Below are 56,787 nucleotides of genomic sequence, written 5' to 3'. Positions count from 1 at the left end.
CACGGAAACCGGTCGGCAGGCAGGCGTCCCAGCCGAGGTGACCGCACCCGGCTTCGGCGCTGGCAAGCGGGGTTCGCTTTATCGGCGAGCGAGAAAGCGGTCCGCCGTGCGTAGCGACAACGCCATGATGGTCAGAGCCGGGTTGACGGCCAGGGCGCTCGGAAAGACCGAGTTGTCGCAGATGGTCAGGTTCGCGACGTCATGGGCACGACCATCGGCGTCCACCACCGACGTTGCGGGATCGTCGCCCATCCGCGCCGTACCGATGGTATGCGCGTATCGATCGAACGCCCAAATGTCATGAGCCCCCGCTTCGCTCCAGATTTCGCGCATCAACCGTTCGGCATGTCCCGTCATCCGCCGCTCGTTCTCACCTGCACTGAACGTGATCAAGGGTTTGGGCAAGCCACGGGAATCGAGCTCCCCGGACAGGGTCAGCGCGTTGCAATCGTAGGGTAGACAGTCGCCGAGGATGTTGATGCCCGCGACGTGGTTGTAGCCTCGCATATGCTCCTTGAGGTCTTCGCCCCAGAGGCCACGTCCTCTGGCGACCTGGACCGCGTAGGTGAGCGGCATGACGCCGATCGACTGAAGCAGATAGCCACCTGCGAAGTCCGCATCGGGTGCGCGATGGGTATCCTCGGAGATCAGCCCGCCGGGAATGCCCTTGTAAGGACGCGTCGCTCCGTCGAACTGACCCCAGACCTGGATGCCGGTATGCGCCATGAAGTTGCGCCCGACCTGGCCACTCGAGTTGGCAAGTTCGTTGATTAATAGCAGTCTCGGCGTTTCGACCGCTCCGGCGCAGAGGAAGACGTGGCGGCAGCGCTGACGCTGGTCCTGCCCTTCGTGGCGGTAGACGACGCCTGTGATGGCGCCGCCGGCATCGCGTTCCATGCCGATGACGAAGCTCAGCGCTCGGATCTCGGCGCCGTGCATGACCGCCAATGGAATGTAGGTCACATCCATGCTCGCCTTGGCACCGGTCGAGCAGCCCGCCTGGCAGAAGCCGCGGTTGCTGCACGCCGGACGCCAGCCGTACCCGGGTTGATAGTAAGAGCCGGACAAGGCCGCGTTCGCGGCCGGCGACGTCCGGATGCCAAGCGAAGCGCAGGCCCGCTCCATCAACTGTGCCGCTGCATTCAGCGGCAGCGGGGCCAGCGGATAGGGCTGGTCTCTGGGCGGACCCCAAGGATAGCTGGCTGGCCCCGACACGCCCAGGAAGGCCTCGATCTCGTCGAAGTACCGGGCAAGGTCCTGATAGCCGATCGGCCAGTCCACACCGACGCCGAACTCGGTGTTCAGCTTGAAGTCGTCAGGTTGAGGGCGAGGTGTGTAGGCCGTGTAGTGGAGGGTCGAACCACCCACACCGATACCACTGTTGTTCTTGCCGAACTGGATCGGGTCGGCACCGGCGCTGAGACGCTCATCCATCCAGAACAGCTTGTTCTGCTCGGTTTCGTCCGTGGCGAAGTCGGCGGCCGGATCCCATTGCCGTCCGGCCTCGAGCGCGACCACGCTCAGACCCGCGGCGGCCAGCCGAGCCATGAGCGGCGCACCGCCCGCCCCCGTCCCGATCACGACCGCGTCGACGACATCGTTCGTGCGGTAGCGGATCACGCGGGACGTTCCGGCTCATGAGCAGCGCGCGCTTCCAGCTCGACGGCCTGCCAACCTCGTGCATCCGCGAACCCGGCATAGCCGATCTCGTCCAACGCCCCGGGTTGCGCGTAGAAGATGTCGACAAGTGTCGCCAAAAGCTCGTCGAAGAAGCGATCCGGCCTGATGCCCTCCCATTCGGGACCGGACACGCGATTGAACTGGATCGCGCGCAGGATCTCGTCCTGCTGCTCCTCGTCCAGCCCAGCGAATTCCCGGCCGAGGATTTTGTGGGCGGTGGCATTCAGCGCGGCCAGACCAAGCTCGAACAGCGTCGCATCATCCGGCATGTCCGCGTGCCGCCAACCGATTGCGGTCCCGGCGACCATCCGACGACGCAGTTCGTGTCCGAGGTCGAGCCCGGGCACATCATGTGGGATGAGGCGCGCCGCGACCGCATCAAGTATCGGAGCGACGTCGGCGAACGCGGTCTGATCAGGAGTGACGCGGTCGGTCCGCCGCCCGAGAGCAGCGGCCGTCGGTGGGGTCACCAAGGGCCCTGACAGCAACTTGGCGGATGTGCCCGGTGGGTAGACGGGATACCGCCTGCGGGATTCTACCATCGATTTCTCCGACTACACGTGAACAGCGAACTTTGCATGTTTTGAACGATGTCGGGACCGGCTTCCACGAGACCTCGCTGAAAAGCGCACGATAAGCCCGGCTACGGCACTCCACGCCTTAAAGGCGAGTTGAAACCTCTTTGCGATCGTGGACGAAGTGAGCGTCATGGTCGCCGACTTCGCCCAGTGTACATCTCCAGCGGCCTGGGCGGCGAGCCTCGGTGGACCGCAGGTCCCGTTCGCGGCGACCATCGGTAGGGACGGTGCCACCTTGCGCCGCTGGCGCGACATCGACCCAAACATCTCGCAACCGGCTTTCGATCAGCACTATCTCACCATCCATCTCGGCGGTCGTAAGCGTATCGTCAGACGAGGCGAGGGAAGGGCGCGTGAAGTCGACACCGAGGATGGCGCGATGTCGCTGATCCCGGCCGGCGCCGCGTACGAGTGGCGGACGTCCGGGCCTGTCGACTTCGCGCACCTCTATCTGCCGGTGAGCGCCGTCCGGCAAATCGGCATCGAGGCGTTCGGACGCGATGGCGGCTGGGGGATCGAGGACAGACTGGGGTTCGTCGATCCTCTGATCCGGTCGCTCTTCGTGACGATGCTGGCTGAGCTCGCGACGCCCGATCCGACGTCAGATCTGTATCTCGACACGCTCTACACCACGCTGATGGCAGCCCTATTGAAGGACCGTGCCGGTCGACTGTCGGCGACGGGGGCGCCGTTGTCCTTGACACCTGCCCGACTCCGACGGGTGTACGACTACATCGACGTTAATTTCGCGTCCGATATCGGTATCGACGAACTTGCAGGCGTCGCGGCGCTGAGCCGCTTCCATTTCAGTCGCGCCTTCACCGCGGCCAACGGTGCCGCGCCGTATGCCTATCTGACGGCACAGCGGATCGCCCACAGCAAGGTCCTCTTGGGCGATGCAAGTCTGGTGATCGGCGAGATCGCGCGGCAATCGGGCTTTCGGACACCGGGTCAGTTCTGTCGGATGTTCAAGAACGCCAATGGCATCTCGCCTCGGGAGTATCGACGACTGGCCCGGTGACAGTGCGTTTCGTGCGCGAAACGCGCGTGTCCTGCGGTTACTTCCGGTTCGTTGGCACCGCGGCGACCGGACACAGGTTGACGGGGCGAATAACAGGAACCGCTCAAATGAAACTACATATGTCGATCTTACTGTTGGCCAGTATTGCGCAACCCGCGCTGGCGAAGCTGGCACCCGAGGCTGTGGCGCTTGTCGATACGGCCGCACGGGAATCCGGTCGGCCGGCCTACACCCCCGAGAACGGTGTCAAGTTCACGAAGCAGCAGAACGTCTTCGTGAGGAGCGCGTTGGCGGTCGACTTCACCTACCGCGCCGCAAGCGTCACCCTGCCTCTGTTTCGGGGCAAGGCGCCCGACGGGAGCGACGTCTTCTACATAATCACGGACACCTCGGACTTCGAAACGGCCAAGCGGATGGGCCTCAACTACGCCCCGAAGATGGCCAAGGTCGTGGGAACTCAGGGTGCCCAGACGGTGACGGTCGACAACGGCATCATGACGTTCCGCGGCAATGTCGACTTCTCGCCGAAATACGAGGTCACACCGGGAGATGCGCCGACCTTCTTCCCGCCGAAGTCGTTCACCCCCGGTGCCAGGGGCGACGCGGAATGGTCGTCGATGGCGGTCCTGCCCAGTGGCGTCGTGCTCAACGTCCAGATGGTCCAGAACGCGAGCGGAGCGCATGATCGGATGAAGGCGATCGACCTGAGGAAGCGCACCGTGACGCTGTCGCTTCTGGACGGTGTCCAGAACGGCAAGCAGTACTACTACCATCTCGTCACCGACGTATCGGCGGATTTGCCGTCGGTGCTCGAAAAGGGCGTCTACACACCCCGATTGGCCATGGTCCCGGCATTCGGTAAATCTGAGCCCGGCGACAACTCGGCTCTCCTGGGCTTCTCGCCTGTTCTGAACGGCAGTACGCAGAAGGGTTCCGGCCAGGATCAAGGCTTCTCCACTTCGCTCGCGAACATGGGTATCGATCCGATCAACGTGTTTCCGCTGCCTCCGCACAACGAGGACGCGTCCAAGACGAACAACTACAGTCCGCTATGGGATGCTCACGTCAGCATGTGGACGGAGAAGGCGATCGCCCAGGGCAAGGTGCATCGGATCTATTCCCTCGATGAACTCAAGGCCCTGATCAAGTCGGGTATGATGACGAGTGCCATGATCAACCCGCCAGGGGCCACGAACGGTTTCGTCGGCGGTCTCCGCCCGACGAAGGCCATCATCAACTGCCCCGTGATCGCTCAGCCAGACCTGCCGAAGCAATAGCGTCGGGAGCTTCGTCGGCCTGCGCGTCAGATAAGCCAGGCCGGCGACGGACCGCGCACCCCTCCTCCCCTCCCTGACCGGGGGGTGCGCGGTCCCAATTCATGATGTGAGGTTGCTATGGGCGAAACTGTCGGAGACTTTGTCATAGAGCGCCTCGGAGAGTGGGGAGTAGATTTGATCTTCGGGTATCCCGGGGATGGCATCAACGGTACATTCGCAGCGCTTCAGCGCGTCAACTGCCCGATCAAATTCGTGCAGGTCCGGCACGAGGAGATGGCCGCGTTCATGGCCTCGGCCTACGCGAAGTTCACCGGCCGGATGGGTACCTGCATCTCCACGGGGGGACCCGGAGCGACACACATGATCACGGGTCTATATGACGCCAAGATGGACCACTCGCCGGTCCTTGCCATAACCGGCGGCGCGGCCCGCGGTGTCCGCGGTGCCGGATACCAACAGGAATTGAACCTTGACCGGATCTTTGCGGACGTCGCGATCTTCGCGCAGGAGGCGTTTGTGGCCGAGCAGGTCCCGCACCTCCTCGACCGCGCGATCCGTGTCGCGACGGCGTACAAGGGCGTCGGAGTTGTAGTGTTGCCGGCCGACCTTCAGACCGCAGCCTACCGTGATCCACCCCGCCAACACGGTTTCACTCGGTCGAGCAGCGGTTACTCGAAACCAAAGGTCGTTCCCTACGATCTGGACCTGCAGCGCGCTGCCGACATCCTGAACGCGGGCACGAAGGTCGCGATCCTCGTGGGTGCCGGTGCCATTGGGGCTCACGACGTACTTACGGAGGTCGCCGACAAGCTCGGTGCCGGCGTCGCGAAGGCACTGCTCGGCAAGTCCGCACTCGCGGACGACTTGCCGTTCGTGACGGGCACCATCGGACTGCTCGGCACCAAGCCGTCATCCGACATGATGGAGGCCTGCGACACGCTGCTCATGATCGGGACGAGCTTCCCCTGGGCCGAGTTCCTTCCCAAGACAGGGCAGGCGCGCAGCGTGCAGATCGACATCTCCGCCCACGCGCTCGGCATGCGCTATCCGATCGATGTGCCCCTGCATGGCGACAGCATCGAGACGCTCGAGGCCCTACTGCCGCTGCTGACGCGGAAGGAGGACCGCAGCTGGCGCCAGGGGGTCGAGAAGAGCGTAGCCGAGTGGTGGGAGCTGATGGACAAGCGCGCCCACGCCAAGGCCACCCCAGTCAATCCGCAGCGTGTGGTCTGGGAGTTGTCACCACGGCTCGGCGCGGACGCGATCATCACGTCCGATTCCGGCAGCTGCGCCAACTGGTATGCGCGCGACCTGCGGGTCAAACAGGGCCAGATGATGAGCCTGTCGGGTGGCCTCGCCTCGATGGGTGCGGCGGTACCCTACGCGATCGCGGCCAAGTTCGCGCACCCCGACCGACCGGTCGTCGCGCTTGTCGGCGACGGCGCCATGCAGATGAACAATATGGCCGAGCTGATCACCGTCCAGAAGTACTGGCGGGAATGGACTACGCCGACGTGGATTTGCTGCGTCTTCAACAACGAGGATCTGAACCAGGTGACCTGGGAGCAGCGGGTGATGCTCGGCAGTCCAAGATTCGATGCGACCCAGCTCATCCCCAACGTCCCCTATGCAAAATTCGCGGCGTCCATCGGCCTGAACGCGATCTACGTCGACAACCCCGAGATGCTCGGCGCCGCCTGGGACGAGGCTCTGGCGTGCGACCGGCCTACCGTCATCGAGGTCAAGACCGATCCCGAGGTGCCGCCGCTGCCGCCGCACATCAGTTTCGACCAGGCGCGCACTTTTATGAGCACCGTGCTCCAAGGCGACAGCGGCGGGGCGCATCTCGTGGTTGAGTCGGCTCGGCAGGTCCTTGCCGGTCTCCTACCGGGGGATCGACGCTGAGCGCGCCCGTACCCCAGCTCGTCTTCGGCCACTACTTCGGCGGCTCGGATCGTTCTTGGGCGCCGATGCTGCGCGAACTCGGGGAGCGACCGGTAGCCGCTCCGTTGCTGGCAGGCTTTGGCGGAACTCCGGCCGCGGTAGGCGGTCCCAGCCTTGACGGTTATGCCCGGCAGCTTGCGGCGGCAGCGCGCGGGCCCTGGATCGCAGTCGGCCATTCGATGGGGGCCAAGGTGGCGCTGGAGTCCGCGGTGTGCGGCGCACCAGGCCTGCTGGGCTTGATCCTGATCAGCCCGTCTCCGCCCACTCCCGAGCCGATCTCCGACGAGGCGCGTCGCAAGGCGCTCGCGGCTTGGGGCAACCGCGCCGCAGCGACGGTCAATCTGACGGCCATCACCGGCGGTGCGGTTTCTGCCGAAGTGCTGGCGCAATGCGTAGAAGACGAACTTAGCGTGGACGAGGTCACATGGCGCTGGTGGTACACGACCGGTAGCCTCGTCGACATCTCGGCAGCCGCGTCAAAGGTGAATCTGCCCGTGCTTGTGCTGACTGGCGACAACGACAAGGTGCTCGGTCTCGAAGTCGCCGTGGGCGTCACTCGACACTTCGCCAACGCAGCACTCGACATCATTCCCGGTGGCGGGCACCTGGTACCACTCGAGCAGCCTGGAGTGGTCGCCGGGCATATCCGCGAGTTCGCCTCGAGGCTTGCTGAACTGTCTGCGGCGTGAAGATCAACCTCGAGGATTTCAGGCGCATCGCCCGCCGCAAGCTGCCCCGCGCGGTGTTCGAATACATCGACGGCGGATCGTACAGCGAAATCACGCTCGGCCGCAATCGCACCGACCTCGATGCGCTGGCGATCCACGGCAGTGTAATGCGCGATGTGTCCGCGCTTTCGATCGGGACGACGCTTGCGGGCGACCCGGCGTCGATGCCGTTCGCGCTGGCACCCGTCGGGATGGCCGGACTCGCCTGGCCTGACGGCGAGATCGGCGCGGCGCGCGCCGCGGAGGCGTTCGGGGTTCCATTCTGTCTGTCCACCTTCTCCATCGCTTCGATCGAAGACGTGGCGGGAGCAGTGGGACGCCCGTTCTGGTCGCAGCTCTACATGATGAAGCAGCAGAGCGTGAATGAAAGCCTGATCTCCCGGGCCCTCGATGCAGGTTGCTCGGCGCTGGTGATGACACTCGACGTCCACGTCCATAGCCAGCGATGGGCCGACAACCGCAATGGGCTGACCTCGCCGGTCCGGGTCACCCCGTCCGGCCTGCTGGACATGGCGATGAATCTGCCTTGGCTTCTGCGTATGGCCGGTAGCCGCCGGTGGACGTTTGCGACCATGCAAGCCGAGCATCCCCAAGCGGCGAACGTGTTCGAACTTGCGGCGTGGGTGAACGCGAACCTCAATCCGTCGATCAACGCGGACGTCGTGCGTTGGGTTCGTGCCAGATGGCCGCGCAAACTCGTGCTGAAGGGCGTGATGGGTGTCGCCGATGCCAAGCTCGCAGTCGACCTCGGAGCCGATGCGATCATCGTGTCCAACCACGGTGGTCGACAACTCGACAGCGCGCCATCCTCCATCTCGATGCTACCTGCGATCGTCACGGCGGTCGGCGACGATGTCGAAGTGCTTTGGGACGGTGGCGTTCGCACCGGTTTCGATATCGTCAAGGCGATGGGCCTAGGTGCTCATGGCTGCCTGGGCGGACGCTCCTGGGCCTATGCGGTCGCGGCCGATGGCGGACGAGGAGTGAGCGATATGCTTAGTTTGATGCGCCAGGAACTGCTCGACTGCATGGCGCTGTCCGGGGTCACCGACATCCGTGCGTTGCCCGACGGGCTGGTGACAGGTCAACAAACCCGATGAGCCGGATCGAAGCCACCATCTACGCGGTTACGGACACGCCGCTAGGAAACGGCGCCTTCACGGCCGACGGGCGACTGGTGGTCAGTCATCACCCGATGTACGCGACCCGCCATCGCGTGTCGGTGTTCCTGCCGGACGGCTCTCTCGCCCCCTTCCCGAACGTCGAATGGAACACGCCGAACGACGACCCGATGACCTGGCTCGACGCCGTCCTCGGCCTGCACGACGACGCGGAAGGGCGGATATGGCTCGCCGACATGGGGACGCGGTCGAACATCCAGCCCAAGCTCGTCGTCTGGGACACCCGTCGCGACGCGCTGTGGAAGGTTATCCCGCTCCCACTCGCTGCGCTGACTCCGTTCTCGGAGCCGAACGACTTCGTCGTCGATGGGCCCCGCGGTAAAGTCTACATCGCCGACGAAGGTGCTGGCGGCGGTGGTGATGGTTCCCGCGCCGCCTTGATAGTCGTCGACATCGAGAGCGGGGCTGCGGTCCGGCGTCTCGAGGGGCACGAAGGCATCCTGGCCTCGCACGAGCCGCTCCTGATCGACGGCCTCAAAGTCGAACGAAACCGTCCAGACGGCTCTCGCGAACCGATCTTCGTCGGCGTGGACGGCATCGTCATGGACCGTTCCGGTGATTGGCTGTACCTCTCGCCGCTGAACGGCAGGACGCTTTGGCGACTGCGCGTCCGTGACCTGCTCGATACCGCGCTTGATGATGTCATGCTGGCGGCGCGCCTCGAGCGCTATGCCGACAAGCCGAATTCAGGTGGCATGTGCATGGACCGGAATGGTGACATCTACCTGACCGCCATCGAGAGCAGCGCGGTGGGGCGCATCAGGGCCCGGGACCGCAGCTACGACGAGATCGTCGCGCGGCCCGACATGTTCTGGCCCGATGGTATCATGGAAGGGCCCGACGGGGCATTCTACGTGGTCTGCACCCAACTCCCACGTTCTCCGACTTTGGCTCGACCTGGGGATCAGCCGGAACTGCCCTTCAAGGTCTTCCGCTTCGAAACCGGAGTGTCGCGGATATGAGCGAGCTTGGCCGCGGCATCGTCGCCGGCGTACTGGCGGCTTCGGTCACCAGCCTGTTCCAAAGCACCTGGACCGCGGCGCAGGTGCGACCCATTGATAAGCCAGCCGTCCCACCACCGCCGACCGAAATCGTAGCGGATCGGGCCGCCCAGTTGTTCACCGGGAACGCATGGCCATCGAGTACGCGGGCGTTCGCCGGCGAGGCTGTGCACTACGCCACAGGAGCGGCGATGGGCGCGGCCTATGTTCTAGGCGGCTCGCGCTGGCAGCGCGGTCGCGGTGTCGCCTATGGCCTCGGCTGCTGGGCAGTCGTCGAGGAACTCGGTCTCACCCTCGCTCGAATACGTCCCGCTCCGTGGCGTGTCGAACCGGCCGAACACGTCTTCGCAGCGACGTCGCACATCGTCTTCGGCCTTGCGCTCGATAGTTTCTTGCGCCTCGCCAAAATCGAATAGCCGCCGATCCCTGTTTCCACTATGTACCGCGCAATATCATTCAGGGAAATATCGTGAAGCTGGTTGGATCGTTTGCTGATTTCCTACGCGATACTGTGAATTTGAACCAGACGAGGATCGACGTTTTAGAAAGTAGTGTCGAGTCCATCAAGGATTTCATCAAGGATTCGGATTGGACGCCGAGAGTTTGGAAATTTGTCGAACAGGGATCATGGGCTCACGATACGATCATCAAACCCGTTGAGGGAAGTGAGTTCGACGCTGATCTTCTGGTAATCATTGATCCAGTCGAAGGATGGAGTGCTAGTGACTATGTGAAATCTCTGGGTGATGCATTTTTAGCTAGCGGACTTTACAAGAATAAAGTTGCCGTGTGGGAATACTGCGTAACTATCACATACGCCGGATCTCGGAAGATTGACATAGCGCCGTGCGTGCGTGGCCGCCTGAACGCTGGCGAACTCGAAGTCTGCAACGCGGACACGGAGAAGTTTGAGCGAAGCGAGCCGGTGCTGTACACCGACTGGGTCAAGGAGAAGAATGGGTATTCCGGCTCGAACTCATTCCGCAAGGTAACGAGATTGCTTAAGTATCTTCGTGATATCCAGCATGACTTTAATGTTTCATCCATTTTGCTGACAACGATGTTGGGCGAGCGCATCGAATGGAGTGATGAAGGCGCGACCGCCTTTGCAGATGTGCCTACAACTCTCAAGACTCTAATCAGTCGTCTTGATGACTGGATGTCGGCGAGACGACTTAAACCCGAAGTGCGCAATCCTCATTTACGGCACGAAGATTTTTCATCTTCGATGACGCAGGACGAATATACCGAATTGCGAGCGGTCATCAGCAATATCCGACAAGACGTTGATGCCGCTTATTCGACCAAAGGTCGTTTTGCCAGCATATCAGCTTGGCAGGAGGTTTTCGGTGTCGAATTCGCTAAGGGCGCCGCGATTCTCGCCAAGAGTTACTTGTCCGAGGAGGCGCGCTCCGATGTGGACGAGGATGAAGCGGCTCTCTTGGGGGGCGTGCTTGATGCTGGTCATGCACACGGCGATGCAATCGTTGACAGGATCAGTCGCTACGGGCGCTGGCTATGGAGCCCTTCGCTCGACCGCCCGGCGCACATGCGACCACCGGTTTGGGCTCGAGCCGATATCGTCAGCGACAGAGTCTACGTAACCGCGAAATGGAGCGCCGCACGACATGACCCCATGCGCAGAGAAATCGCCGATTTCGAGAAACTGCCACCACAAGGCGGCATCTGGTTCGACCTAAAGGTGAACGACGGAATTGTTCTCCCAGATGGTTACTTTGTTCGGTATCGCGTGACCAACACTGGTCGCGTCGCGCTGGCTTTGGGCAAAGGGCGCGGAGGGTTCGAAGAGCCTCAGGAGGGAACCCAGCGCTGGGAGGTGCTAGAGTTTCACGGAGTCCACTTGGTCGAGGCATTCGTCATCCGCAGACACGACAGCAAATTGGTAGGCCAGAGTTCGCCATTTCACGTCATGATCGACTAGGATATGACCATGGTTGAACCACCGTCTGAAGCACGTCGTCAATCGGACATAGCAACGCGGCAGAACAGTCCGGCTCTGCTCAGGCTCTTGAAAGCGCGACAGTGGCGTTGGCATGTCGCGAGAAATTGGCAGAAGGCACAGCTCGTGCTTCTCATCTTATTGCCTGCTGCAATCGGTACTGTGGGCGCAGTGCATCCACCTTGGAAGGCCGGATTGTCGGTGGTCGCATCGCTTTTGGCGTTAGTCGATATCGCGGTGATTGATAGGCGTTACCGAGAGGCGATCAAAACTGCCGCTCGGATGAGCGAAGTTTTCGATACATGCTTGCTCCATCTGGACTGGAATAAACTCACTACAGGAAAACATCCTACACCCGAAGAGGTTGACCGCGCATCTCGATCTTGGGATCGAAGCAGCTTAACCCAACCTCTAGAAAACTGGTATGCTCATAATATCGACTGTGCGCCGCTCGCACTGTCGAGAGCGATTTGCCAGCGAACGAACCTGACATATGATCGAGATCTTCGAAGGATCTATGCTACGGTATTAACTGTATGTGCCGCTCTATCCATTGCAGTTCTACTGGCAGTAGGCGTGTTCAACAATGCGCCGGTGGTCGAATTTCTCATTACTTGGTGTGTTCCGGTATCGCCATTCCTGTTTTGGATATTACGCGAACGCTGGCGGCAATTGGATGCGATCAACGCGAATGGTCCTGTCATTGAAGAAGCAGAACGCTTGATTGATGCCATGATAGTCGACCATTCCTCGGATCTGCGCTGCGAGCAGGCTTCACGTGAGCTGCAAAACGCCATTTTCACACGACGCTCAACCACCTACCTGATGGTCCCCGGGATTTACGGCCGGCGACGTGATGACTCCGAACAGGTAATGCGAGCGGCAGCTAGCTTCTGGCTCGAAAAAGCCGGCTTGGGTAACATAGCCGCGTAGCTAGCCGCTATGACTGGACGCCGGCGTCAAACTGAGCACTCGGCGACGCGTGTATCGGAGGCGGTCGCGAGCAGCGCCGATAATCGGTCGAACCCATGACGGCATCGAGGAGGTGTTGGCATGAGTGATCATCTGGTTGTCGGAGACACAGATTTGTCGGATCGAGCCGCACTTTTCACTATCGCACGGTGGGCCTAGGGTCGACCACCGACGCGTGATCAACGGGATCATCTTCGTGATCAGGAATTGCCTGCGCTGGTGCAATGCGCTCAAGGACTACGGACCGCACAAGATGATCTACAACCGCTTCACCCGCAGGAGCAGGTGGGTGCGTTCAACCGCATTTTTGCAGCGCTCGCTTGACCCGGTCAGACCCCTGCTTCTCGAGTCGCCACATCTCGGTGATGGCGTCCTTGAGCAACGTGTACTTGTCCGTTTTCGTGAGCGTCCTCCTTAGGCCTCGACCGTTCGGCGCGGCAGCACCCAGCTGGGCCTCACGAAATGGCAGGTATAGCCATTCGGCCGCCGCTCGAGGTAATCCTGATGCTCGGGTTCGGCCTCCCAGAAGTCGCCCGCCTTGCTCACCTCGGTGACGACGGTATCCGGCCAGAGGCCCGAGGCGTCCACGTCCGCGATCGTGTTCTCGGCGATCGCGCGCTGCTCGTCGCTGGTGTAAAAGATCGCCGACCGGTAGCTGGTGCCCAAGTCGCCACCCTGCCGGTCCTTCGTCGACGGATCGTGGATCTGGAAGAAGAGTTCCAGCAAGGTCCGATACGACGTCTTCGCGGGATCGAAGACGATCTCGATCGCCTCGGCATGGTTGCCGTGGTTTCGATAGGTGGCATTGGCGACCTCGCCCCCGGTATAGCCAACCCGTGTCGATACCACGCCGGGCCGGCGCCTTATCAGGTCCTGCATGCCCCAGAAGCAGCCGCCGGCGAGCAATGCGCGTTCTTCCGTCATGACATCGTCTCCACCTGACCGGCGTAGGCGCCGTAGCCTTCGGCCTCCATGTCGTCGCGATGGACGAAGCGAAGCGAGGCCGAGTTGATGCAGTAGCGGAGACCGCCTGCGTCTTGCGGACCGTCGGGGAAGACGTGCCCGAGATGGCTGTCGCCGTACGTCGAGCGCACTTCGATGCGCATCCTGCCGTGCGTGTCGTCGCGCAGCTCGTTGACGTTGGCAGGCTCGATCGGTTTGGTGAAGCTGGGCCAACCACATCCAGAATCGTACTTGTCGGATGACGCGAACAGGGGCTCTCCCGACACGATGTCGACGTAAATGCCGGGCTCCTTGTTGTCGAGATACGCGCCCTCTCCCGGGCGCTCGGTTCCGCTTTCCTGCGTCACGCGACGCTGTTCAGGAGTCAAGGCCGCGAGTGCCTCGTCAGTCCTACGATATTCAGGCATGCTGCACTTCCTTTCCTCGCTAATCCCAGATGAAGAGACGCTATCCCTCCACATTGATATCGGGACGGTCATGTCCATCGGCGCGTTCGGTCACCCATGTTCCGTCCGCATTCTGGAACTCGATATACGCAACCTCCCCGGACACTCCTTGCTCCCGGCATGCCATCGCGGCGGCCTTGCGGGCCATGTCATAGGTCGCGAACGTTTCCGCGAACGTGTCGCCCTGCTTGTAGGTCCAGCCGCCGTCATGTTCGACGACGCGATAGGTTACATGGCTCATCGCAATCCTTCAGGGGGTTATAGCTTTGAAGCGCTCGCGCGCGGCAAAATGGGCAGCCTCGACCCTCAGATGGATCCAGCCCGCGACCGCGAACGCAATGACGCCCGCGATGGTGGCGAACAGCAGCCCGGCGTGCAGTGAGCGCGCCACCGCCAAGCTGACTAGAACCGCGATCACGGCGCTGCTCACCCCACCGACCATGCTCGCCGCGGTGAAGAGCATCTGGAATTTCGAACCGCCGGCAGTGAACAGGTTGTGGTTGGCGTGCGCATCCCCAACGGGATGATCGAACCACCGGTCCAGGCCCGGCGACACGTCGGCGTAGAAGGCCCAGATACGCGCCTCGTTGTAGCTGAGGCGCAGGTCCTGCACCCCTGTCTGCACCACCCGGTTGAACGTGACGATGCCGAGCGGCACGAGGCACGACAGCAGCACGAACGCGAAGACGTAGAAGCCCGTGCCCATCTGCGTCGCGGTGCTGATGAAGCCGAGCGCGACCAGCGTCATCGACACCGAGGTGAGGTACATGCCGGAGCGGCCGACCGCTTCGGTCACCGTGGTTGTGCGCGCACCTGAGATCACGAAGTGCATCGTCGTCATGATGTGCACCTGGCGATCGATGTCGGACACCGGTTCGCCGGCCGAGACGTCTACTGGTCCTTCGAGAACATTCTTCATGATCCATCCGCCGTTAGCCGCAACCTAACCGTACCGGGCTGGCGACGATAGTCGCGGCAACGGTAAAACGGAGTTGTTCGAGGGTTCGCTGCGCCCACAAGCAGGCCTATAACGCCCTAATTGATCCAGCATTGCGCAAGACGCGGCTGCCGTTGGCTGATCATCATCGCCAGGCTACGGGGTTGCACAGTCAGCGCTTCGGGGGACGAGGGCTCGGCGGCGGTCGCGCGGTTCCGCCCTTTCAAGGCTCGAGCGTCCAGTGGCCGCTGAGGCCGAACAGCGTGGCGGATAGGACCTTGTCGCCGAACGTGGCGTCGACCCGGCTGCGGTACCGTGCGAACAGGGCGGCGGACAGTACGTGCGCGGGAACGGTCTCCTCCATGGCCGCCTCGATCGTGCGGTGGCCTTCGCCCGGGTCGCTGACCCGACCGTTGAACCTGTTCAGATCACCTTGCTCCGCCAGCGCCGAAGCGGTCAGGTCGAGCAGCCGAGACGACGTCGCGCTCGCGCGCCTCCACACCTCGGCGATGTCGGCGAGATTGAACTGGAACCGCGACTCGTCCGGCAGCTTCGCGGACCCGCGGCCTTGGAGGATGTCGAAACCTTCGGCATATGCCTGCATGAGCCCAAACCCGACCGCGTCGTGGACCATCTTCACGAAACGGCCGGCGCCGGTTGGGCCGGCGTGGACGTAGCCCCGCTCCGCGCGGTCGTCGGAGCCGAGCCGACTTCGCGTGGGGGCGATGTCGCCCGCGCCGGGCGCCAGCGCGTCGAAGATCGGGTCGAGCAGCTTGACGGACGCCGCGTCGCCCCCGATCGCCATGCAATAGCCGCGTCGGCTGCCGGAATGCCCGTCCATGATCCCGACGTCTAGAAGATGGATTCCCCGCGCGCTGCAGGACGCCGCCCTCCGGATGTCGTCCTTGTAGAAGGTGTCGCTCCCGTCGACCACGACGTCGCCCGGGGAACCGAGCTCGACGAGGTCGGCGATCGCGACTTCGGTCGGCTCGCCGGGCGCTAGCATGATCCAGAGTATGCGGGGCGGTTCGAGCGACGCCAGGAGGTCGTCGAGCGAGCGGGCGGCGGCGGCACCCTCGATGGCGACCGCGTCGACCCCCTGCACGCCTGGATTGAAGACCACGACCTCGTGGCCAGCTTCGATCAAACGGCCGGTGATGTCGACCGCCAGTCGACCCTGACCGATCATCGCGAGACGCATCGTGCTTCCTCCGGTTGAGTGACAGGAACCTCGGTGCCGACGCCTTCATACAGCGTCCAAGCCGTCGGGTCGGAGCCGCGCTTCACGCAGTGTCTCCCCGCTCTCGTTCGATCTTCGCTCACGAGCAGTGGACGAGGCCGCATTCCGCTTGCGGCGGCCACGTCGGTCGCCGTGGCTGGCGCGCCAAGCGCCGGCTCCGTCCCGGCGGTGCAAGGGGCACACGTCGTCCTAGGTGCCTGCTTCGCTGCCATCGAGCCATGTCCTGTACTCGAGCGCGTCCGCACGTTGCCGCCTTGCATGCGGCTCGTCATACTCTTGCGGCCAGATCGTCGGAACGACGAGGCACATGCTCTGGGTCGGCAGGACGGTGCACCATTGTGACATCAGGTGCTTATAGGCCTTGCCGACCGGTCGGATGTTGCGGTTCAGGTCGAACAGTCCGACGGGATTGACGTTGCCGTTCGTCTCGCGAAGCGCCGAATCCCAGTCGACCTGGTCCGTCAGCGAATACCATGTAAAGCCGAGGATCGGTACGCCGTCGTTCCGCACCCGCAGGACGTTCGCCCATTGCTTCCACAGCCAGTCAACCGCGCCTTCGCCGTCGGCGCCGTCGTTGAAGTTGGTCTCGGTGTGCATGACCGGCAGGCGGTAGCGCTCATAGTACTGCTTGGTGATCGCGTCGTAGCCGATCACCTCGCCAGATGCGCGGCTGTTGCCGTCCATCATGACCCGGTGCTCGTTGGTCCAGTAATAGTCGTTACCCATGATGCAGTGCGGTTTCAGTCGCTGATTCATGAAGAAGTCGTACTCGTCCCGGCTCATGCCGTTGTCGGCGAGGTAATGGTACATACCGGAATCGACACGAGTGCCGTAGTTCAGGTCAAGACTCAGGAAGCGCATCGAGTTCAGCATCTCGGCCTTGGCGATCGCGCTCGGACCCTCGGCATGAAAGTACTCGGAAGATTCGGACTGGATGAAGATCGCGTCCGGACGGACCTTCAAGATGGCTCGCATCGCCAGGACGTTCGCTCGCACCAGGTTCTTCAGGGCCGTCACGAAGGTCTGGTCGGTGACCCCCTCCTCGTTCCACCAGCCGTACTTGGCGGAGAAGAGTGCGCAGATGAACATCTCGTTCACCGGCGTGTAGAACTGGATGAACGGATAGCGCGTCGCGAAGTCGGCGGCGTATCTTGCGAACAGCTTGGGGAAGTCGCTGTTCTGAAAATTGCCCAACCAGTCGGGAAGGCCGAAGTGGCACAGGTCGACGATCGCGACGATGTTCTTGCGGTATATCTCGGCAAAGGCGAGATCGGCAAACTCCCAGTCGTAACGACCGTCGCCAAGCCACGTACGATGAAGGGGGGGTCCGTAACGCAGGTAGCTGATGCACATCTCCTGCACGAGATCGATATCAGTCTTCCAGTACCGGTAGTGCCCGCAGCTTTCGAGTTCGTCGATACGGGTCCGTCCGCCGTTGATGGTCGGATTGGAGTTCTCAATGCCCGTCGCGAACATGAAGGTCTTTGGCATCGTGGACGTCTCCTGGTGGTGCGGTCTCGACTGGCGCAGATCAAGTCAGTGTCGTGGGCACGTGACGTGTTCGTCGTCGCGACCTGTGAAGTTACGGGGCCACCCGAGCCGGAGGCGGCTTCAGGGGGCGGACCGGTCGGGCGGACGAACGCTTCGCGGCCGTCGTTCCGGCGAACGACCTCACGCCGCTTCGGCCCTGGCCGGGCGCGGGCCCAGCGAGCGCGCCACCTCGTCGACGAGCCAGCGCGCGATCTTGGCCGGTTCTACCCCGAGCTGGCGCAGCACGAGCTCCGCGACGTCGAGCCCGGCCGGCACGCTCCGATCGATCACGGTCAACATGCCAATCGAGCTGAACCGCTTCGCCTCGACCTCATCATGGACGATTACTATGCGGGTTAGGGCAGGGTAGAGATCCAGCATCGAAGACGATAGCTCGTGCGACACCTCGAACGAAGGCGTCGTCAGGACGCTGATACGGCGACCGTGCAGCGCGATCGGACCCCAGATCCGCGGATCGGCGAAGTCGCCGAACCCGACCTTGTAGCCGTCGGCGACCGCCCGACGCAGTCGCCGCTCGTCACGTTCGATCGCTGCGTAGCCGATGCCGAAGGCTTGCAGGGCGTCGGCCAGCGTCCGCCCGGCGCTGCCCATGCCCGCGATGAACACCGGTTCGATCTCCGCGTGGGGCTTCAGTTCAGGGTCGGCCAGCACCGGTCGTCGCAGACGCATGCGCCCGGCGAGGTTGCGCCCGGCTTCGGCGAGCGTCGGCGTCACGGCAAGGCTGATCGCCACCGAGGCAATCAGCACCGCGCTCGCGCGTTCGCCGACCAGTTGCCGGATCGGCGAGAGGCTCAGGATCACGAACGCGAATTCGGATCCCTGGGCGAGGAGGAAGCTCAGCTGGGTCGAGCCGGGAGCCGACCACCGGAAGGAGAAGCTGGCTGCGGCGTTCGCCGCGATCTTCGCGGTGATGAGGACGGCCGTCACGCCGATCAAGGCCGGCCAGACGCGCAGCAACGCGGCGACGTCGATCGACAACCCGACGGCGATGAAGAAGAAGCTGAGGAAGAGGCCTCTGAAGGGCTTTATCTCCGATTGCACGACCACACGGTAGGGGGTTTCCGCGATGATCATCCCCCCGAGGAATGCGCCTAGGGTCAACGAAAGACCGACGGAGCCCGTCGCCCAGCCGGCGGCAAGCGCGACGAGCAGCGCGATGCCCGTAAACACCTCTTCGTTCCGGCTCCGTGCGATCATCGCAAAGGCTGGCCTGACCACGAACCGGCCAAGCAGCAGCGCCACTCCGAAGGCCGCGGCCGCTTTGGCCAGCGCGATACCAAGGGCGGGAAGCAGTGGCGTATGCGTTTCGAGGGCGCCCGCGACGATCAACAGGAAGATCGCCGCGACGTCCTGAAAGATCAGGATCGCGGTTGCGGTCAGGCCCACCGGGCAGTTCTGCTGATGCCGTTCGGCGATTAGGCGCGCGACCACAGCCGTCGATGAGAGCGCTAGCGTCGCGCCGATGATCAGTGCGGCCGCAAGCGGAAAGCCCGCGAGCAAGGCCAATCCGCAGAACACCATCGTTCCGGCGAGCACCTGCACCGGACCGAGTCCGAAGATGTCGGAAGCGTGAGCCCGGATGTGCGCAAAAGAGAAGTCGAGTCCGATGTCGAACAGCAGGAACACGACGCCAAGCGCCGCGAGGATCGCGATCGTTCCGCCGTCCAGTACCATGTTCAGGCCTGCGAAACGCAGGCCCAGCCCGAGCATCAAGTAGCCCACGATCGGACTGAGGCCCATCGCGCGCGACGCCAATGCCGCCGTGACCCCGAGCATGAGCAGCAGGATGACCGGGGCTAGCGCGGCCAGGAGTTGAATGTCGCCCATGCGAGGTCCTTGCCGGGATGATTTTGACGGCAGCGCCACTGATGCCTCTGGTATCTTCGGTCGCTCAGTAAACAGGACCGACGACCTGGCTAGGTTCGACGGCGCTGACGCATCTCCCTGAGCGACGTGCCCAAGTGCCACCAGCATGCAGAAAGCAGAACGACATCCTTCAGCAGAAATGCTCCCGGAAGCGCCGAAAGAGCGGGCGTGCCCTCATAGCCGGACTGGATGACGCCCGGCGTCGTGAACATGCATGACAACGTCAGGAGGAATGACCAGACGCCCATCGCGCTGCCGACCGCGGACAAGCGGGGATCAAGGAGCCGGCCAGCGATCAGCAGCCCGCTCGCGATCTCGAAGACGCCGAGGAAGATCGCGCCCCCAGCCACCCCGAAGAGCGTATAGAGCCACGAGATCAGGGGATTGTTCGAAATTATGCCGACCAGGCCCTGCTGCTCGAAGCTGAAGAACTTCAGGCCGCCGAACCACAGAAAGACGATGGACAGGGCTATCGTGATGGCCCAGCCTCCGGATCGCTCGACGTCGTCGCCCCCCCAAAAGGTCCGATTGTGTGGACCGGTCTCGTCGGGACGGGATGCTTCCGTGCTTGCCATCTTTATTTCCTCAGGAGGAATTCCGCCGTCTGCGAGAAGAGCGTAACAGAGACGGCGAGAGGCGGTGCGCTTCCGGGACAGCGCAACACACGCCACGGTGTTTTGCAGCAGCAAAGCCTTAGATTCGCAGGAAAGGCCGTGCCGGCGGCTCCGTATCGCAGCAAAAGCGAGGCATCGGGACCGGGGGCAGCCTCTCGCCTTATAAGTCTCGGAGGCCGGCCAGAAGCGTGCGATGGTTGGCACGGTGGCAGCCCGTCCTCCCCTGGGGCGTAAGAGCCTATACGAAAGCCTGGGTGCCCACCTGCTGGCGTCGACCTCGGACAGTCGCTTGGGCCGCTGACCATCAAGCTCGTTTGCGGAAGGGAGAGACCACGATGGCATCTACCTACGTCGGCATCGATATCTCGAAGGCTCGCCTCGACGTTCATCTTTTACCGGATGAAGAGGCATTCTCGGTTGACCGCGCTGATTCTTGGAGAAAACTGGCTCTGCCAATTTGGGATTATAGCAAGTTAAACGGGCCATTTGTACATGAACCCTTGATCGTCGCCTCCGAAGCGTGAACGCCTTAATCGAGAGACTGCCTCAAGCGGACATCTTCAAGTCGATTATGGGCGAATGCGGCTGCGGCACCGTAGAGGCCTGGCTGGGCATAGGTCAGTAGCTTGACCGGGATCGATGCCATCAGCGGCTCGAAGCGGCCCTTAGCGACGAAACGCTGGCGGAACCCTGATCTGGGCAAATGCCCGGCGAGCCGCAGGCCAATGCCGCCGGCGATGACGACCCCGCCAAAGCCGCCCTGTGTCAGTGCGATGTCGCCTGCAACCGCGCCGAGGCTTAAGCAAAAACGGTCGAGCGCCGCGGCAGCGAGCGGGTCGTGCCCGGCCAGCGCTGCGGTCCATAGTGCCTGATCGGTCAGGTCGGCGGTCGTGACCCCCTCGATCTCGGCGAGGGTCTTGTAGATAGCCGATAGCCCCGGCCCGGCAACGACGCGCTCGACCGAGACGCGGTTGTGGCGGGCGCGGAGGCGGCGGAGCAGCGAGTCCTCGATGCTGTCGAGTGGGGCGAAATCAGGATGTCCGCCCTCGGTGTCAATCACGTGGTAACTATTTCCCGAACCGATCAACAAGGCCACACCAAGCCCGGTCCCGGGGCCAACGATGCTCACGACACCGGTCGCCGAAAGCGGTCGGTCGGGGCCGCAGAGATGCGCGAGGCCGCTTTCACCGAGTGACGCGACAGTGTGACCCACCGCGACAAAATCGTTGCACAGCGTGAAGTCATCGACCTCGAGCTTCTCGGGGATCAGCGCCGGGCGGATGATCCACGGGTTGTTCGTCAGCTTGAGCACATCGCCGCCCACCGGGCCCGCGACCGCGATCGCGGCGGCGCGCGGCAATCGACGTCCGAGCGCGGTCGCGTACGCGCGCCATGCCAGTTGCAGGCTAGCATGCTCGATCACCTTCATCGTCACCTCAGACCCCAACGCGACCACGCGGCCGCCGTCGACCTCGGCGATGGCGAAGCGCGCATGAGTGCCGCCGATGTCGGCCGCGACGACCTCCATTACAGATTACCCGCCACAAGTGCCTCGGTGGTAAACGTCTGGTAGTTCGCCGTATCAATTGCTGTGCATGCTGTCTTAAACATCCGAAAAATTCTCCAAAACGAGTTCATTGGTGTCGAGTTTGAACTTTGAGGGCAACAGCATCCGTTGCGCGAGATCTGGTCGCGCCCATCAGGGGGGAGATATAGTCATTTGAAGATTCAGATCGCTGGCGCCCAGCGGCTATCGAGTTCGAACCTGCCGGTGCTCGAGCGCTGCACGAGTGAGTAGTCCAAAAGGCGCCTGAACGCTGCGTCGTGGACATTAGACCGGTAACGGGGATCGACGAGAATATCGACCGCTGCCGCCGCCATCTCGCCCTTTGGCTGACGGATCGTCGTCAATTGCGGCCACGCGGCACGCGCGGTCGGCGCGTCGTCGAATCCAGCGACTGAAAGCATGCCTGGTACCGCAATTCCCAGCTTGATCGCGCTGATCAGCACGCCGAGCGCCATATCGTCGTTACTGGAAAAGATCGCCGACGGCAGGGTCGCGCTCCCAAGCAAGTCTTCGCCTAGCGTGAGCCCGGAGCGAAACGAGAAATCGCCTTCGCGAACGAATGCATGCGCGAACAAACCCCCGGCGTCGGCAAGCGCGGCGCAATAGCCATCGAATCGTTCGGCTGACGAGCTGTGTGTAGGATCGCCCTTAATGAAACCTATCACGCGGTGCCCAAGGCCTAGCAGGTAGCTCGTCATCTCGTAGGCAGCGGCGCGATCGTCCATCCGGACAAACCCCGAACGGTCAATGTCCGTCGACGGCGAAATTCGCACATAGGGCAGACCGATATCGTCGAGCAGGTCGAGTAGGCGCTGGTTGTCGCACAGAGGCGGCGTCAGCATTGCGCCGTCGAGCCGAAGCGAGCGCAGGCTGCTACCAAGCGCACTCAACCAGCCGTCGGCGGCGACGTCGACGGGCTCGACGACGAGATGATAGCCGCGAGCGCGGCAGCGTATCAATGCGCCGAGCTGGATGTCGGCGGCGTAGCCGGAGCCGGGATCGTCTAGCAACAATCCGAGGAGGTATGACCGCGAGCTCGACAGGCTGCGTGCATATGCATTCGGCCGGTAATCAAGATCGGCAATGACTTGCTGCACTGCCGCGCGTACTCCCGGCCTGACGTGCGCTTCGTCGTTCAGCACACGCGAAACCGTCTTAGGTGACACGCCGGCCCGGAGCGCGACATCCTTGATCGTGATTATCCGGGTCATCTCGCCCTCCAGCGAGTCGCGGCGAAGGCAGCGATGCTGATGTAGCACAACGCGGGGATCGCCAGCGCCGGAGCGAGGCCGACTGCATCGGCGGCAACGCCGGTCAATAACGGTAGGACCGCACCGCCGACGACCGCCATGCACAGCAGCATGCCACCGAGCGGTGCGAGTTCCTCCGCTGACGGTAGTGCGAGCGTGTAGATCGTAGGATACATCACCGAGTTGCACAGGCCCACCGCGAGCAGGGCGACGGCACTCGCGACACCGCTCGCCAACGTCGCGACCATGGTCAATGCAGCCGCGCACAACGCGACACTGGTAAGCACGCGCGACGTCGCGATGCGCCGCAACAACGCCGCGCCGGCGAAGCGTCCGATCATCGCTCCTGCCCAATAAAGGCTGACTAGCCGACCCGCGGTCACTGGCGTTACGCCGAGCACCTCCCGCTGCATCAAATAATTGGTCAGTAGCGTGCCAATTGTGACTTCGGCCCCGACATAGGCGAACATCGCCCCCATTCCTGCAACTATCCGCGGATTTTGCAACAAAGCTGGGAGGCGGGTGAGGATCACCGCTGCGCTTTGTCTGGAAGCGGGATCAAGGAGATCGCGGTAGACGATAAACGCTGTCGTGAGGCCGATAAGGACAATTGCCGAGCCGAGGAACGGCACGCCGACCGTCATAGCCGCTCCGCTCCCGGCGCCGGCTAGCAGTAGCGGCGCGGCTAGCACTGGCCCTAGAACGGTACCAAGCGAGTTAAAGCCTTGCAGCAAGGTCAATCGCGCAGCTGACCCATCGCTCGTCCCCACGATCGTAACGACAGTATTCGCGGCGATCTGAAGGAACGTGATGCCGAGCGCGAGAAGTAGCAGCGCAGCGAGAACCAGGATGAAACTTCCAACAAAGTCGGCTGTGGCTATCGCGATGCAGCCGCACGCCATGATAGCCAGCCCGGCGGCGATCGAGCGCATATAGCCCGAGCGAACTACGACAAGTGTAATCGGCACCGCGAAAAGTAGATAGCTTAGGTGCGACGCGAATTGGACGAGCAGCGCTTGAGCATAGTCGAGCTGGTAGATTAGCTTCAACCGCGGGACGAGGAGGCTGACGATCGCGGTCAGAAAACCGCCGATGAAGAAGATGCCGCTTGAGAGCGCAAAGAGCGTCAGCGCGACAGCGCTGTCCGTCCGGCTGTCGGCGTCGGCTCTAAAGAACGACCACATAATTATCGTCTAGCGCGGAAGTGCGACATCCGAAACACACCTACAATAAAATATGACATCGCTGTCATATCACGTTGACATCGATGTCGGCACAAGTAGTTTCGCACTTAAGTCCCATATGAGGGCATCGGGAGGATAAATTGATAATTTCCAGGCTTTTGGCGGGGACGGCCATTATCGTTGCTACTTTCGCTGCTTCGTGTGCGGTAGCCCAATCCGTCCCGGTTGTCGGCGGCACGCCCCCAGAAGCGCAGCCGAGCAATGGTGTCACACAATCCGCGTTCGCCGAGGACCCCGATATCATCGTCACAGCGACGCGCCGCGAGACGACCCTGCAGAAAACCCCGATCGCGGTATCTGCTTTCAGCCAGGCGACGCTCGACCGCCAGCAGGTTCGCGACGTGACCGATCTCGCCCGCTTCGTCCCGAGCCTGCAATTTACCCAGCAAGGCGACCAGTCTGCGGTTCTTTTGACGCTTCGCGGCATCGGCAACGACAGCGCTTACACCGAGGTCGCCGACCCCGAGGTCGCGATTTACATCGATGGTGTATACTCCTCGCGCTCACAGGGCGCGTCGGTTCTGTTCTACGATCTTGAACGCGCTGAAGTGCTGCGCGGTCCCCAGGGAACGCTCTTCGGTCGAAACGCGACCGTCGGCGCGTTAAGCCTGATCACTGCGAAGCCCAAGTTCGACAGCGCCTCAGGCTATGTCGAGGCCATCGCCGGCGACTATAGCCGCTTTGGCAGCCGCGGCGCGGTCAACCTGCCGGTGAACGACAAGCTGGCCCTCCGGTTCGCTTTCGTCACGGAGCGAAACGACGGTTATGCCGATTTCCAGCCTGCGCCGAACATCAAGGGTATCGACGCTTCGGCGTATGTGACGGCAGGCAAAAAATACTATGCTCGTGACCAGGCTTCGGTGCGTGGCAGCCTGTTGTTCAAGCCGACAGATCGCCTGACCTGGAACCTCAGCGCCGAGTATTTCCTCGACAAGGGCGCTCCGGTGATCGGCCTGCTTCAGACGCCGCGGCCCGGCACCAAATTCTGGTCGACATTGAGCGACACCGCCCCCGACACCGACCGGTACTCGTTGGCGATCCGAAGCGACATCAATTACGACATCAGCGATGGTCTTCGGGCCGAATATATCGCTGGTTTTACGAGGATCGGCGGCAGTACCCAGACCGATGCCGATGCGGGTGCTTTGCCCCCGACCGGGGGCGTCGATCCGGCGTCGGGCAAGTTACTTTACCTAGGCGGCTTCGGTCAGAATGCGACAGTATACTCGAAGTATGATTTTTCGAGTCACGAGTTCCAGCTAAAGTCGCAGGGCCAGCATACGATCGACTTCATCGGCGGCGTATATTATGCCCACGAGGTCAACAAGATCCGCTTCGATGTCGATCAGCGCGACGGTTATCGCGACGGAAGTACACGCGCCTTCGTCGGCAGCTTCATTCAGGCCGACCGAGAGATCGATTCACTCGCGGGCTTCGGTCAGGCGACATGGAACGTCAATTCGCGGCTGCGTCTAACCGGTGGCCTCCGCTACACCCACGACACCAAGAAGGATGTCGGCGGCCGCAACGTGACCGCGTTCGGCTGCCCGACGAGCGGTCCGTGCAACATCAACATCTTCGGTCAGTTCCCGAACGCGACCGCAGACCAACTCGTCGCTCTACTCAACGCCCAGGGTGGCGCATTCTCGATCTCAAACAATGACGTCAAGGGCAGCTGGAATAAGCTCAGTTACCTCGGGCGCATCGATGCAGATCTCGCCGATAACGTTCTCGGATATGCTAGTATCAGCACCGGCTTCAAGTCCGGTAACATACAGGACGGAGGTCGCACGACAAATCCGGAGAATATCACCAACTACGAAGTCGGCCTCAAGAGCCGACTGTTTGATCGCCGCCTTACGCTCAATGTTGCTGGTTATTACTCCGATTTCACCGGCTACCAAGTCAATCAAGTGCTGACGACGCGGGACGCGGCCGGCAACACGATCGCCTCGCAGATTATAACGCAGAACGCGAAAGGTGCTACCGCCTATGGCTTCGAAGCCGAAGCGGTCGCCAACGTTACCGAGAATGACCGGATCCAAGTCTCGGCGACGGTGCAGAAGACCAAATTGAAGACGCTTGTCACTGCCGACGGCCGCTTCGACGATCAAGGAGCTGTGAGCTCACTACGTGATCTCGCCGGCAACGAACTTGCTCATGCACCCCGCTTCTCGGCTACGGCGACCTACGAGCATGACTTCAAACTTACGAATGGGGGCAGCTTTACACCGCGCGCGACAGTTCATTATGAGACGCGGAGCTGGCTGAGCTTCTTCGACGGCGACCGGACCAACCGTGTCGTCAACGGTGTGCCGGTCTATTACGGCAGCGATTTCGACAAGCAAAAGGCCTACAGCAGAACTGACCTCGCGCTTCGCTACAATGCACCTGCGGACAAGTATCTGCTCGAGCTGTTTGTGCAGAACGTCGAGGACGGCAAGATTCGGACCAACGCGAGCACCTTCGGGCCGACGCAATACGCACCGGTGTTTTTGTCGAACTATCAGGCGCCGCGAACTTTCGGCGGGCGGGTCCGGTTGAACTTCTAAACTGCGCGACGAAGGAAACCGGTTGATGTTCGCGTATCCCAAAGCGACGCTGGTAATTGCCAGCGCCGCAGCCTTCGCTGCGCCAGCTGTCGGCGCTCCGCAATCGGCGCAGGACCGCGCGGCGGCAATCGTGGTCAAAATGACGACGGCGGAGAAGCTCGCGCTCATTCACGGCTATTTTCCGCCGTTAGCAAAGCCGGTTCCGCCTGTCCCGATGGTGCCGTCGGCAGGCTATATTCCGGGGATCGCCCGGCTCGGCATTCCCGCGCTGCGCGAAAGCGACGCCAGCCTCGGCGTCGCCAATCAGGTTGAGCAGCGCAAGGGCGACGTCGCCACTGCGCTGCCGGCAGGGTTGGCAACCGCGGCGAGCTTCGACCCCGAGTTGGCTTATGCTGGTGGGGCGATGATCGGAGCCGAAGCCCGCGCAAAGGGCTTCAACGTCCTACTTGCCGGCGGGGTCAACCTGACGCGCGACCCGTGGAACGGTCGTAATTTTGAATATCTTGGCGAAGACCCTCTCCTCGCCGGCACGCTTGCGGGCGAGGCGATACGCGGCGTTCAGAGCAATCACATTGTATCGACGGTCAAGCACTTCGTGCTTAATTCGCAGGAGACGGGGCGGATGGTGCTCGACGCGCGAATTGCGCCCCCGGCGCTCCGCGAGAGCGACCTCCTCGCGTTTCAATTGGCGATCGAACGCGGGCAGCCGGGGTCGGTGATGTGCGCATACAACCGGGTCAACGGCGAGTATGCGTGTGAGAATGCGGCGCTGCTGACCGGCGTGTTGAAAGGCGACTGGGGCTATCGCGGCTGGGTCATGTCGGACTGGGGTGCGGTCCACTCGACCGACAAGGCCGTGATGTCGGGCCTCGACCAGGAATCGGGGCAAGAACTCGACAAAATCGACTATTTTGCCGCCCCGCTGGAGCGGGCGATCGCCACGGGGGGCATCCCGGCGGCAAGACTCGATGACATGACGCGCCGCATAGTGTTCGGCATGGTCGACACCGGCTTGTTAGACGACCCGGTGCCGACGACGCCGCATCAGATCGACTACGCGGCTCACGCGATAGTCGCGCAACGTGTTGCCGAGGAGGGGATGGTCTTGCTCAAGAACGAAAGCGGGCTGCTGCCGTTCGCCGCAACCACGAAGCGGATCGTGCTGATCGGCGGCCATGCGGACGTCGGAGTCTTGTCTGGCGGGGGATCGTCACAGGTCCGTTCCGTGGGCGGTGCACCGGTCGAAATTCCGCTCGAATCGGGCGCAGCGGCGTCGTTCGCGCGGACGACGTGGCACGCGTCGTCGCCGCTGCGCGCGCTGCGCGCTGCGTTTCCGGAAGCGAGGATCACTTATGTCGACGGCAGAAGTCTCGCCGCCGCCCAGACGGCCGCGCGCGACGCCGACCTTGCGATCGTCTTCGCGACACAGTGGCAGACCGAGGCGATGGACGCCGCGATCCTCGCGCTGCCCGACAAGCAGAACGCGCTTATTGACGCGGTAGCAGCGGCTAATAAGCGGACACTCGTCGTCCTCGAAACCGGCGGCCCCGTACTGATGCCATGGCTCGGCCGAGTGTCGGCGGTGCTGCAGGCGTGGTATCCGGGGCAGCGCGGCGGTGAGGCGCTCGCTAGGCTGCTGAGCGGCGCGGTAAATCCGAGCGGGCATCTGCCGATAACTTTCCCCATACGCGCCGACGACGCACCGCGCCCTGGGCCGGTCGGGATCGCCGGTATCGACGCCGATGGCAGGGGCGCGCCGTTCACGGTCGACTATATCGAGGGTGCCGACGTTGGCTACCGTTGGTACGCGCTGAAGCACCGCAAGCCACTGTTCGCGTTCGGCTTTGGGTTGTCGTACACGACCTTCCGCTATGACCGGATTAAGATAAATAAAATGCAGGTCAGCTTCGACGTGACCAACGTAGGTCACACGGCCGGGGCCGACGTGCCGCAGGTTTATGTCGAGGCGGCGGGCAGCGCGGGGACAAAGACCTTCCGGCTAGCAGGGTGGACACGTGTGATGCTTGCGCCAAACGAGACAAAACATGTAACCGTCGCTCTCGAGCCGCGTACCTTCGCGCGATTCGGCGACAAGGGCGATTGGTCAATTGCGCCGGACAACTATCGCCTAGCGGTTGGGCATTTCGCTGGCGACACTGCACTGGCTACAACGATCCATTTGCCGCTAATCCAATCTAATCAGTGACGCTGCGTTAAAGCGATCAATCCCCAGCCGAGCGCGGCGCCACCTTCGTCGATTTGTAAAATTGCGTAGCACGGTGACCGGCTGTTTCAGCATGTAACCCTTTGAGGTCATGCCGTAAGCGACTTTGACTAGGGGTCCTGTTTAAATGCCGATCAACATCTTGGGATCGCGGTAGTTTTCCGGGCAGCTTTTCCAGCGCGTGCTGCGGCAATACCGCCTTCCGTACGTCCCGCGTTAGACGGCCGCCGCCGCGGCTCGCGATGGGTCAAATGTCAGCAATCCCGTCGTAAAATCCCAAGAGTGGTCAGGCGGCTACCAGCCCCAAATCAGACATGCGGCAAGCAACTACAAAACTCAGCTTTCCGCCCAGAGCGGCCGCGTCTAAACCATATAGATCCTCAAAAGACTGTCATCCAGTGACCCGCTGGAGCTTGCAATTCAAGACAGTCGCTTTCGTCCGAAGGCAGGATCATGCGATCATGCCGGACACCCGCGGAGACGGCCTCCGCTCTGCTTGGCCGGCAACTGGCGCCGGTCCGTTGCTCTCGAAGCGTGCGCGACTTGCCGCAGGCAAAGGCTCTTACCGCATGAACAAGCGGGGCGGTCCTAGTCTAGAGCGACGCGCACGGACATGCGAAGGCAGCCCCGGAGGTCGAGATGGATCGTCCTTCCCGTATCCAGCAACCGGAGGTTGACCGTCTCGCAGGTCGGGCAACGGAGCACGAGGCCGGTGCCCCTCCCGTACAACGCGAGAGTCGCAAGCGCCCCCTCGCGACCACATTCCCCGCACACGACCACCGCGCCGGTGACATCCGAGGCGAACAGCCTACTCAGGGGGCCGGCGGCCGCGTTCCCGTCTAGCGGGTGTACTACATCAGTCATCAGTTAGCTCCCGTGGGTCCGAAACGCTCGGTTCGTATCCTCTCCTCGGCATACCCGAGCGCCACGAGGTCGGCAGCGACCTGCTCGACGAACGGGGTCGGACCACAGACGTACGCTAACGGGTCGTCAGTCGGGGGAAAGCCGATGCGCTCGAGCATCACCCGGTCGACCCATCCGAGTGCACCGCTCCAGACGACGGGCCGCTCACGCGTCAAAGTGTAGAGTATCCGAGGTCCATCGGTGGCGGCGGTCATCCCATCGAGTTCGTCACGGTAGATGATGCTTGCCTGGTCGCGAGAAGAATAGAGCAAGCGGGCGGCTGGCGGTTTCAGTGCCTGGGCTCGTGCGCGCAGTATCGACATCATAGGAGCAACTCCCGAGCCTCCGGCGATCAGAAGCAACGGATTTCCGTCCTCCAGGCTCCAGACGAAATACCCGCCGATGGGGCCACGAAGCTCGAGATCGTCCGAAACACGGACATCATCCAGCAGGAAGGGCGACACCTCCCCGTCAGCGACGCGCTCGACGGTGATGGCGACCGCCGTGCCGTCGTTCGCCGACGCGATCGAGTAACTGCGTTGGGCTTCGTACCCGTCCGCTGCAGTCAGCCGCAGGTCCACATGCTGACCCGCCTTGTGTCCGGGCCAGCCGGGGACGTCGAGGACGAGCGTCGCGACGTGCGGCGTCTCGGGACGCCTCGCGATCACGGTTGCGGTCCGCCAGCGCAAAGGCAGGAGCGCAGCGCTAGTCATGCGTCGCCCGTGTAGCGCTGCTCGCGCCAGGGGTCGCCGTAGACGTGATACCCCAGCGATTCCCAGAAGCCCGGATGGTCACGGTCGCAGAAATGCAGGCCGCGGACCCACTTGGCGCTCTTCCAGAAGTACAGGTGCGGAACCAGCAACCGCGCCGGGCCGCCGTGGGCCGGCGTCAGGGGGTCGCCGCCGAAATGCGTCGCGACCATGGCCTTTCCGTCGATGAGGTCCGCCACAGGCAGGTTCGTCGTGTACCCGCCGTCGCATTCGGCCGTGACGAACCTGCCCGGCGGGTTCGTTAGACCGGCCCCCTTCAGGAGATCGTCCACGGTCACCCCGCGCCAGACCGTGTCCAGCTTGGTCCACTTCGTGACGCAATGGATGTCCGTGGTCATCTCGGACTGCGGCAGGGCCTCGAAGTCGGCCCAGCTCAAAACGGTCAGGTCGCGCTCTGCGTCGCGCAGCGACAGCGACCAATGCTCTAAGTGCGTTCGCGGCGTCGGGCCTGCAGTCAGAACGGGAAAATCGGAGACCAGATGCTGCCCGGGAGGGACACGTCCCGAATACTGACCCGCCGGCCGACCTCGTCCTGAAAAGCCGCGGGTGATGACCATCAAGCAGTTCCCGAACCAATCCGAAGTTCAGGCATCAACGGTCCTCGCGGAGCGGAGGATCCGGACATCGCGCCCTTCGACGACATCCGCCCGAGCTATGCGCAAGATGGCGCAGACGACGGCAGGATCGGGCCGTTTCCCGAAGTCGACGCCAGGCGGACCAGACGCTGATCACCGTTGCCTGAACTTGAGCGGCGAGGTTCCGGTGATGAGCTTGAACATCCTCGAGAACTGGGCCGCGCTGTTGAAGCCGCATTCGCGGGCGACATCGCTCATGGATCCGTCGCCGCTGGACAGGAGATCCTTCGCCCGCTGGGTCCGTCGGATCAGCAGGTACCTGTACGGCGGCATTCCCGTGGCCGTCGCGAAGGCCCGGCTGAAATGGAACGGGCTTGCTCCAGCCGCCGCCGCCAGATCCGTCAAGGCGACGTCCTCGGCCAGGTTGGCCTCCATGAAGTCCAGCACCCGTCGTAGACGATATGGAGCGATCGAGTGCCGTTGTCTCAGTGGCGCCGACGGCGCGTTGGCGTACGTTCTGAGTAGCCGCAACTGAAGCGAGTGCAGCAGAGTGTCAACGTAGAGGCGCGATGCCGAGGTCGTCCCTGCGATCTCCTCCAGCAACTCGAGAAACAGCATCTGAAGGAGCGAATCCCGGAAGCCGAGCCGATCCTCGAGGCAAAGCGCCGCATTGTCGCGGTCGAGCTCCTCCAAGCTGACGCGGTTGAGCAGGCTCGGCGTCAGGTAGATGTGCGCGAACTCGATCGGGCCGTCTGTGTGCCAGTCGAAGGCCGCACCGGCTGGAACGATGGATAGTGCGCCCGTGTCTGTCTCGACCGTTCTTGCACCGCCTTCACCGCGACGCATTATCCGTTTGGGACCGCCCAGGTGTATGGTCAGATAATGCTGATCCAGCGCCGGCTGCACGATGTGGGCATCGACGTCACACCACCAGCGGATCAGCGTCCGCGTCGATCCGCTCCCCCTGCTGCTCACCAAGGGCGGCGCGGAAATCCCATCCCAACATAGCGGGGAGACTGGATAGGGCGGGGCGCCTGCGACGGTCATCAACTAGCCTCACATCGATTTTAGCGACGTTCCGGCCTTCGCGCGAGACGCACTCGATATCGAAACCCTAGTTCCTGGATTGGCGTCGGCCCGTTCAATCCGAGCCGAGAGCCGGTGTGCGATCGCGCTTACGATGCTGCTCCCCAAGCCAGCATGACGGAGCAGCGGGTTGGTGGGGATGCCGACGCCGTCGTCGACGACGGAGAGCAACCAGTCCTTGTCACGGCCGTTGTACGTGACGTTGATCGTACCACCGCGGCGATTCACGAAGGCGTGCTTCAGCGCATTGATGACCAGCTCTGTCACCACCAGCCCAATGCTCATCGAGAAGTCGGCCGTGGCCATGCTGTCGTCGACCTCCACGTGAAGCTCCAGATTTTGGTCGCTGTTCATCATTGAAGCGCGGATGCTCTGGCAAAGCTCGGTCAGGTAGGCGCGCATCCCGACGTCGCTGTCCGTCACGGAAGAAAGATGGCGCTGGATCGCGGCTACGGACATGACGCGGCGGTGGGCATCGTAGAGATGGGTCCGCGTCTCCTCGGACTGAATTCGACTTGCGCTCTGCATCAGAACACTCGCTATGATCTGCAGGCTGTTGGCGATACGGTGCTGAAGCTCCTTGAGGAGCACCGTCTTCTCAAGCAGGGCCTTCTCTCTGATCCGTTCGGTCAGACGCGCATCGGTGACGTCGGCGATCGTCAAAAGCATACGCGTGTTGCCGGGGTCAGCGTAGGTCAGCCGTTCCGCCCCGAGTACGAGGCGTCGGGAGCCTCGACCGCGCCGGACGTGGTCGATCTCCTGCTTTCCAGCCTGCGGATGACCGGAGATCGTCGCATTTAGCAGCGAGCGGAGTTCAGGCACGTCCCATTCACTATCCTGCATTTCGTAAAGCGACAGTCCCGTCTCCCTCACTGTTTCCATCTGGTAGATTTGAACGAACGACCTGCTCGCGGCTAGGACGGTGCAGTCGCCGTCCAACAAGACGAGCGGCACCTCGGATGCGGCAATGATCGCCATCAGAAGACTGTTCACCGCCTGGGCGGCCATTATTTGTTCCAGCATCCGCGAAGGCCTCACTTCCAAAGACTTTAAGGACGGCGTGTCTGCAGTCGATCACCGCACCCGTTCCTTGCTTCAAGCGATTGTGCGCCGCCCACTCCGTTCATCTATCACGGAACCTCGGCGCGGCTTACTTCCAATTATGCGGTTACGCTCAGCTCGCGGCGAACTTCCGGCAAGAACACGCCTAATGCGGTGATCTTAATGCGCATCTTGCGCCGTAGTGCTTCTCCTGAAGCGCACGCGGCAAACGCAGGTCATTTGCGTGACGACCGGTGATACAAGGTTCCCAAGGTCGGATACCGGCGACATGCCGGTTCGCGGGCCGTCACGCCGGCCGCCGCGACCCTGCAACGGGATGTCTGAAAGCGGCGGTATTTCGCGAGGAATGCAGTCGACGACGTGTCGTCGCAGGACGGCGGTTACCTTGCCGGCATCATGACCTACAAGGAGCACAGCGAAATGCGAAAGACCTTGTTTACCCTCTCTCTCCTCCTGATCGCGGCAGCCGCGCCGGCCGTCGCGCAGGATGCCATGGCGAAGCACGACGGGATGCAGGCGGAAACGCCGAAGATGTCCGCCGCTGACACGCGCGAGATGAAGGCTTGCAACGCGATGTCCCACGACAAGATGATGAAGAACGCCGGCTGCAAGAAGCTCGCGGCCGCCAATCCCGACATGATGAAGCACGATGCGATGCAGCCAGCTCACTGAGCCAGCAGGCATAGACGACGTGCAGTGGTGCCTCGCCGTGGCCACGCCGTTTGTCAGAAGCCGCGTAGCCGGTGCGGTCACGACGGATGGCAGATCGCAGGTGCCGAAATTACCCGCCGTCCAACCGTCTGTTCGTATGCGCCGGCTTCACGATCGGACAGGGGCTTTGCTGGCGGGTCAACCGTCGATCGCTTCGGTCTCCGGCGCGGCTCCGGCCAGGTGATGGCCGGGATTCAGTCCTTGAAGACGACAGTCGACTGACGCGTGCGGTCGACTGTTAGCCGTGTTACGTCGGGACGGCTGTAGTGGCCCGCGACGTCGAAGTTCTGCCGCTCGCGACGTACAATCGCATGATCGAGTCCCGCGATGATCAACACCTCGCGGCCGATCTGGGGCGGAACGACGAATCCGCCGTCCGGACCGGCGATCGCCGAGCCGCCGTTGGCGAACGACGTCCGCCCCGACCTCCTCATCGCGTCACCGGCAGGGAAATCGTTCGGAATGTGCTCGGGCGCCATCACCGATGATGCTGAGATGACGTAACTACGGCTTTCGCGCGCGATGAAGCGCGTGATGTCGACCGTATTATGGTCCCCACCGGGCCAAACCGCGACGTGCAAATCCTCACCTTGCGCGTAAAGGGCGGCGCGCGGGAGCGGCATCCAGTTCTCGTAGCAATTGAGACCGCCGACCCGAAACGGAGGCAGTGGATGAACACGTAGGCCTTGACCGTCCCCGGCAGCCCAGACGAGGCGTTCCTCGTAGGTGGGTTGCAGCTTGCGATGAGCGCTCGCGACATGTCCCTCGGGATCGATGTACACGAGCGTGCAGTAGAGACTGTGACTCCCGCGGTCGGGTGCAGCTTCGACGACACCGAGATAGATCGCCATGCCCGCAGATCGTGCGACTTTCTGCAGAGGCTCAAGATCACCGCGCTCGATGACCACGCTTTGCTCGAGATAACGTGAGAACAGATCTTTCTGGTGCGGATCGTCGAACCGGGCACCTTCGCTATGCTCAAGCCAGAACGGATAGCCGGGAACCAGCGCCTCTCCGAAGCACACCAGCCTGCAGCCCGCCGCCGCCGCCTGCTGTGCCACTTCAAACGTCTTGGCGAGGGTAGCCGCCCGGTCGAACCAGACCGGCGCGATCTGCCCTATTCCGACGCACAGCCTGTCTTTAGGAGCGGTCGCGCCGGAGAGCGGATAACGAAATACGTCCATCAGGATCCCGAAGTCCTCGTCAACGGAGACGGAACGATAGTTTAGCATGCACGTCTGAGGCTGTCCCCTCGCAAGCCGCGCGACGAGGGGCAACTAGTGGCACCATCCTCCAGAGTGAAATCTTCACGAGCCTCGCCTGAACCGTGTTGGCGTCATGCCTGTCATTTGCTTGAACATGCGGGCGAACTGACCGGAGGTCCTGAATCCGCAGAGGGCCGCGACGGCGCCGATGTTCAGCTTCCCGTCGGCGAGCGCCCTCTTGGCGACGGCGACCCGTCGTGAGGTCAGATACGCATACGGAGTGCTCCCGGTCGCGTTCTTGAAGGCCCGCGTGAAGTGAAAGGCGCTGACGCCCGCGATCTCGGCGAGTTCGGTGACGCCGACGTCCGTCGCGAGGTTGGCTTCGATGTAGTCGATCACCCGCCGGGTCCGTTCGGGAGCAAGCGCCAACCGTCTTGGGGATGCGCTAAGGCCGGCATTGGCGAACAGTCGCACCAGACGCAGCACCAGTGCGTTAAACAACGTGTCCAGGAACAGCTTGGAGCCGCCATGCATGGAGCCGAGCTCGGCGAGCATGGTCGTGAACAGCGCCTCGGCTAGCGGATCGACGACGCCGAGCGGATCCTGCAGCGAATGCCCGCGGTGGTCCTTGTCGAGCACTTCGTCGGAAACCTGGTGCAAGATCGCCGGAGAGAAGTAGAGTTCCGCGTAGTCGACCGGACCTGTGGTTGACCAGTCATAGGCGGCGCCCCACGGCGTGATTGAAAGCGCGCCAGGACGGACTTCTGCCAGAGCGACGCCGCCTTCACCGCTGCGGACAATGCGCCGTGCATTGCCGAGGTGCAGCGTCAAGCAGTGCTGATCGAGCGGCGGATAGCTTTCCGGCTCGACCTCGCGCCAAAGCCGCACAGTTCCGCGCTCCCATCCGGTCTGGTCGCTGCTGAGCACCGGCGGGGTGGACAGCCGGGCCGCCAAATCATCGGGTGAGATGCAATCCAGGCGGTCGACCGATGGCATTCGTCACTCCGAGGAAGGAACGAGGTCGCTCAGGGAGCGATCTCGGCGAGCATCATGTCCGTACCCTTGTGGGCCAGGGCCATCACAGCGGCGTTCGTGTTGCCACTGACGATGTTGGGCATGATAGAGGCGTCGATCACGCGGAGCCCCCGAACCCCGCGAACCCTCAGCGATGCGTCAACGACGGCACCGTCGTCGCAACCCATCCGGCATGTTCCGACAGGATGCAACATGCAGGACATGTTCTCACGTGCGTAAGCTGTCAGGTCGGCGTCGCTCTGGACTGCAGCGCCAGGCAGCAGTTCGGGCTTCAGCACGGCTTTGAGTGCCGGCGCGTTCAGCACCTCACGTGCGTAGCGTAACCCGAGCAGCATCGTACGCATGTCATCGGGATGCGACAGGTAGTTCGGATCGATCAACGCCATCGATTTGGGATCGGCATCCTTGAGCGTGAGTCGCCCACGGCTCTTCGGCTGAAGCACCACGTTCTCTAGCGTCAGCCCCGGCTCGGGATCGAGTTGACCGAGCGCCCGCCGCGCGATGACGGGGGCGTGGAAGCATTGCACCGTCGGCTCTTGGTCTGGAAACTCGGGATTGAAATGGGCGACCGTCTCGATGCCGTTGCTCGAGGCAGGGCCGCTCTTCGTGCCGATGTACCTGAGCCCGGCCTTGAACGCTCCAAACAGCGAGCTGTCTTTCAGATAGCCCATCTCCGTGTACGACTGCGCGATGACGGGCACCTCGGGGTGGTCGTGGAGATTCTCGCCGACACCTTCCGATCGAACCGCTACGGGAATGCCGTGCCTGGCCAGTTCGGCCTCCGGCCCGATCCCAGAAAGCATCAGAAGACGCGGAGTGCTTAGCGCGCCGGCACAGAGCACGATCTCTGCCGCGTACACGCGCTCGACGACGCCGGAGTGCATCAGTTCGACGCCGATCGCCCGATCGCCTTCAACGATCACCCGCGTCACCAGCGCACCCGTCCTGACCGTGAGGTTGGGTCGCGTCTCGGCGGGATGGAGGTAGGCGTGCGCGGAACTGCACCGTTCGGCATTCGCCACGTTGAGCTGGCATGGTCCGACGCCGCGCTGTTGCCCGCCATTGTAGTCGGGATTGTAGGGCAGCCCTACCTGCTGAAACGCCTTGAGCACGGCCCGGTTGATCGGCGCGATCGCCAACGGCTGCGATACAGTGACGGGCCCGTCTGCACCGTGCGTGGGGCCCGCGAACACCTCATTTCCCTCCATCGCTCGAAAATGCGGCAGCACGTCCGCGAACGACCACGCGCTCCCGTCACCGGCCGCGACCTGCCAAGCGTCGTAGTCGCGCGGCTGGCCGATCACCCAGACCATCGCGTTTATCGAGCCGCTTCCGCCGAGACCACGCCCCTGGACCAACGGAATCCGGCGACCACCCAGATGCTGCTGGGCGACGGTTTCGTACGGATACATAAACTGCCCATATTCGAGCAGCTTGGAGAAGCCTGCGGGAATGCTGATCAGAGGCGACCAGTCCCGTCCGCCATCCTCAAGGACGAGGACCCGCGCTTCGGTCTCGGCTGCGAGCCTACCGGCGACTATGCAGCCCGCAGAGCCAGCACCGACCACGATGACGTCGTACGCGACCGAGCGGTCATCCGTTTGAGCTTCCATCGACTTCTCCTCTGATCCGAGCGGCCGCATCACGCGGCCTCAATATGGCCTGCGACGCTCGCCACCAGACCCGGTATAGCGGCCAGGGCCGTGGCGACCGAAGCGGCGTGCCTGACGTCCCCGAACTCCTGGTACTCGACACCGACATGGAACATGTCCCGCACACCTAGGTACCCGCGCACGGTGGCGATGTGTGTGTCGAGATGGTTCATCGTTGCTCGCGGGCCGCCAGACGCGAAGCCGAACTCACCCGTTGAGGTGAGCAGTACCAACGACTTCCCGAAGAGCATGGCTTCGAGCGGATAGTCGCCGCGCTCGAGGTCGAACGAGAAGGTGCGGCCGACGCGCACGACCAGGTCGACCCAAGCCTTCAACCGCGCCGGCATGCCGTAGTTGAACATCGGGGTACCGAGCACCAAGACGTCGGCAGCCTCAAGTTCGTCGATCAGTTCGTCTGAATCGGCGAGCGCGTCCCTCATTTCGGTCGTACGGGAAGCCGGGTCGGTGAACGCCGCCGCGATCCATGACTCATCGACGAAGTGCGGCGGGCAGACGGAAAGATCACGCCGGAGGACGGTGGTGCGAGGCGAGGCGGTCAACCAAGCGTCAACAAAGGCCTTGCTAAGCCGCCTTGAGATCGAGCGCTCGCCTCGTACGCTGGAGTCGATGTGGAGCAAAACCGTCATCGTCCGCAATCCTCCCGTTTCGAGACGCTCCGGCCCCGCGCGTTCGCAAAGCGATCGGCGACCCCGTCGGCGCCGGACGAATTGTAAAGAATATACACCGCGGCCTCCGACAATGTCCCTGCGGCCCGGCACGTCGGCTCTGTAAAGCGCAAGATGAGCCGAATGCCGCAGGTTCGGCTGGCATGCCGCGGACGCGTCGACGCGTCCGGTGCAAGCAGGACGGGTGCCGCCGTCGGTCGAGCGGCGATCATAGGCACGTCGCACGCTTAAAGCGGACGCACAGGAACAGGCATGCGGCCAGGATGCCCGCCAAGACGACGAAATAGGCGTAGCGCTTTCGCAACTCCGGCATGTATCGTCGTCGTGCATAAACATGCCCGCGATGCCTGCAGACGAGCAGTTCTCGTTACACAGACAATATAATTAAATAGCGAGTAATTTACACGGCTTCACGCAAATTGCGACAAGCCGGCAGATGGCTGACAATGAATTGAGCAAACAAGAGAGAGGTCAATCGACCTCTGCCACCTATAAACAAGTTGTGAGCGCAGAGTATCTGTCGGAAACGCGGCCTTGTAATAAACATGCTCGTGCGCACTTTTTGGTTCAACATCGCCCTGCTCGGCTGACGGCTCGACCCGCCGGAACCGTCTGGAGGCGCCCCCAATTCAGCGAATGTCTCGCCGCCGCAGGCCGCATTCATCATTTCGATCACGGATTAGATCATGGGTCTCGCCCCTTCTTCGATCGCGCACGCCAGAGCGCCGCGCAAGTGCTCCGCGAGTGCGGAAGCACGACGCCACGACAAAGCACGATGCGATGAAGCACGATGCGATGGATTCGTCGGCACCACAGTAATCGACTTGCATCAAGGCGATAGTGCCGCATGAGTCCATCGCCTTAATCGCCAGCGCTGGCGGCCTGCAGAAGCATCGGCTGGCCTCAATAGGCAATTTGCGCAGCTTCAGGGATCGGGAGCGCGAAGCTGGCATCCTCCGATCTGCACTAGTAATGATCACAGTAGCTTAACTGAGATAAAATCACGTGAAACCTAGTCAGAAATTTTTCTGACGATAAGTGATTGCCCGTTGTGAATCTTACGACTAGCATCTGCTTGGGACGGGGGGATCATTAATGAGACATGCACTACTGGCACTTGCAGCGCTCGGTCTTGCGTCTTGTGCATCAATGGACGTTATCCCCCTCGACGTTTCCGCCCGCAACGCTCTCGACGGCGCGGTCCCGGGCTTCAGGGTTCCCCGGATGACGCCGTATCTGGTCGTCGCGCGGCTTCCCGCGAAGACGACGACCACCACCACCGCATCCGGCGATCCGCGCGTCGGGCCTGCAGCTGAGACCGGAGGCGCGCTACCGAAGCCTCCACCAGGCGGCGGCCTCGTCCCTCAACCGCAATCAGGCGGTCGGACGGGCCCCGGAGCACCTGGAGCAGGCGACAAGACCAGCACTACCGACGATGGGGCCGCTCCGGTCGCCGCGGCGGGAACGGGATCCGATACGGGTTTCGTCGCGCAATCCGACACCTTCGTGATGAAGATCGTCTACCTGCCCGACTACTCGCACTCAGTCGCGGTGCGTGTCAGAAGCGGAATGTTCGGTTCTTCTTCCCTTCAGCTGAGCTTCGAGAACGGGATGCTGACGGCCGTCGGCGGAAAGGTCGACAACTCGAAGGCCGGTGATGTCGCCGTCGCCGCGCTCCAGGCCATCAGCACCATCGCCACGGGCGGCGCATCCAAGGCGGGCGGCGGCGGCGCGGCGGCGCCCGGCGGTGCCGAAAGGATCGAGAGCAAGCCTGATCGACCGCCGCTGCGGCCGGGGGTCTACGCCTTCGTGCCGGTGGCGACCGAGAACCCGCTCGGAATCTGCACGGTCGCCTACTTCACCGAGGACGGTGTCGTGGCTCCCTCCCCGTCTGAGGCCATCGGGTGCAAAGCGAAGCCCGGTGCCGCGAACTGATCCTGCGTTCTGGCTCGACGTCACTCCGACCGGGACACCTGTCGGCGAGCACATGGTCAGCAACACCGCCTTGGTCGCGCAGGCACCCTACTTGGACCTCTGCTGGGCGGCGTGCGCGACCATGGTGCTGCGGCATCTCGGGCAGCAGGTGGATCTCCCCACTGTCGTGAAAGCGACCTACGGGAATTTCGTCGATCAAACCGCGTGGCCGCAGCACATCTACATCGACGTCTACGGTCTAAACTGCCTCTATCTGCTAAGGGAGCAACTGCTCGGCGAGGGCCCGACCGGCGGCTCCGTCTGGGTTGGCGACTGGCTTAGGGCCGACTGGCCGCTCCAGCCGTACATCCGTTGGAACGGTAGCAGCGACACCCACACCATTGTCCTCGGCGGCGTCTACGGCGACGGGCGGGTCCGCGTGCTCGATCCCGCTGCGAGTGAAGAGTCCACGCACACCTTCGATGATGTCATGCAGGGCTTCGGTGAGGGAACGCTCGAGGGCATCTGGTACGACATCGGCTATCGACCGAGAGGGCTGGCAATGGTCAACGTCGATTCCGATGGCTGAGCCCGGTCAACCGAATTCCCGTGAATCGCTCGCGCGGCAGATCGGAAGCTGGCTGCCTAGACCTGACGTCCATGATTTCGCGCTTCGGCCCGATCCGGGGCTGCGCCTCGCGGAGACGCTTGCCGTGGAATACCTCGATCCGTCTTTCGCCGGAGCGGATTCCTCCGCCGGGGTAGTGTTCCCTTCCGATGTCGATCTTCACCTGATCCGCGACAGGTCGGGCGCAGCCGTGTCGTATGCACGCAGCAGGCGCGGTGGCGACATGCCACTCCTTTCGCTGTCTACTTCGAGCCCGCTGCCGAGCCTGATCGATCAGGGGCTGGCGTTGCTTGAGACGGAGGTATCAGCCGATGGACATATCTCGATCATCCTCCACGGTCCGCTTTCCCTTGCCGCGCTACGCGTCGAGAAGGACGGCCAGGACCTGTTCTGCCTGCTGCGGATCGAGGGAAGCGACTTCTCGGCGGCACTAAGGGTTATGCGGTTAGCTGAGTTCGTCGCTATAGTGAGAACGGCGGGCGTCGAGCGCAGCCACCGATCTGGCCGTCGACCGAATCCTCCAATCGAATAGGCTTTCACTCCAAAGAATTGGCATGGTCGCGTTCCGCGAACTCCGTCGCTCACCATCAAAACATCAAAACGCTCGAATCGGCACAGCTTGGCACCCTTCAAGTCACGCGGCAAAGGGCTAGCCCGCAGCCGCATGACCGGGGTCCAACCGGAAATCTCGGATAGCATGGGAGCATTCCGCGCCGATACGCCTCGATGATCGGAAGCGCGTCGGGTTTGCTCGTTGGCCGTTCCAGACGATGATCGACGGGACGGGCTATACGCCCTTCAGGTACGACTGACCCATGTGCCCAACCATAGAATCAAGTCGACACGCTCGAGACCCTGCGCGAACCAAGCCGAGGCATGCATCGTGCGGCGGTCGGTCGGCACCTGTTCCAGCTCTACTCCCTGGCGGCGCGCAATGGGGTGAAGGTCACCATCATATTCGAAGAGCTGCTCTAGCTCGGCCATCAGGCGGCCGAATACGACGCGTGGCCGATCGAAATCGGACAAGGCGACCAGTTCCGTTCCGGATTCTTAAGCGTCAATCCCAATACGAAGATTCCGGCGCTCGTCGACCGGTCGGGTCCTGACGACATTCGCATCTTCGAGTCGGGCGCCATCTTCCACCACCTGGCCGAGAAGTTTGGGGAGTTCCTGCCGCGGGGCCCGAAGTTTCGCGCGGAGACCCTCTCTTGGCTACCGAGGCAGATGGAATCCGCGCGATTCCTGAGGGGGGGGGGCGGCTTCAGACACTTCTACGCCTACGCACCCACCAATCAGTCCGGGGCCGGAACTCGGTCGGTCATGATCGCCGATGAGGGCTTCGCCGCGTCCTCGATGAACCAGTTGGCCGCCGAGGTCGCGCGAGCTTTCGGAGAGCTGGCCTACCGCGTCGGCGGCGCGTAGACGTTGACAAGATTGCCATCCGGATCGCGGAACAGCATCGAACGATTACCCCAGGGTTGAGTTGTGGGCTCGAGCACCCAGACGATGGCTTCCGTATTCAGCCGCTCGCGCTCGGCATCGACGTCCGCCACCTCGAACTCCAGAATCACCGATTGATTGGCGCCGGCTAGCGCGGCCCCGGCATTGTCCCGGTCGACCGAGCGGCGGCTGCAGATCGCAAGGACCGCTCCCGCTGTCCGCAGCTCCACGAAATCTTCGGTGCCGACGGGTTCGACGCCGGTGATACACTGATAGAAGCCAGCGAGAGCTGCTACGTCCTCGGTGACGATCCTGACTGACGCGAACTTCATGGTATAAGTCTCCTATTGAATGGTGGCGGCATCAACGGGTGCTCGGGTACCGGCTTGCCGAAAGTCGGCGATCCGCTTGCCCGTCCATCGCGGCGGCGAACCCGCCGCTCGGTGGCTTCGCCGCCGGCTCCGCATCGCGGAGATTCAGTGGGATAAACGGGCGTGCCCGCCCTGCGGGGTCGTCACTCACCACTTGATCCAGCGCACCAGCATCGTCCGTGCCAGGACGGTACATGCTAGCACCGCGCTACCGTACCAGACGACGACATACAGCGGATCATCGTGCCAGCAGGTCCAGGCGAACGCGAACGCGGCCCATCCAGCACTGCTAAGACCCACCGCCCAGGCGACGAGGCGCGGCCGTGTCGGCGCCGCCCGCCGAGCAAGCCAAGTCAGCAGGATCGCCATCGGCACGGCGTATGCCAGCGTGAGGCTCGCGCATGCGATACCGTCACGCCATTGCAGGCGGGCCATCAGTCCCTCGGGCATCGTGATCGAGGTGCCGAACAACACCGCGACCGCGACAGCCGCCACGCCGGCCAGCCCCCACCACCAGCGACGCGGCGAGCCTGCCGGGTCGAGCGCAAGCACCGCGGCCGTCCCGCAGGTGGTCGCCAGCGTCAAGCAGCTTGCCATCTTCCACCAGAACATCGGGCCATGCATTGCGACCAAAAGATCGGGCCTTGGCCGGGTCATCGTTATCACTAGGATCAGCTCGAGCGCCGCGAACCCGATCACCAGGGCGCCGTCCTGCCAGGCGCGACGCCGTCTCACCGGCGCCAACCTAGCCACGAGATCGTCGACGATCGCTTCGCTCGACCGGCTAGTCATCATGGTCACCCGCATATCCTTTGACCTTTTCCGACAGCCGTCCGAGCCCCCGATGGATGTTGACCTTGACCAACGCCGTGCTCTGCCCCGTCACGGTCGCCGCCTCCTCGATGCTGAAACCCTGCAGCTTGACCAACCTGATCACCGCCGCCTGCGCCGGTTTTAGTGTTGCAATCAGGTCGCGAAGCACCACTGCACTCAGTATTGACGTGGCGGCGTCCCCGACAACCATCGCCTCCGGCAAGGCGTGCTCTTCCGGCAGCATCTCTGTGTGATGGGTCCTCATCGACCGGAGCCTGTCGATCCATTTGTAGCGCGCGATGGCAGCCAGCCAAGGGCTGAACGGTTTCGAGGGGTCATAAGTATGCCGCTTGGTGTGGATCGCCACCAGAGCATCCTGGACCGCGTCGTCAAGCATGCTGGAGGGCAGCCGGCGGCGGTAATAGCGCTTCAGCCAGCGGCGCAACTCGTCGAGCAATCGGCGATCGACCACGGTATCGCCGGCCTGTGAGGCGGCCATCAACGGCGCCCAATCATCGGCCACTCAACTGCCTGCGAAAGCATTCGTCATCGCGAACGTACCGCACCAGCCAGATGTCGGCGCCGCACGCAGGTGCTCTGCCCACGCCGATCGCTACGTTGTCGGCCGCATGCGTCAAAGCCCGCTCGAGCGGTCGCGACGCCTTCGCAAGCAGATCGTCGATCTCACCGGCGCGCATGCCAACCACGTCGTCGCGTCCGTTGCCGATCACCTGCGGGGTCCACACCGGAACGTGGTTCAGCCCTCTGGCGCCGTCCCACTGCCGCTCTGTATGAATCGGCGACGCGAAGCTGTCCTTTTGGCCGAACTGGTCCGAGGAGGTTACGGCGAACGTTAACGCCAGCACGTCGGGGCGATCGGCGATCGCCGCAAGGTTCTTCAACGGCGGGCAGGAGGAGCAGCCTTGGCCCTGGTAGAGCTCGTCCACGGTCGTATGCGACGTATCGGCAAGAGCAGGCACGCCTAGCAGCATCGATGTAGCAAGCAGTAAAGCGAAGATCGTTTCCATTGCATCGGACTTCAAAGTCACAGACTCACCTTCGACGGCATGCGCACCGAGGTTACAATCCCAAAAGATGAAGTTTTCGGCTTGAACCAAGCTCATTAGGGCTAAATTGCGCTTTCTTACTGTTCGTCAATCCGCGCCGTTGCGTTGATTGCAATCAGATCGCGGTAGTGATCCGCACGCCGGCTTGTTGGGCGCTCAAAGGCTGGTGGGCGCGTCGGCCCCGACAAGTGCCGATGGGGAGATACCTTCAGGGTCTCGCCTGAAGGTGCCGACATAGGGAGGCGGAGAGATCGATAGATCACGTCGGAGGACCGTGCTCTCCGGCATCATTCAGCCACGCCTCAACGAACGTCCGGCTCAGATTTCGGGAGACTGAGCGTTGGCCACGGACGCTGGCGTCGATGTGAAGTAGTACCGTCATCGAACGACCCCCGCTGCCGCCGCACCCACGGCAACGGCGAAATCGGCGCATGAGTTTGAAGATAAGGATTTACGTGTTCGTACCATTGCTCATGGTATAGACTTCAGCTCGGGTCGAAATCGCCTTGCCCGACCGCACGGGCCTGCATTTGCGCAAGATACGCCGACTCTGCAATTTTCGCCGCTTAAACGTCATCCTCGAAGGTACGGCTCGGCAGAGCAGAGGGAAGGCGATACTTGAGGATTTCCAGACTGGGATTTGCCGATCGTCACAACCACTGGCACGCTTGAAAAAGACGTAGAGGTATGGACAAGCGGTCGGGTGCCGCAATCGCGCTCCGCGGGTGTATCCCGTTCACCCGGATGGACATAAGTTTCCGTCCTGTCCGGGCGATCCGGCCCTACACGATGCTCAGCCACGGGTATGGTATGGTGCAGAGCCGTGGACTAGGCCCGCTAGGTGTCAAGACGGCGAACGGACCGGGGAGATGTCGTCATGGATGAGGCACAGGACCGGTTCAACCGGCGGTTCAAGCATCATAAGGCTCATTTGGGAGATGTTCGGCTGCACTTCGTGCGAGGCGGCCAGGGCCGGCCGCTGATCCTGCTGCATGGTTGGCCCGCGACTTGGTATGAGTGGCACCGTGTGATGCCGGTGCTGGCCGAACATCACGACGTGATCGCCGTCGACATCCGCGGTCTCGGCGACTCGAGCAGGCCGGTAGGCGGCTACGACAAGGAGACGGCGGCAGCGGACATCGCCGGACTAGTGCGGCTGCTCGGGCTGCAGTCGATCGATGTGGCAGGTCACGACATAGGCGGTCAGATCGCGTTCTCGCTGGCTCGCACCTACCCAGATCTCGTCAGACGCGTGGCGATCCTGGATATCGCAATCCCCGGGCTTCCGGAATGGGACCAATCGCAGCTCTGGCACTTCGCCTTCCATACTCAACTCGACATGCCTGAATTCCTGGTTGCGGGGCGCGAGCGGCAGTACATCAGCTGGTTCTTCGGAGGTGAGGCGTACGACCCGTCGGCAGCGACCCGCAATGACATCGACGAATACGTGCGAACCTATACGCAGCCCGGCGCGCTCCGCGCCGGCTTCGACTACTACAGGTCGTTCACGCAAGATGCGGTGGTAAATAGGGCCTGGGCGGCGAATGGTGGGCGTCTTGACATGCCCGTTCTGTGGCTAGGCGGCTTCTCCGCGATGAACCTACCTTCCGCCGCGCAAGTCGAGCCGGCCGGGACGGGAACGCTGCTCGGTAGACAACTCGCGGACGTTGCCAGCGACCTAAGCGGCCGGGCGATCTCTGGCTGCGGCCACTGGATGTCGACAGAGTGTCCGGAGGTCGTCTCGGAAGAGCTTCTCCGGTTCTTCTCAGAAGCAACGAAAGCTACCTAGTCGGAAACCGAACGCCGCAAGCCGCTAGGGGAGCGACCCGTCCGCGGAACCGACGAGAGGCGGGGCATCGGCAGACCGCCGTGGACCTCCAGCCACTGAACTCGCCGACCCGGTCGTCCGATTCGGGCTGTTCGATATGAGGCCGGGAGTCGCCAATCTAACCGCAAGTTTCGCGTCGCTTCTTGCCTCATCTTGCCAAAAAGCACCGCGGTCAGAGATCACAGCGGTAAAAGTCTGCGGATCGTCCCAACATTTCTGTCTAAAATTCAAGGCGGCGTTCGCGGTCGGCATCGTCTTCACCACGGCTTGCGCGCGACTGGCGGCAGTGTCACCCCTGGATGAGGTTACCTCATGAAGCGCACTCCCACGAGGATCGTCGCCGGAAACGTATCGGAGCTTGGACGCCAGGGTGAGGACGACACCGGCGCCGGTTCCAAAGGCAGTGAAGCCTTTCTCGAGAGCCGCGAAACAGACAGTGTTCTGGCGATCTGCAGCGAACGGTCGGTATCTAGAGATAGCGCCGCGGCCGTGGTGCCGAGATCCAACCTCCCGATCCTCGAATTTAAGGTCAAAGACGTTGGTTCCGAGCGAACCCGCCTGAGGGGTGTCGTTGGGGATTGGGCGATGGGTCTTACGACCGAGCCTTGTAGCAACCGGTCGATGCTGACCCGCGATCCAAACGGCTACCTCATCAACGTCTACACTCCGATAGCGAGCCGGTGGATCGAACCTGACGATCCATGATAGCCGCGTCCGCTCAACCGCCGACGACCTTCGCCCGGCGAAAGCTCTCGTCCTGACGGCACCTGCACCCGCTCACCCTCAACCCTACTCGTTCAAAAGTCTAAGTGTCGCGCATATCCTCAAACCGAGGATGGATATCAGGCGGTATCTCCGCGGTCGCCAGTTCGCGTCGAAGAGGAATGCGGCCACCGGGATACCGGAGCGACCCGAATGGCGAAGGTGTCAAGGTGTCGGCGTGGCTTGGGAACACTCGTCCCAACGGCGCACCTACCCACTAAAGTCCATTCTGGGACTGCGATACCGAGTCACCATGACCCGAGAAGCTCGTTTGCGGTGCGGCGGCCAAGACGCACCGCAAAGGGACCGCTTAGATCGCAGCAATGCCATTTGAATTACGAACGGAGGGCGGGGAGTGAACCTCCCCGCCCTCGATAGGCTCACTGCGGCGTTGACGATTTCATCGCATCGGCTTTCATCGCATCGTGCTTCATCATCGCGTCGTGCTTCATCATCGCGTCGTGCTTCTTCATCTGCGCCTTGGTCATCCTCCCGTGTCCCGCCATATGGTCGGTAGCCATATGATCTGTCGCCATATGGTCAGTCGCCATCGCGTCGTGTGACGCCATCTTGTCGCCCGTTGTCGCTTTGCTGGCGTCCTGCGCCATCGCACCTGTGGCGCCGAGCACAATAGCACCAACTGCGATCATCACTATCTTGAAGGTCATCGTCGTCTCTCTCAGGTTGGCCGGCCGCTGCGAGCGGTCGGCGGGGGTAAAAGGGGGTCAACCAAGAACAGCTGTAGGGATGACGACGTCTGCGCACGGCACGAGCCCTGCCGTAGCGAGCCTAGCGCAAGCCGACCGGCTCCGGTCGCCGTCCTGACCGATCTTCACTAGATGGCTGCTTCGACAGCCGCGACCGCGGACAAAAGGGCGATGGCCTCCAGATCACAAGCGGTGCTCACGTGCCGGCGCCGTTATCCGTAAGGCCAATGGCTTCGATCTCGAACACCGCTTCAGGCCGATATAATGCCTTGACGCCAACCAGGCTGTCGGCGGGAAACGGCTGAGAGAAGAACTTGCGACGCAGCGCGACGACGGAACCAAAATTGTCCATGTCAGTGATGAATATCGTCACTTTCACGACCCGGTCGAGGCTTGAACCGCCCGCTCTCAGCACGCGGTCAAGATTGCTGAAGGCCTGTTCGCCCTGCGCCATGAAGCCGCCTTCCACGATGCGGCCTTCAACATCGTAACCAGCCTGCCCGGAAGCGTACACCAGGTTTCCGACGCGTATGCCTTGGGAAAGCGCAAAGGGCTCGTAGGGGTCCGGTTGCGTGACGACCTGCTCCATCGAACTCACCCTGCCTCGCATTCAGCCGAGAATATACGACCTGATCGTCCCAAGCGGAGCTTAACTGGTATAGCGTCGAGCGGACCGGGTAAGGATCGACCTGCCGCCCAACGCCAGTGCGATCAGCGTCGCGTTCATCGTCGTATAGGCCAGTACGAGGTTCGGCAGAAGCAGCGGCAATCCGACGAGCAGCATGGCATCGTTTCCGCCGGGAACAAGCCGCGCTCCTACGCCCATGATGCCCCCACCGACCGCTGTCCGCGCCCACAGGTCAAGCGGACCGAGACGAAAGGCGAAGAGCCCTGCCCGGATCGCACCCACGGTTGTTCCCGCGAGGAGTGCGAGCGCGAACACGCAATGGCGCCGGAAAGTCGCGTCGTTCGGGCTCACTCCGCTGAAGAACGGCGTATACGCCCAGCCGTGCGCCAGCACTGCGAGACTTCCCACGATCAGGCCGAACGCGACCATGGCGGAGGCCGGGCGCCAACGGGATTTGACGGATGCTCTCGGCAAGGACAAAAGACACCACAAGAGAGCCAGCGTCACCGTGAACGCGACCAGAACCCGGGTCGCATGCGGGAGTCCCAGGAGCACGGACGTCACCGGCGGCGGCGTTGTCGGGTAAGTCACCGAAGCGGCACCGATGAGGAACCCCCCGATTGTCGCCAGCCGGGGAAGCTCCCCACTGCCCAATCGGGCCGCGGTGCCAAAAGCGCATCGTCCATTCACGAATGCGCCGACGCCGTAGATGACGCCTCCGAGCGCCGGGCGTATTGTCGCCGGAAGGCCGAATTCGCACGTGATCACATCGTAACCCGCCAAGGTGCCGATGCTGATCGCGACGAGCGAGCAAGCGGCGCACACTAGGAAGCCGACGAAGAGGTGCGGGCGCCGATGTCGGACCAGCTCATCGATTGCGGTCACGGCGCAGATGTTGCCGCGCTGCGCGACATATCCAGCCATGAAGACGAGCAGCACGATGCTGGCGAGCACGGCCTGACTGGGGTCACGTGGGATCGTGCGGCGGAACTCTCATGAATAGCTCGGACAGTCCTTCCGCATAGGTCGGATGCGCCGTGATGAGGCCCGCCACCATCTGGTATGGAAGCCCGGCATTCATCGCGATCTGAACTGTCGGCAGAAGTTCGCCGGCCTGCGCACCGAAGGCGGTGAAGCCGAGGATGCGATCGTCCGTTCCAACGAGCACCTTCATCTTGCCGCGCATCCGACCGGTCGAATGGCTGCGCCAGATTTCCGAATAAGGCAGTTCGGCGAGCCGATAACCGATGCCTCGACGATGCGCCTCTCTCTCGTTCAGACCGACGCTCGCAAGTTCGGGATCGAGGAACAGGCAGTTCGGCACGTGCCGCCCCACAGTGCTCCGGTCGCCACCGGCCAGGTTGTCGCGGACGATGCGGAAATCGTCGTGGGACATGTGGGTGAAGGCTGGACTGCCCGCGCAGTCGCCCATCGCCCAGACCGCCTCGGCGGTGGTCTCCAACCGCGCGTTCACCTGGACGTGCCCGGAGGCGGTCAGGGCGACCCCCGCGCGCTCCAAACCGATGCCGCCGGTGTCGGGAAACTTGCCGACCGCGACCAGCAGGTGACTGCCCTCGATCGCTCGCTCGACACCCGCGACATCGCCGTAAAGCGTCACGCCCTCCCCCGACCTGCCCGTCACCCGGTCGATGTGGGCCGAGGTCACGACCTCGACCCCCTCCTCGAGAAGCAGATCGAGGACGGCGTGCGCGATGTCGTCGTCCTCGCGGTGCAAGATGCGCTCGCCGCGTTCGATGACCGTTACGCGGCTCCCGAGCCGGCACATGGCCTGCGCGAACTCCAGCGCGATGTAACCACCACCGTAGATCAGAAGATGCTCCGGTACCACGTCGAGGTCGAGCAGCTCGACGTGCGTCATCGGCTTCGACTCGGCCAGCCCGGCCAGCTTGGGCATGATCGCGGTCGAACCGAGGTCGAGGAACATCCTGTCTCCGCGCAACGTGCGCGTCCCGCCGTCGTTGAGCGCCACTTCCAGCGTCCGCTCGTCGACGAAGGTGCCGCGTCCCATCACCAGTTCGCTGCCGGTCCTGTCGAAGTTGTCGAGGTAGATGCCGATCAGCCCACGGACCATCGCGCCCTTGCGTGACTGCACGACCGGCATCGAAACCGCGGCCCCGGTCGTGTTCACGCCGAACCCATGGCCCGTCGCGACGACATGGGCGACCTCGGCGCTGTGGATGAAGCTCTTGCTCGGCAGGCAGGCGATGTTGGGGCAAGAGCCGCCGACATATCGCTGCTCCACCACTGCCACCCTCTGCCCGGCGGCCCCCAAATGCCACGCGAGCAGGACCCCGGCCGTTCCCGCGCCAAGAATCACGGCGTCGTAGCGTTCGCTGTCTATCACGATGCGGCCCCTTCGCGCTGATTTTCAGATAGGCGAGACCGCTTCACCGAAGGAGCGCCGTGCGGGCAAGTTCGACGACCTCGTTGCCCTGCCCGTTCAAGACCGCCTTCGCCGTCCACAACCCGAACCCGGCGATCTGTCCGATCTCGATTTTGGGAGGCAACGACAGTTCGTGGCGCGCGGTGACCGCGTCGAGCAATGCAGGCCCCGGGTGCGTGAGCACTGCAGCCAGCGCTCCCGGCAGGTCGGCCGGATCCTCGACCCGGCGTGCGAAGATTCCCGCCGCAGTCGCGACCGCGGCGAAATCCGGATTCTCCAGCGCAACACCGACATCGAGCATCCCGGCCGCCTTCATCTCTAGTTCGACGAAACCCAATGTCCCGTTGTTCAGCACCACGATCTTCACCGGCAACTTCTTCTGCGTGAGGGTCAGCAGATCGCCCATCAGCATCGCGAACCCGCCATCTCCCGAGAACGAGATGATCTGACGGTCGGGGTATGCCGCCTGAGCGCCGATGGCCTGTGGCAGCGCGTTGGCCATCGAACCATGGTTGAGCGACCCGACCAGCCGTCGCTTTCCGTTCATCTTGAAGTAGCGAGCGGCCCAGATCGTGGTGGTGCCGACGTCGAAGGTGAAAACCGCGTCGTCACTTGCCATGTCGCTGAGCGTCTTCGCAACGAACTGCGGATGCATCGGCTTGCGGCCGGCACGTCCCACCGCCAGATCATCGAGGCCCTTCCGGGCTTCACGATACCGCGCCAGGCTGCGATCGAGGTGCGTCCGGTCGCGCTTCGGCTCCAGCCGCGGTAGCAGCGCGTCGATCGTAGCCCGCACGTCGCCGATCAGCCCGAAATCAAGACGACAGCGCCGCCCCAGATTCTCGGGACGGAGGTCGACCTGGGCGATGGTCGCCTTGTTCGGGTAGAATTGCCGATATGGAAAATCGGTCCCCAGCATCAGCAGCATGTCGCAATCGTTCATCGCTTGATAGCCGGAGCTGAAGCCGATGAATCCGGTCATGCCAACGTCGTAAGGATTGTCCCACTCGACGGATTCCTTGCCGCCGAGCGCGTGGACGATGGGCGCCTTCAAGACCTCGGCGAGCTGGAGCATTTCGGGACGCGCGTCTGCGCACCCTCGGCCGCAGAGCATCGTCACGCGCCCGGCGGCATCGAGCAGGCCGGCGAGCCGGACCAGTTCCGTATCTCCGGGGCGCACAAGCGGGTCCGCCAAGATAAGCGCGGGCGACGGCGCCGCCATCTCGTCGACCGCCATCCCCGCTACATCGCCCGGCAGCACCAGGACCGAGACGCCGCGCTTGGCGATCGCAACCCGGATCGCGGTCTCGACGACTCCGGGCAGCTGCTTAGAGGTCGAGATCATCTCGCAGTAGTAGCTGCACTCCCGGAACAGCTGCTCGGGTCGGGTCTCCTGGAAGTAGCCCCGGCCGATTTCCGCGCTCGGTATCTGCGCCGCGATCGCCAGCACGGGGACGCGCGAACGGTGGCAGTCGTACAGGCCGTTGACGAGATGGAGGTTCCCCGGCCCACACGAGCCTGCGCAGACGACCAGCGACCCGGTCAGATGCGCCTCGCCGCCGGCCGCGAACGCCCCGACCTCCTCGTTGCGCACATGCACCCATTCAATCTCGCCGTGCTTTCGGACCGCCTCCGTCACCGCGTTCAGGCTGTCGCCGGCGATGCCATAGATTCGCTTGACCCCCGCCCGGTGCAGCATCGCGACGATCATTTCGGCGATGTTGGACGTGCTCATGATTCGAGGGCCCCCTGCCGGGAAACGCTGCACGTGGGTTCGTATTGCGGTCGGTAGAGCATCGCCTCGATCCACGGGCGGATTTCGCGAGGACGTTCGGCAGTCGCCAAACCGGACTCGAACATGTGTTCGGCGATCCGCGTCGCGGTCGCGACCTCCACGGTGAGGATGTTGGCTTGGCGCGGGAACAGCATCCCCATCCTACGCAGATCTTCGCCGACTTGGTCTGCGCATGCCTCCGCAGCGACGATGAAGCATTCGTCGGTGATCCGCGTCGGGCGCGCCGCATAGGTGGCGAGGCCGATCGCGGGGAAGATGTAGAAGTTGTTCGCCTGGCCGGGATGGAAGATGCGACCCGCATATTCGACATCGGGGAACTGTACCCCAGCCGCGAACAACGCGGTGCCCTTGGACCAGGCATACGCCTCTTCGGCAGTGCATTCCGCCTTCTCCGTGGGGTTGGACAGGGCGAAGATGATGGGACGCGCGTTGATCGCCGCAATCGCCTCCACTACCCGCTGGTCGAACGCGCCGCCTTGGGTGCTTAATCCGAATAGCGCGTTCGGCCTGAACGTCCCGATTGCCTCGACGAACTCCGCGCACGGCAAGGCGTCGTGCGCGTAGGGCCGTTGTGCGACCGAGAGATCGGTGCGCGAGGCCTCCAACAACCCCTTGCTATCGAACATCGCTATCCGCGCTCTCGCGTCGGTCTCGGAAAGCCCTTTGGCCTGCATGGCCTTGACGATCAGACCCGCGACGCCGATCGCGGCTGAGCCTGCTCCGAGAAACATAAGACGCGACTGGGTGAGATCGACGTCGGTGATCTGCAATGCGGTGGTCAGCCCTGCAAGCGCGATGGCCGCCGTACCTTGGATGTCGTCGTTGTAGCAGAGCACCCGGTCGGCGTATCGCTCGAGCAGCCGGATCGCATCACTACCCTTCCAGTCCTCGAAGTGGATGCAGCAGCCGGGAAACACCTCCTGCACCGCCTGCACGAATTCCTCGACGAATTCGTCGAGCTGATCCGTCGGTGGCGGCTCCTGACGAAGCCCGAGATAAAGTGGATCGGCGCGCAGCGACGCGCTGCTGGTGCCGATGTCGAGGAGGACGGGGAGCAGTGTGTGCGGCGGAACCCCGGCGCAGGCGGTGTAAAGTTGGAGCTTGCCGATCGCGATGCCCATGCCGTTCGCGCCGAGGTCGCCCAATCCCAGAATACGTCCACCGGTCGAGACGCAGATGAAGCGGACGTCGCGCTCCGGCCAGTTGCGGAGCACCTCGGCTACGCGGCCTTTCATGTCGTGCGCGACGTACATTCCATGGGCCCGACGGTAGATACTACCGAACTTGAGGCAGGCCTCCCCGACGGTCGGCGCGTAGATGATCGGCAGGAAGCGAACCGGGTCGCTCATCACGACGTTGTAGAACAGCGTCTCATTGCGATCGAGAAGTCCGGTTAGGTAGATGTAGCGCTCAAGGTCGGACGTCTTCTGATCGAGGTGGTCGAGGACCCGGTAGAGCTGGTGATCCATCGTCTCCACGGTGTGCGGCAGCAGACCGAGCAGGCCATTAGCTTCCCTCTCCGCCAGCGTGAACGCAGTACCCTTATTGCGGCGTGGATCGTTCGTCAGCGCGAAGGTCGGGGCGACGGCTTCGTGTCTCATGGTCCGTTTCTCCATCGATTCACCCGCGCTCGAGCATCTGCTGCTTGATGGCGTTGATTGCCCGCGACGGGTTGAGCTTCTTCGGGCAGGTCTTGGTGCAGTTCATAATCGTGTGGCAGCGGTATAGGCGGAACGGGTCGTCCAGTTGGTCAAGCCGCTCCCCGGCGTGGGTGTCCCGCGAGTCTGCAATCCACCGCTCGGCTTGGAGAAGGATGGCAGGCCCGAGGTACTTGTCCGGGTTCCACCAGTAACTCGGGCACGAGGTCGAGCAGCAGAAGCAGAGCACGCATTCATAAAGGCCATTGAGCTTCGCCGCGTCAGCGGGCGACTGGCGTCGCTCACGATCTGGAACAGGCTGGTCGTTCTTGAGCCACGGCTCGATCAACTCGTACTGGGCGTACAACCCGGTCAGGTCCGGGATTAGATCGCGCAGCACGTGCATGTGCGGGAGCGGAGCGACACGGCTCTTGCCGCCTCTCAGCCCGTCGATCGGCTGGAGGCAGGCCAGAGTGTTGACCCCGTCAATGTTCATCGAGCAGGAGCCGCAGACGCCCTCGCGGCACGACCGGCGGAAGGCAAGCGAGGGATCGATCTCGTCGACGATCTTGAGCAATGCGTCGAGGACCATCGGTCCGCAGTCGTCCAGATCGATGTCGAACGTGTCCAGGCGCGGGTTTCGACCCGACGCCGGGTCCCAGCGATAGACCTCGAACGACTTGCACCGTCCCGCCGCGCCGGGTTCGTCCAATCGCCAATGGTGGCCCTTCTCGACCTTTGAATTCGCTGGCAGGGTGAACTCGGCCATGGCTGTTATCCGATCGAGGGTGCTCAAGTCGAAGCGGCAGAATCAGATGATCCGTTTACCGGGCGGTATGCTGGACGTGTCGTCCGACCATGGCTTCAGGCGGACCGGCCGATAGTCGACCGCGACTTCGCCCGTGCCGTCCCGCCATGCGACCGTGTGCTTGAGCCAATTCTTGTCGTCGCGATCGGCATGGTCGTCGCGGATGTGTGCGCCTCGGGACTCGGTGCGGGTCAGCGCGCTTTCGATGATGACGTCGGCCTGGTCGGCGAGGTTGTGAGCCTCAAGCGCGGCTACGAGCGCCACGTTCCACTGCAGGCTTCGTCCATCGAACGACATTCCCGCAAGCGCGGGCCTCAATGCCCGGAGTCGGTCTTTGCCCTCCTGCATCGCCTCCTGCGTACGGAAGACGCCGAAGCTCTCCTGCATCACTTTCTGAATGCCGCGGCGGGCCCGCCCCGGAGTGCAGCCCCCCGACTTGAATCTGATCCCGTCGAACCGGTCCATGATCCTTTCCTCGGAGACCTTGGGTGTCTCCGCGACGAACCGGCCTCGATCCACTGTGCGAACCGCCTGCTCAGCGGCCGCACGGCCGAAGACGATGAGGTCGAGCAGGCTGTTGGTGCCCAGCCGGTTTGCGCCGTGGACCGAGACGCACGCCGCCTCCCCGATCGCCATCAGGCCCGGCACCGTTCGATCGGCGTCGTTGCCCGCCGGATTGATTGCCTCGCCGTGGAGGTTGGTCGGGATGCCGCCCATGCAGTAATGTACAGTCGGCACCACCGGGATCGGCTCCTTCGTGGCGTCGAGGCCGGCGAAGATGCGCACTGTCTCGATGATACCCGGCAGCCGCTCGAGCAGCTTTGCCCGCTCGATGTCTTCGAGGTGGAGCAGGATGTGATCCTTGCCCTCGCCGCATCCCCGTCCCTCGCGGATTTCGATGCCCTCGGCATGACTGGTGATATCGCGGCTGGCGAGGTCCTTCTCGCGCGGCGCGTATTTCGCCATGAACCGTTCGCCGTCGGCGTTCGTCAGATACCCGCCTTCGCCGCGTGCGCCCTCGGTTATCAGCGACCCGACGCCATATAGACCGGTGGGGTGGAACTGGATGAACTCCATGTCCTGCAGCGGCAATCCAGCCCGCAACGCCATCGCGTTGCCGTCGCCAGTGCAAGTGTGAGCAGACGTGCAAGCCTCGTAGACACGGCCGAACCCGCCGGTCGCGACCACAGTGCGATGCGATCGGAAACGATGGATCGACCCGTCTTCGAGGCACCAGGCGAGCAGTCCGTGGCAAGTTCCGTCCTCGCCCATCAGAAAATCGAGCGCGAAGTACTCGACGAAGAACTGCGCCTTGTGCTTCAGACACTGCGTATAGAGCGTGTGCAAGATGGCGTGGCCGGTGCGGTCGGCTGCGGCGCAGGATCGCTGCGCCAACTCGCCTTGGGCGAAGTGCGTGGTGTGGCCGCCGAAGCGGCGCTGGTAGATGCGCCCGTCCTCCGTACGACTGAACGGCACGCCGAGATGCTCGAGTTCGACCACTGCG

The 56,787-nt window shown here is 62.8% G+C and carries 53 protein-coding genes and 1 pseudogene (1 of these 54 cut by a window edge); 20 read left to right on the top strand and 34 right to left on the bottom strand.

What is annotated here, in order from left to right; genetic code table 11:
- Nucleotides 1-78 precede the first annotated feature (78 nt).
- The gene (locus KZX46_RS06815) at nt 79-1,620 is read right to left on the bottom strand and encodes a GMC family oxidoreductase (protein WP_226896135.1); all 1,542 of its coding nucleotides are present in this window, start codon (nt 1,618-1,620) and stop codon (nt 79-81) included.
- The gene (locus tag KZX46_RS06810; RefSeq protein ID WP_216710319.1) at nt 1,617-2,150 is read right to left on the bottom strand and encodes a gluconate 2-dehydrogenase subunit 3 family protein; all 534 of its coding nucleotides are present in this window, start codon (nt 2,148-2,150) and stop codon (nt 1,617-1,619) included. Before KZX46_RS06810 ends, KZX46_RS06815 begins: the two co-directional genes overlap by 4 nt.
- 238 nt (nt 2,151-2,388) lie before the next feature.
- Between KZX46_RS06810 and KZX46_RS06805 the strand changes: the two genes are divergently transcribed.
- The 10 genes from KZX46_RS06805 (at nt 2,389) to KZX46_RS23460 (ending at nt 12,760) form a co-directional block, all read left to right on the top strand.
- Nucleotides 2,389-3,279 (top strand): AraC family transcriptional regulator, encoded by an 891-nt coding sequence (locus KZX46_RS06805; RefSeq protein ID WP_216710320.1) that lies wholly within the window; start codon nt 2,389-2,391, stop codon nt 3,277-3,279.
- A 119-nt stretch (nt 3,280-3,398) separates the two neighbouring features.
- Nucleotides 3,399-4,556, top strand: coding sequence for a hypothetical protein (locus KZX46_RS06800; protein WP_216710321.1), 1,158 nt, complete (start codon nt 3,399-3,401; stop codon nt 4,554-4,556).
- 174 nt (nt 4,557-4,730) lie between these two features.
- Nucleotides 4,731-6,461, top strand: coding sequence for a thiamine pyrophosphate-requiring protein (locus tag KZX46_RS06795; protein ID WP_255602269.1), 1,731 nt, complete (start codon nt 4,731-4,733; stop codon nt 6,459-6,461).
- A 65-nt stretch (nt 6,462-6,526) separates the two neighbouring features.
- The gene (locus tag KZX46_RS06790) at nt 6,527-7,189 is read left to right on the top strand and encodes an alpha/beta fold hydrolase (protein ID WP_216710323.1); all 663 of its coding nucleotides are present in this window, start codon (nt 6,527-6,529) and stop codon (nt 7,187-7,189) included.
- Nucleotides 7,186-8,328: an alpha-hydroxy acid oxidase gene (locus tag KZX46_RS06785; protein ID WP_216710324.1), complete on the top strand. Its 1,143-nt coding sequence runs from the start codon at nt 7,186-7,188 to the stop codon at nt 8,326-8,328. The genes KZX46_RS06790 and KZX46_RS06785 overlap by 4 nt, the downstream gene beginning before the upstream one ends.
- The gene (locus KZX46_RS06780; RefSeq protein WP_216710325.1) at nt 8,325-9,371 is read left to right on the top strand and encodes an L-dopachrome tautomerase-related protein; all 1,047 of its coding nucleotides are present in this window, start codon (nt 8,325-8,327) and stop codon (nt 9,369-9,371) included. The genes KZX46_RS06785 and KZX46_RS06780 overlap by 4 nt, the downstream gene beginning before the upstream one ends.
- Entirely contained in the window at nt 9,368-9,826 is a 459-nt protein-coding gene (locus tag KZX46_RS06775; RefSeq protein ID WP_216710326.1) for a DUF1440 domain-containing protein, read from the top strand. The genes KZX46_RS06780 and KZX46_RS06775 overlap by 4 nt, the downstream gene beginning before the upstream one ends.
- A gap of 53 nt (nt 9,827-9,879) precedes the next feature.
- Nucleotides 9,880-11,352 carry a cyclic GMP-AMP synthase DncV-like nucleotidyltransferase gene (locus KZX46_RS06770; protein ID WP_219775986.1) on the top strand — a complete coding sequence of 491 codons (1,473 nt, stop codon included), beginning with the start codon at nt 9,880-9,882 and terminating at the stop codon, nt 11,350-11,352.
- Nucleotides 11,353-11,361: 9 nt separating this feature from the next.
- Complete coding sequence (locus tag KZX46_RS06765) at nt 11,362-12,303, top strand: S-4TM family putative pore-forming effector (protein ID WP_216710094.1); 942 nt, start codon at nt 11,362-11,364, stop codon at nt 12,301-12,303.
- 124 nt (nt 12,304-12,427) lie between these two features.
- Nucleotides 12,428-12,760, top strand: a complete 333-nt coding sequence (locus KZX46_RS23460) for a transposase (RefSeq protein WP_216710093.1) — start codon at nt 12,428-12,430, stop codon at nt 12,758-12,760.
- Here the strand turns inward: KZX46_RS23460 and msrA are convergent.
- The 8 genes from msrA to KZX46_RS06720 all read right to left on the bottom strand — a co-directional run bounded on the left by msrA (nt 12,757) and on the right by KZX46_RS06720 (nt 19,920).
- On the bottom strand, nt 12,757-13,266 hold the full coding sequence (msrA, locus tag KZX46_RS06755) for a peptide-methionine (S)-S-oxide reductase MsrA (protein ID WP_216710092.1): 510 nt from the start codon (nt 13,264-13,266) through the stop codon (nt 12,757-12,759). The genes KZX46_RS23460 and msrA overlap by 4 nt on opposite strands.
- On the bottom strand, nt 13,263-13,712 hold the full coding sequence (gene msrB / locus KZX46_RS06750) for a peptide-methionine (R)-S-oxide reductase MsrB (protein WP_216710091.1): 450 nt from the start codon (nt 13,710-13,712) through the stop codon (nt 13,263-13,265). Before msrB ends, msrA begins: the two co-directional genes overlap by 4 nt.
- A gap of 40 nt (nt 13,713-13,752) precedes the next feature.
- A complete protein-coding gene (locus KZX46_RS06745) occupies nt 13,753-13,992 on the bottom strand; it encodes a hypothetical protein (protein WP_216710090.1) in 240 nt (79 codons plus the stop codon).
- 9 nt (nt 13,993-14,001) lie between these two features.
- On the bottom strand, nt 14,002-14,670 hold the full coding sequence (locus KZX46_RS06740; RefSeq protein WP_216710089.1) for a hypothetical protein: 669 nt from the start codon (nt 14,668-14,670) through the stop codon (nt 14,002-14,004).
- Nucleotides 14,671-14,911: 241 nt separating this feature from the next.
- Nucleotides 14,912-15,889: an NADP-dependent phosphogluconate dehydrogenase gene (locus tag KZX46_RS06735; RefSeq protein ID WP_216710088.1), complete on the bottom strand. Its 978-nt coding sequence runs from the start codon at nt 15,887-15,889 to the stop codon at nt 14,912-14,914.
- Between the two features lie 228 nt (nt 15,890-16,117).
- Nucleotides 16,118-17,419: a family 1 glycosylhydrolase gene (locus KZX46_RS06730; RefSeq protein ID WP_216710087.1), complete on the bottom strand. Its 1,302-nt coding sequence runs from the start codon at nt 17,417-17,419 to the stop codon at nt 16,118-16,120.
- A gap of 180 nt (nt 17,420-17,599) precedes the next feature.
- Nucleotides 17,600-19,306 carry a cation:proton antiporter gene (locus KZX46_RS06725; RefSeq protein ID WP_219775985.1) on the bottom strand — a complete coding sequence of 569 codons (1,707 nt, stop codon included), beginning with the start codon at nt 19,304-19,306 and terminating at the stop codon, nt 17,600-17,602.
- Between the two features lie 89 nt (nt 19,307-19,395).
- Nucleotides 19,396-19,920 (bottom strand): YkgB family protein, encoded by a 525-nt coding sequence (locus KZX46_RS06720; RefSeq protein ID WP_219775984.1) that lies wholly within the window; start codon nt 19,918-19,920, stop codon nt 19,396-19,398.
- 374 nt (nt 19,921-20,294) lie between these two features.
- Here KZX46_RS06720 and KZX46_RS06715 point away from each other — a divergent pair, with 374 nt between their 5' ends.
- Nucleotides 20,295-20,483, top strand: coding sequence for a hypothetical protein (locus KZX46_RS06715; RefSeq protein WP_219775983.1), 189 nt, complete (start codon nt 20,295-20,297; stop codon nt 20,481-20,483).
- 5 nt (nt 20,484-20,488) lie between these two features.
- On the opposite strand, the gene glk is transcribed toward KZX46_RS06715, so the two are convergent.
- From glk to KZX46_RS06700, 3 genes are all read right to left on the bottom strand, one after another.
- A complete protein-coding gene (gene glk / locus KZX46_RS06710; RefSeq protein ID WP_219775982.1) occupies nt 20,489-21,487 on the bottom strand; it encodes a glucokinase in 999 nt (332 codons plus the stop codon).
- 200 nt (nt 21,488-21,687) lie between these two features.
- A complete protein-coding gene (locus KZX46_RS06705; protein ID WP_219775981.1) occupies nt 21,688-22,737 on the bottom strand; it encodes a LacI family DNA-binding transcriptional regulator in 1,050 nt (349 codons plus the stop codon).
- Nucleotides 22,734-23,960 carry an MFS transporter gene (locus KZX46_RS06700; RefSeq protein ID WP_219775980.1) on the bottom strand — a complete coding sequence of 409 codons (1,227 nt, stop codon included), beginning with the start codon at nt 23,958-23,960 and terminating at the stop codon, nt 22,734-22,736. The genes KZX46_RS06705 and KZX46_RS06700 overlap by 4 nt, the downstream gene beginning before the upstream one ends.
- 140 nt (nt 23,961-24,100) lie before the next feature.
- Between KZX46_RS06700 and KZX46_RS06695 the strand changes: the two genes are divergently transcribed.
- Together KZX46_RS06695 and KZX46_RS06690 are read left to right on the top strand one after the other, a co-directional pair.
- A complete protein-coding gene (locus KZX46_RS06695) occupies nt 24,101-26,572 on the top strand; it encodes a TonB-dependent receptor (protein ID WP_219775979.1) in 2,472 nt (823 codons plus the stop codon).
- Nucleotides 26,573-26,597: 25 nt separating this feature from the next.
- Entirely contained in the window at nt 26,598-28,778 is a 2,181-nt protein-coding gene (locus KZX46_RS06690; RefSeq protein ID WP_219775978.1) for a beta-glucosidase, read from the top strand.
- Between the two features lie 606 nt (nt 28,779-29,384).
- Here the strand turns inward: KZX46_RS06690 and KZX46_RS23455 are convergent.
- From KZX46_RS23455 to KZX46_RS06665, 5 genes are all read right to left on the bottom strand, one after another.
- A complete protein-coding gene (locus tag KZX46_RS23455) occupies nt 29,385-29,660 on the bottom strand; it encodes a DUF6510 family protein (RefSeq protein ID WP_219775977.1) in 276 nt (91 codons plus the stop codon).
- Entirely contained in the window at nt 29,660-30,412 is a 753-nt protein-coding gene (locus KZX46_RS06680; protein WP_219775976.1) for a ferredoxin reductase, read from the bottom strand. The genes KZX46_RS23455 and KZX46_RS06680 overlap by 1 nt, the downstream gene beginning before the upstream one ends.
- The gene (locus tag KZX46_RS06675) at nt 30,409-31,026 is read right to left on the bottom strand and encodes a sulfite oxidase-like oxidoreductase (RefSeq protein WP_216710077.1); all 618 of its coding nucleotides are present in this window, start codon (nt 31,024-31,026) and stop codon (nt 30,409-30,411) included. Before KZX46_RS06675 ends, KZX46_RS06680 begins: the two co-directional genes overlap by 4 nt.
- Before the next feature lie 171 nt (nt 31,027-31,197).
- The gene (locus KZX46_RS06670; RefSeq protein ID WP_216710076.1) at nt 31,198-32,091 is read right to left on the bottom strand and encodes an AraC family transcriptional regulator; all 894 of its coding nucleotides are present in this window, start codon (nt 32,089-32,091) and stop codon (nt 31,198-31,200) included.
- A gap of 9 nt (nt 32,092-32,100) precedes the next feature.
- Nucleotides 32,101-33,138 (bottom strand): sensor histidine kinase, encoded by a 1,038-nt coding sequence (locus tag KZX46_RS06665; RefSeq protein WP_216710075.1) that lies wholly within the window; start codon nt 33,136-33,138, stop codon nt 32,101-32,103.
- A 414-nt stretch (nt 33,139-33,552) separates the two neighbouring features.
- Between KZX46_RS06665 and KZX46_RS06660 the strand changes: the two genes are divergently transcribed.
- The gene (locus KZX46_RS06660; RefSeq protein WP_216710074.1) at nt 33,553-33,864 is read left to right on the top strand and encodes a hypothetical protein; all 312 of its coding nucleotides are present in this window, start codon (nt 33,553-33,555) and stop codon (nt 33,862-33,864) included.
- Nucleotides 33,865-34,097: 233 nt separating this feature from the next.
- Here KZX46_RS06660 and KZX46_RS06655 read toward each other — a convergent pair whose 3' ends face one another.
- From KZX46_RS06655 to KZX46_RS06640, 4 genes are all read right to left on the bottom strand, one after another.
- On the bottom strand, nt 34,098-35,135 hold the full coding sequence (locus KZX46_RS06655; protein WP_219775975.1) for a carbon-nitrogen hydrolase family protein: 1,038 nt from the start codon (nt 35,133-35,135) through the stop codon (nt 34,098-34,100).
- Between the two features lie 75 nt (nt 35,136-35,210).
- Nucleotides 35,211-36,104 carry an AraC family transcriptional regulator gene (locus KZX46_RS06650; RefSeq protein ID WP_219775974.1) on the bottom strand — a complete coding sequence of 298 codons (894 nt, stop codon included), beginning with the start codon at nt 36,102-36,104 and terminating at the stop codon, nt 35,211-35,213.
- A 29-nt stretch (nt 36,105-36,133) separates the two neighbouring features.
- Nucleotides 36,134-37,756 (bottom strand): GMC family oxidoreductase, encoded by a 1,623-nt coding sequence (locus tag KZX46_RS06645; RefSeq protein ID WP_219775973.1) that lies wholly within the window; start codon nt 37,754-37,756, stop codon nt 36,134-36,136.
- Nucleotides 37,757-37,785: 29 nt separating this feature from the next.
- Nucleotides 37,786-38,442 carry an FMN-dependent NADH-azoreductase gene (locus KZX46_RS06640; protein WP_219775972.1) on the bottom strand — a complete coding sequence of 219 codons (657 nt, stop codon included), beginning with the start codon at nt 38,440-38,442 and terminating at the stop codon, nt 37,786-37,788.
- Nucleotides 38,443-39,705: 1,263 nt separating this feature from the next.
- Between KZX46_RS06640 and KZX46_RS06635 the strand changes: the two genes are divergently transcribed.
- From KZX46_RS06635 to KZX46_RS06620, 4 genes and pseudogenes are all read left to right on the top strand, one after another.
- Nucleotides 39,706-40,416 carry a hypothetical protein gene (locus KZX46_RS06635; RefSeq protein ID WP_219775971.1) on the top strand — a complete coding sequence of 237 codons (711 nt, stop codon included), beginning with the start codon at nt 39,706-39,708 and terminating at the stop codon, nt 40,414-40,416.
- Nucleotides 40,403-40,984 (top strand): papain-like cysteine protease family protein, encoded by a 582-nt coding sequence (locus KZX46_RS06630; protein WP_216710068.1) that lies wholly within the window; start codon nt 40,403-40,405, stop codon nt 40,982-40,984. Before KZX46_RS06635 ends, KZX46_RS06630 begins: the two co-directional genes overlap by 14 nt.
- Nucleotides 40,977-41,555: a hypothetical protein gene (locus tag KZX46_RS06625; protein ID WP_219775970.1), complete on the top strand. Its 579-nt coding sequence runs from the start codon at nt 40,977-40,979 to the stop codon at nt 41,553-41,555. The genes KZX46_RS06630 and KZX46_RS06625 overlap by 8 nt, the downstream gene beginning before the upstream one ends.
- A gap of 359 nt (nt 41,556-41,914) precedes the next feature.
- Nucleotides 41,915-42,319: pseudogene (locus KZX46_RS06620) on the top strand (glutathione-dependent disulfide-bond oxidoreductase); the annotation flags it as partial.
- A gap of 104 nt (nt 42,320-42,423) precedes the next feature.
- Here the strand turns inward: KZX46_RS06620 and KZX46_RS06615 are convergent.
- The 4 genes from KZX46_RS06615 to KZX46_RS06600 form a co-directional block, all read right to left on the bottom strand.
- On the bottom strand, nt 42,424-42,795 hold the full coding sequence (locus KZX46_RS06615; protein ID WP_219775969.1) for a VOC family protein: 372 nt from the start codon (nt 42,793-42,795) through the stop codon (nt 42,424-42,426).
- A 186-nt stretch (nt 42,796-42,981) separates the two neighbouring features.
- On the bottom strand, nt 42,982-43,629 hold the full coding sequence (locus KZX46_RS06610) for an NrsF family protein (RefSeq protein ID WP_226896258.1): 648 nt from the start codon (nt 43,627-43,629) through the stop codon (nt 42,982-42,984).
- Entirely contained in the window at nt 43,619-44,170 is a 552-nt protein-coding gene (locus tag KZX46_RS06605) for a sigma-70 family RNA polymerase sigma factor (RefSeq protein WP_226896134.1), read from the bottom strand. Before KZX46_RS06605 ends, KZX46_RS06610 begins: the two co-directional genes overlap by 11 nt.
- Nucleotides 44,160-44,675: a DUF1223 domain-containing protein gene (locus KZX46_RS06600; protein WP_219775967.1), complete on the bottom strand. Its 516-nt coding sequence runs from the start codon at nt 44,673-44,675 to the stop codon at nt 44,160-44,162. Before KZX46_RS06600 ends, KZX46_RS06605 begins: the two co-directional genes overlap by 11 nt.
- 916 nt (nt 44,676-45,591) lie before the next feature.
- Between KZX46_RS06600 and KZX46_RS06595 the strand changes: the two genes are divergently transcribed.
- Together KZX46_RS06595 and KZX46_RS06590 are read left to right on the top strand one after the other, a co-directional pair.
- Complete coding sequence (locus KZX46_RS06595; protein ID WP_219775966.1) at nt 45,592-46,503, top strand: alpha/beta fold hydrolase; 912 nt, start codon at nt 45,592-45,594, stop codon at nt 46,501-46,503.
- A gap of 351 nt (nt 46,504-46,854) precedes the next feature.
- Entirely contained in the window at nt 46,855-47,247 is a 393-nt protein-coding gene (locus tag KZX46_RS06590) for a VOC family protein (RefSeq protein ID WP_219775965.1), read from the top strand.
- A 437-nt stretch (nt 47,248-47,684) separates the two neighbouring features.
- Here the strand turns inward: KZX46_RS06590 and KZX46_RS06585 are convergent, their stop codons facing one another.
- The 8 genes from KZX46_RS06585 to sdhA all read right to left on the bottom strand — a co-directional run.
- Entirely contained in the window at nt 47,685-47,972 is a 288-nt protein-coding gene (locus KZX46_RS06585; RefSeq protein WP_219775964.1) for a hypothetical protein, read from the bottom strand.
- A 235-nt stretch (nt 47,973-48,207) separates the two neighbouring features.
- Complete coding sequence (locus tag KZX46_RS06580) at nt 48,208-48,600, bottom strand: RidA family protein (protein ID WP_216710061.1); 393 nt, start codon at nt 48,598-48,600, stop codon at nt 48,208-48,210.
- Between the two features lie 60 nt (nt 48,601-48,660).
- Nucleotides 48,661-49,593 carry a YeeE/YedE thiosulfate transporter family protein gene (locus KZX46_RS06575; RefSeq protein ID WP_219775963.1) on the bottom strand — a complete coding sequence of 311 codons (933 nt, stop codon included), beginning with the start codon at nt 49,591-49,593 and terminating at the stop codon, nt 48,661-48,663.
- 13 nt (nt 49,594-49,606) lie between these two features.
- On the bottom strand, nt 49,607-50,977 hold the full coding sequence (locus tag KZX46_RS06570; RefSeq protein WP_226896133.1) for an NAD(P)/FAD-dependent oxidoreductase: 1,371 nt from the start codon (nt 50,975-50,977) through the stop codon (nt 49,607-49,609).
- Nucleotides 50,978-51,047: 70 nt separating this feature from the next.
- Entirely contained in the window at nt 51,048-52,778 is a 1,731-nt protein-coding gene (gene poxB, locus KZX46_RS06565; protein ID WP_219775961.1) for a ubiquinone-dependent pyruvate dehydrogenase, read from the bottom strand.
- The gene (locus tag KZX46_RS06560) at nt 52,775-54,454 is read right to left on the bottom strand and encodes an NAD-dependent malic enzyme (RefSeq protein ID WP_219775960.1); all 1,680 of its coding nucleotides are present in this window, start codon (nt 54,452-54,454) and stop codon (nt 52,775-52,777) included. The genes poxB and KZX46_RS06560 overlap by 4 nt, the downstream gene beginning before the upstream one ends.
- 4 nt (nt 54,455-54,458) lie before the next feature.
- Nucleotides 54,459-55,244: a succinate dehydrogenase iron-sulfur subunit gene (locus tag KZX46_RS06555; protein WP_216710057.1), complete on the bottom strand. Its 786-nt coding sequence runs from the start codon at nt 55,242-55,244 to the stop codon at nt 54,459-54,461.
- Between the two features lie 42 nt (nt 55,245-55,286).
- Nucleotides 55,287-56,787 carry the 3' portion of a succinate dehydrogenase flavoprotein subunit gene (gene sdhA, locus KZX46_RS06550; protein ID WP_216710056.1) on the bottom strand. The gene runs 293 nt beyond the window's last position, so 1,501 of the gene's 1,794 nt are visible here — the last part of the coding sequence; its start codon lies off the right edge, out of view; its stop codon occupies nt 55,287-55,289.

It is taken from the genome of Polymorphobacter sp. PAMC 29334 (assembly GCF_019431245.1).
Classification (GTDB): Bacteria; Pseudomonadota; Alphaproteobacteria; order Sphingomonadales; family Sphingomonadaceae; genus Polymorphobacter_B; species Polymorphobacter_B megasporae.
Note: the sequence above shows the minus strand (reverse complement) of the source record. Positions and strands in the feature narration are given on the sequence as shown.

Excerpts from the sequence above, each read along its gene's own strand:
- KZX46_RS06805 (WP_216710320.1), top strand. The coding sequence starts at position 2,389 with ATGGTCGCCGACTTCGCCCAGTGTACATCTCCAGCGGCCTGGGCGGCG.
- KZX46_RS06800 (WP_216710321.1), top strand. The coding sequence starts at position 3,399 with ATGTCGATCTTACTGTTGGCCAGTATTGCGCAACCCGCGCTGGCGAAG.
- KZX46_RS06790 (WP_216710323.1), top strand. The coding sequence starts at position 6,527 with ATGCTGCGCGAACTCGGGGAGCGACCGGTAGCCGCTCCGTTGCTGGCA.
- KZX46_RS06780 (WP_216710325.1), top strand. The coding sequence starts at position 8,325 with ATGAGCCGGATCGAAGCCACCATCTACGCGGTTACGGACACGCCGCTA.
- KZX46_RS06775 (WP_216710326.1), top strand. The coding sequence starts at position 9,368 with ATGAGCGAGCTTGGCCGCGGCATCGTCGCCGGCGTACTGGCGGCTTCG.
- KZX46_RS06765 (WP_216710094.1), top strand. The coding sequence starts at position 11,362 with ATGGTTGAACCACCGTCTGAAGCACGTCGTCAATCGGACATAGCAACG.
- msrA (WP_216710092.1), bottom strand. The coding sequence starts at position 13,266 with ATGACGGAAGAACGCGCATTGCTCGCCGGCGGCTGCTTCTGGGGCATG.
- msrB (WP_216710091.1), bottom strand. The coding sequence starts at position 13,712 with ATGCCTGAATATCGTAGGACTGACGAGGCACTCGCGGCCTTGACTCCT.
- KZX46_RS06745 (WP_216710090.1), bottom strand. The coding sequence starts at position 13,992 with ATGAGCCATGTAACCTATCGCGTCGTCGAACATGACGGCGGCTGGACC.
- KZX46_RS06740 (WP_216710089.1), bottom strand. The coding sequence starts at position 14,670 with ATGAAGAATGTTCTCGAAGGACCAGTAGACGTCTCGGCCGGCGAACCG.
- KZX46_RS06735 (WP_216710088.1), bottom strand. The coding sequence starts at position 15,889 with ATGCGTCTCGCGATGATCGGTCAGGGTCGACTGGCGGTCGACATCACC.
- KZX46_RS06730 (WP_216710087.1), bottom strand. The coding sequence starts at position 17,419 with ATGCCAAAGACCTTCATGTTCGCGACGGGCATTGAGAACTCCAATCCG.
- KZX46_RS06725 (WP_219775985.1), bottom strand. The coding sequence starts at position 19,306 with ATGGGCGACATTCAACTCCTGGCCGCGCTAGCCCCGGTCATCCTGCTG.
- KZX46_RS06720 (WP_219775984.1), bottom strand. The coding sequence starts at position 19,920 with ATGGCAAGCACGGAAGCATCCCGTCCCGACGAGACCGGTCCACACAAT.
- KZX46_RS06715 (WP_219775983.1), top strand. The coding sequence starts at position 20,295 with ATGGCATCTACCTACGTCGGCATCGATATCTCGAAGGCTCGCCTCGAC.
- glk (WP_219775982.1), bottom strand. The coding sequence starts at position 21,487 with ATGGAGGTCGTCGCGGCCGACATCGGCGGCACTCATGCGCGCTTCGCC.
- KZX46_RS06705 (WP_219775981.1), bottom strand. The coding sequence starts at position 22,737 with ATGACCCGGATAATCACGATCAAGGATGTCGCGCTCCGGGCCGGCGTG.
- KZX46_RS06700 (WP_219775980.1), bottom strand. The coding sequence starts at position 23,960 with ATGTGGTCGTTCTTTAGAGCCGACGCCGACAGCCGGACGGACAGCGCT.
- KZX46_RS06690 (WP_219775978.1), top strand. The coding sequence starts at position 26,598 with ATGTTCGCGTATCCCAAAGCGACGCTGGTAATTGCCAGCGCCGCAGCC.
- KZX46_RS23455 (WP_219775977.1), bottom strand. The coding sequence starts at position 29,660 with ATGACTGATGTAGTACACCCGCTAGACGGGAACGCGGCCGCCGGCCCC.
- KZX46_RS06680 (WP_219775976.1), bottom strand. The coding sequence starts at position 30,412 with ATGACTAGCGCTGCGCTCCTGCCTTTGCGCTGGCGGACCGCAACCGTG.
- KZX46_RS06675 (WP_216710077.1), bottom strand. The coding sequence starts at position 31,026 with ATGGTCATCACCCGCGGCTTTTCAGGACGAGGTCGGCCGGCGGGTCAG.
- KZX46_RS06670 (WP_216710076.1), bottom strand. The coding sequence starts at position 32,091 with ATGACCGTCGCAGGCGCCCCGCCCTATCCAGTCTCCCCGCTATGTTGG.
- KZX46_RS06665 (WP_216710075.1), bottom strand. The coding sequence starts at position 33,138 with ATGGCCGCCCAGGCGGTGAACAGTCTTCTGATGGCGATCATTGCCGCA.
- KZX46_RS06655 (WP_219775975.1), bottom strand. The coding sequence starts at position 35,135 with ATGCTAAACTATCGTTCCGTCTCCGTTGACGAGGACTTCGGGATCCTG.
- KZX46_RS06650 (WP_219775974.1), bottom strand. The coding sequence starts at position 36,104 with ATGCCATCGGTCGACCGCCTGGATTGCATCTCACCCGATGATTTGGCG.
- KZX46_RS06645 (WP_219775973.1), bottom strand. The coding sequence starts at position 37,756 with ATGGAAGCTCAAACGGATGACCGCTCGGTCGCGTACGACGTCATCGTG.
- KZX46_RS06640 (WP_219775972.1), bottom strand. The coding sequence starts at position 38,442 with ATGACGGTTTTGCTCCACATCGACTCCAGCGTACGAGGCGAGCGCTCG.
- KZX46_RS06635 (WP_219775971.1), top strand. The coding sequence starts at position 39,706 with ATGACGCCGTATCTGGTCGTCGCGCGGCTTCCCGCGAAGACGACGACC.
- KZX46_RS06625 (WP_219775970.1), top strand. The coding sequence starts at position 40,977 with ATGGCTGAGCCCGGTCAACCGAATTCCCGTGAATCGCTCGCGCGGCAG.
- KZX46_RS06615 (WP_219775969.1), bottom strand. The coding sequence starts at position 42,795 with ATGAAGTTCGCGTCAGTCAGGATCGTCACCGAGGACGTAGCAGCTCTC.
- KZX46_RS06610 (WP_226896258.1), bottom strand. The coding sequence starts at position 43,629 with ATGATGACTAGCCGGTCGAGCGAAGCGATCGTCGACGATCTCGTGGCT.
- KZX46_RS06600 (WP_219775967.1), bottom strand. The coding sequence starts at position 44,675 with ATGGAAACGATCTTCGCTTTACTGCTTGCTACATCGATGCTGCTAGGC.
- KZX46_RS06595 (WP_219775966.1), top strand. The coding sequence starts at position 45,592 with ATGGATGAGGCACAGGACCGGTTCAACCGGCGGTTCAAGCATCATAAG.
- KZX46_RS06590 (WP_219775965.1), top strand. The coding sequence starts at position 46,855 with ATGAAGCGCACTCCCACGAGGATCGTCGCCGGAAACGTATCGGAGCTT.
- KZX46_RS06585 (WP_219775964.1), bottom strand. The coding sequence starts at position 47,972 with ATGACCTTCAAGATAGTGATGATCGCAGTTGGTGCTATTGTGCTCGGC.
- KZX46_RS06580 (WP_216710061.1), bottom strand. The coding sequence starts at position 48,600 with ATGGAGCAGGTCGTCACGCAACCGGACCCCTACGAGCCCTTTGCGCTT.
- poxB (WP_219775961.1), bottom strand. The coding sequence starts at position 52,778 with ATGAGCACGTCCAACATCGCCGAAATGATCGTCGCGATGCTGCACCGG.
- KZX46_RS06560 (WP_219775960.1), bottom strand. The coding sequence starts at position 54,454 with ATGGAGAAACGGACCATGAGACACGAAGCCGTCGCCCCGACCTTCGCG.
- KZX46_RS06555 (WP_216710057.1), bottom strand. The coding sequence starts at position 55,244 with ATGGCCGAGTTCACCCTGCCAGCGAATTCAAAGGTCGAGAAGGGCCAC.